This is a genomic window from Marivita lacus (assembly GCF_014637725.1).
Classification (GTDB): Bacteria; Pseudomonadota; Alphaproteobacteria; order Rhodobacterales; family Rhodobacteraceae; genus Marivita; species Marivita lacus.
Window position 1 is genome coordinate 1 of record NZ_BMFC01000012.1, and the last position, 55,932, is coordinate 55,932.

The 55,932-nt window shown below is 62.2% G+C and carries 57 protein-coding genes and 2 pseudogenes (1 of these 59 only partly in view); 43 read left to right on the top strand and 16 right to left on the bottom strand.

Annotated elements, in window-relative coordinates:
- The 18 genes from IEV82_RS17960 to IEV82_RS18045 all read left to right on the top strand — a co-directional run.
- Window positions 1-248 (top strand): hypothetical protein (locus tag IEV82_RS17960; RefSeq protein WP_188483460.1); only part of this gene is annotated, 248 nt, incomplete at its 5' end.
- Between the two features lie 44 nt (window positions 249-292).
- On the top strand, window positions 293-781 hold the full coding sequence (locus IEV82_RS17965) for a hypothetical protein (protein WP_188483461.1): 489 nt from the start codon (window positions 293-295) through the stop codon (window positions 779-781).
- Entirely contained in the window at window positions 778-1,557 is a 780-nt protein-coding gene (locus IEV82_RS17970; protein ID WP_188483462.1) for a hypothetical protein, read from the top strand. Before IEV82_RS17965 ends, IEV82_RS17970 begins: the two co-directional genes overlap by 4 nt.
- Complete coding sequence (locus IEV82_RS17975) at window positions 1,550-2,047, top strand: hypothetical protein (protein ID WP_188483463.1); 498 nt, start codon at window positions 1,550-1,552, stop codon at window positions 2,045-2,047. The genes IEV82_RS17970 and IEV82_RS17975 overlap by 8 nt, the downstream gene beginning before the upstream one ends.
- Complete coding sequence (locus IEV82_RS17980) at window positions 2,047-2,793, top strand: ATP-binding protein (protein WP_188483464.1); 747 nt, start codon at window positions 2,047-2,049, stop codon at window positions 2,791-2,793. The genes IEV82_RS17975 and IEV82_RS17980 overlap by 1 nt, the downstream gene beginning before the upstream one ends.
- Window positions 2,794-2,812: 19 nt before the next feature.
- On the top strand, window positions 2,813-3,328 hold the full coding sequence (locus IEV82_RS17985; protein WP_188483465.1) for a DUF669 domain-containing protein: 516 nt from the start codon (window positions 2,813-2,815) through the stop codon (window positions 3,326-3,328).
- A gap of 65 nt (window positions 3,329-3,393) precedes the next feature.
- Window positions 3,394-3,756: a hypothetical protein gene (locus IEV82_RS17990; protein WP_188483466.1), complete on the top strand. Its 363-nt coding sequence runs from the start codon at window positions 3,394-3,396 to the stop codon at window positions 3,754-3,756.
- Window positions 3,756-4,700, top strand: coding sequence for a PDDEXK family nuclease (locus IEV82_RS17995; protein ID WP_188483467.1), 945 nt, complete (start codon window positions 3,756-3,758; stop codon window positions 4,698-4,700). The genes IEV82_RS17990 and IEV82_RS17995 overlap by 1 nt, the downstream gene beginning before the upstream one ends.
- On the top strand, window positions 4,694-6,433 hold the full coding sequence (locus IEV82_RS18000; protein WP_188483468.1) for a DEAD/DEAH box helicase: 1,740 nt from the start codon (window positions 4,694-4,696) through the stop codon (window positions 6,431-6,433). The genes IEV82_RS17995 and IEV82_RS18000 overlap by 7 nt, the downstream gene beginning before the upstream one ends.
- The gene (locus IEV82_RS18005; protein WP_188483469.1) at window positions 6,430-6,654 is read left to right on the top strand and encodes a DUF6511 domain-containing protein; all 225 of its coding nucleotides are present in this window, start codon (window positions 6,430-6,432) and stop codon (window positions 6,652-6,654) included. Before IEV82_RS18000 ends, IEV82_RS18005 begins: the two co-directional genes overlap by 4 nt.
- Window positions 6,654-8,933: a PriCT-2 domain-containing protein gene (locus tag IEV82_RS18010; protein WP_188483470.1), complete on the top strand. Its 2,280-nt coding sequence runs from the start codon at window positions 6,654-6,656 to the stop codon at window positions 8,931-8,933. The genes IEV82_RS18005 and IEV82_RS18010 overlap by 1 nt, the downstream gene beginning before the upstream one ends.
- Window positions 8,934-9,323: 390 nt before the next feature.
- Entirely contained in the window at window positions 9,324-9,812 is a 489-nt protein-coding gene (locus IEV82_RS18015; RefSeq protein ID WP_188483471.1) for a hypothetical protein, read from the top strand.
- Window positions 9,809-10,009, top strand: a complete 201-nt coding sequence (locus IEV82_RS18020) for a hypothetical protein (RefSeq protein WP_071796301.1) — start codon at window positions 9,809-9,811, stop codon at window positions 10,007-10,009. Before IEV82_RS18015 ends, IEV82_RS18020 begins: the two co-directional genes overlap by 4 nt.
- Window positions 10,002-10,379, top strand: a complete 378-nt coding sequence (locus IEV82_RS18025; protein ID WP_188483472.1) for a DUF6362 family protein — start codon at window positions 10,002-10,004, stop codon at window positions 10,377-10,379. Before IEV82_RS18020 ends, IEV82_RS18025 begins: the two co-directional genes overlap by 8 nt.
- Before the next feature lie 414 nt (window positions 10,380-10,793).
- Window positions 10,794-12,122 (top strand): site-specific DNA-methyltransferase, encoded by a 1,329-nt coding sequence (locus tag IEV82_RS18030; RefSeq protein WP_188483473.1) that lies wholly within the window; start codon window positions 10,794-10,796, stop codon window positions 12,120-12,122.
- Window positions 12,119-12,340 (top strand): DUF7220 family protein, encoded by a 222-nt coding sequence (locus tag IEV82_RS18035; protein WP_188483474.1) that lies wholly within the window; start codon window positions 12,119-12,121, stop codon window positions 12,338-12,340. The genes IEV82_RS18030 and IEV82_RS18035 overlap by 4 nt, the downstream gene beginning before the upstream one ends.
- A 108-nt stretch (window positions 12,341-12,448) precedes the next feature.
- Window positions 12,449-13,120 carry a COG3650 family protein gene (locus IEV82_RS18040; protein ID WP_229747906.1) on the top strand — a complete coding sequence of 224 codons (672 nt, stop codon included), beginning with the start codon at window positions 12,449-12,451 and terminating at the stop codon, window positions 13,118-13,120.
- A 175-nt stretch (window positions 13,121-13,295) separates the two neighbouring features.
- Window positions 13,296-13,664, top strand: a complete 369-nt coding sequence (locus IEV82_RS18045) for a DUF6481 family protein (RefSeq protein ID WP_188483475.1) — start codon at window positions 13,296-13,298, stop codon at window positions 13,662-13,664.
- A gap of 3 nt (window positions 13,665-13,667) precedes the next feature.
- On the opposite strand, the gene IEV82_RS18050 is transcribed toward IEV82_RS18045, so the two are convergent.
- From IEV82_RS18050 to IEV82_RS18065, 4 genes are all read right to left on the bottom strand, one after another.
- A complete protein-coding gene (locus IEV82_RS18050; RefSeq protein WP_188483476.1) occupies window positions 13,668-14,228 on the bottom strand; it encodes a DUF3489 domain-containing protein in 561 nt (186 codons plus the stop codon).
- A 90-nt stretch (window positions 14,229-14,318) separates the two neighbouring features.
- A complete protein-coding gene (locus tag IEV82_RS18055; RefSeq protein ID WP_036179779.1) occupies window positions 14,319-14,543 on the bottom strand; it encodes a hypothetical protein in 225 nt (74 codons plus the stop codon).
- 110 nt (window positions 14,544-14,653) lie between these two features.
- Window positions 14,654-14,869, bottom strand: coding sequence for a hypothetical protein (locus IEV82_RS18060; protein ID WP_188483477.1), 216 nt, complete (start codon window positions 14,867-14,869; stop codon window positions 14,654-14,656).
- A gap of 12 nt (window positions 14,870-14,881) precedes the next feature.
- Complete coding sequence (locus IEV82_RS18065; protein WP_229747907.1) at window positions 14,882-15,082, bottom strand: DUF6900 domain-containing protein; 201 nt, start codon at window positions 15,080-15,082, stop codon at window positions 14,882-14,884.
- A 108-nt stretch (window positions 15,083-15,190) separates the two neighbouring features.
- On the opposite strand from IEV82_RS18065, the gene IEV82_RS18070 reads away from it, so the two are divergent.
- The gene (locus tag IEV82_RS18070) at window positions 15,191-15,751 is read left to right on the top strand and encodes a hypothetical protein (protein WP_188483478.1); all 561 of its coding nucleotides are present in this window, start codon (window positions 15,191-15,193) and stop codon (window positions 15,749-15,751) included.
- Window positions 15,699-17,693: a phage terminase large subunit family protein gene (locus IEV82_RS18075; protein ID WP_188483479.1), complete on the top strand. Its 1,995-nt coding sequence runs from the start codon at window positions 15,699-15,701 to the stop codon at window positions 17,691-17,693. Before IEV82_RS18070 ends, IEV82_RS18075 begins: the two co-directional genes overlap by 53 nt.
- Window positions 17,694-17,771: 78 nt before the next feature.
- On the opposite strand, the gene IEV82_RS18080 is transcribed toward IEV82_RS18075, so the two are convergent.
- Complete coding sequence (locus IEV82_RS18080) at window positions 17,772-18,044, bottom strand: GlsB/YeaQ/YmgE family stress response membrane protein (protein WP_188483480.1); 273 nt, start codon at window positions 18,042-18,044, stop codon at window positions 17,772-17,774.
- 196 nt (window positions 18,045-18,240) lie between these two features.
- On the opposite strand from IEV82_RS18080, the gene IEV82_RS18085 reads away from it, so the two are divergent.
- The 10 genes from IEV82_RS18085 (at window position 18,241) to IEV82_RS18130 (ending at window position 25,319) form a co-directional block, all read left to right on the top strand.
- The gene (locus IEV82_RS18085; protein WP_188483481.1) at window positions 18,241-18,456 is read left to right on the top strand and encodes a phage head-tail joining protein; all 216 of its coding nucleotides are present in this window, start codon (window positions 18,241-18,243) and stop codon (window positions 18,454-18,456) included.
- A gap of 78 nt (window positions 18,457-18,534) precedes the next feature.
- The gene (locus tag IEV82_RS18090; protein WP_229747908.1) at window positions 18,535-19,983 is read left to right on the top strand and encodes a phage portal protein; all 1,449 of its coding nucleotides are present in this window, start codon (window positions 18,535-18,537) and stop codon (window positions 19,981-19,983) included.
- A 4-nt stretch (window positions 19,984-19,987) separates the two neighbouring features.
- Window positions 19,988-21,091, top strand: a complete 1,104-nt coding sequence (locus IEV82_RS18095; RefSeq protein WP_188483483.1) for a head maturation protease, ClpP-related — start codon at window positions 19,988-19,990, stop codon at window positions 21,089-21,091.
- Between the two features lie 6 nt (window positions 21,092-21,097).
- Window positions 21,098-21,469: a head decoration protein gene (locus IEV82_RS18100; RefSeq protein WP_188483484.1), complete on the top strand. Its 372-nt coding sequence runs from the start codon at window positions 21,098-21,100 to the stop codon at window positions 21,467-21,469.
- A gap of 24 nt (window positions 21,470-21,493) precedes the next feature.
- Complete coding sequence (locus IEV82_RS18105) at window positions 21,494-22,507, top strand: major capsid protein (RefSeq protein WP_188483485.1); 1,014 nt, start codon at window positions 21,494-21,496, stop codon at window positions 22,505-22,507.
- Window positions 22,507-22,818 (top strand): head-tail joining protein, encoded by a 312-nt coding sequence (locus IEV82_RS18110; protein WP_188483486.1) that lies wholly within the window; start codon window positions 22,507-22,509, stop codon window positions 22,816-22,818. The genes IEV82_RS18105 and IEV82_RS18110 overlap by 1 nt, the downstream gene beginning before the upstream one ends.
- Window positions 22,819-22,823: 5 nt before the next feature.
- Window positions 22,824-23,468 carry a DUF6441 family protein gene (locus tag IEV82_RS18115; RefSeq protein WP_188483487.1) on the top strand — a complete coding sequence of 215 codons (645 nt, stop codon included), beginning with the start codon at window positions 22,824-22,826 and terminating at the stop codon, window positions 23,466-23,468.
- Window positions 23,469-23,624: 156 nt separating this feature from the next.
- Complete coding sequence (locus tag IEV82_RS18120) at window positions 23,625-24,155, top strand: DarT ssDNA thymidine ADP-ribosyltransferase family protein (RefSeq protein ID WP_188483488.1); 531 nt, start codon at window positions 23,625-23,627, stop codon at window positions 24,153-24,155.
- Window positions 24,155-24,799, top strand: coding sequence for a DarT1-associated NADAR antitoxin family protein (locus IEV82_RS18125; RefSeq protein WP_188483489.1), 645 nt, complete (start codon window positions 24,155-24,157; stop codon window positions 24,797-24,799). Before IEV82_RS18120 ends, IEV82_RS18125 begins: the two co-directional genes overlap by 1 nt.
- 100 nt (window positions 24,800-24,899) lie before the next feature.
- Window positions 24,900-25,319, top strand: a complete 420-nt coding sequence (locus tag IEV82_RS18130; RefSeq protein WP_188483490.1) for an acyl-CoA transferase — start codon at window positions 24,900-24,902, stop codon at window positions 25,317-25,319.
- 18 nt (window positions 25,320-25,337) lie between these two features.
- Here IEV82_RS18130 and IEV82_RS18135 read toward each other — a convergent pair whose 3' ends face one another.
- Window positions 25,338-25,652: a tryptophan synthase subunit beta gene (locus tag IEV82_RS18135; RefSeq protein ID WP_229747909.1), complete on the bottom strand. Its 315-nt coding sequence runs from the start codon at window positions 25,650-25,652 to the stop codon at window positions 25,338-25,340.
- A 100-nt stretch (window positions 25,653-25,752) separates the two neighbouring features.
- Here IEV82_RS18135 and IEV82_RS18140 point away from each other — a divergent pair, with 100 nt between their 5' ends.
- From IEV82_RS18140 to IEV82_RS18200, 13 genes and pseudogenes are all read left to right on the top strand, one after another.
- Window positions 25,753-26,709, top strand: a complete 957-nt coding sequence (locus IEV82_RS18140) for a phage tail tube protein (RefSeq protein WP_188483491.1) — start codon at window positions 25,753-25,755, stop codon at window positions 26,707-26,709.
- Window positions 26,709-27,146, top strand: a complete 438-nt coding sequence (locus IEV82_RS18145; RefSeq protein WP_188483492.1) for a phage-derived protein YdaY family protein — start codon at window positions 26,709-26,711, stop codon at window positions 27,144-27,146. Before IEV82_RS18140 ends, IEV82_RS18145 begins: the two co-directional genes overlap by 1 nt.
- A gap of 83 nt (window positions 27,147-27,229) precedes the next feature.
- A complete protein-coding gene (locus tag IEV82_RS23720) occupies window positions 27,230-27,373 on the top strand; it encodes a DUF7697 family protein (RefSeq protein ID WP_165093516.1) in 144 nt (47 codons plus the stop codon).
- The gene (locus IEV82_RS18155; protein WP_188483493.1) at window positions 27,366-29,783 is read left to right on the top strand and encodes a phage tail tape measure C-terminal domain-containing protein; all 2,418 of its coding nucleotides are present in this window, start codon (window positions 27,366-27,368) and stop codon (window positions 29,781-29,783) included. Before IEV82_RS23720 ends, IEV82_RS18155 begins: the two co-directional genes overlap by 8 nt.
- Window positions 29,783-30,409: a DUF2460 domain-containing protein gene (locus tag IEV82_RS18160; protein ID WP_188483494.1), complete on the top strand. Its 627-nt coding sequence runs from the start codon at window positions 29,783-29,785 to the stop codon at window positions 30,407-30,409. The genes IEV82_RS18155 and IEV82_RS18160 overlap by 1 nt, the downstream gene beginning before the upstream one ends.
- Before the next feature lie 310 nt (window positions 30,410-30,719).
- Window positions 30,720-31,604: a phage/gene transfer agent baseplate hub protein gene (locus IEV82_RS18165; protein WP_188483495.1), complete on the top strand. Its 885-nt coding sequence runs from the start codon at window positions 30,720-30,722 to the stop codon at window positions 31,602-31,604.
- Window positions 31,601-32,080, top strand: a complete 480-nt coding sequence (locus IEV82_RS18170) for an NlpC/P60 family protein (RefSeq protein WP_188483496.1) — start codon at window positions 31,601-31,603, stop codon at window positions 32,078-32,080. The genes IEV82_RS18165 and IEV82_RS18170 overlap by 4 nt, the downstream gene beginning before the upstream one ends.
- Before the next feature lie 10 nt (window positions 32,081-32,090).
- Window positions 32,091-34,055, top strand: a pseudogene (locus tag IEV82_RS24190) (baseplate multidomain protein megatron); the annotation flags it as partial.
- A 433-nt stretch (window positions 34,056-34,488) separates the two neighbouring features.
- Window positions 34,489-36,533: pseudogene (locus IEV82_RS24195) on the top strand (phage tail protein); the annotation flags it as partial.
- A gap of 13 nt (window positions 36,534-36,546) precedes the next feature.
- Window positions 36,547-37,623 (top strand): DUF2793 domain-containing protein, encoded by a 1,077-nt coding sequence (locus IEV82_RS18185; RefSeq protein ID WP_188483497.1) that lies wholly within the window; start codon window positions 36,547-36,549, stop codon window positions 37,621-37,623.
- Window positions 37,624-37,642: 19 nt separating this feature from the next.
- Complete coding sequence (locus tag IEV82_RS18190; RefSeq protein WP_188483498.1) at window positions 37,643-37,933, top strand: DUF6127 family protein; 291 nt, start codon at window positions 37,643-37,645, stop codon at window positions 37,931-37,933.
- A gap of 73 nt (window positions 37,934-38,006) precedes the next feature.
- On the top strand, window positions 38,007-38,681 hold the full coding sequence (locus IEV82_RS18195; RefSeq protein ID WP_188483499.1) for a YcbK family protein: 675 nt from the start codon (window positions 38,007-38,009) through the stop codon (window positions 38,679-38,681).
- The gene (locus IEV82_RS18200; protein ID WP_188483500.1) at window positions 38,678-38,935 is read left to right on the top strand and encodes a hypothetical protein; all 258 of its coding nucleotides are present in this window, start codon (window positions 38,678-38,680) and stop codon (window positions 38,933-38,935) included. Before IEV82_RS18195 ends, IEV82_RS18200 begins: the two co-directional genes overlap by 4 nt.
- Before the next feature lie 185 nt (window positions 38,936-39,120).
- Here the strand turns inward: IEV82_RS18200 and brxL are convergent, their stop codons facing one another.
- The 10 genes from brxL to IEV82_RS18255 form a co-directional block, all read right to left on the bottom strand.
- Window positions 39,121-41,205: a BREX system Lon protease-like protein BrxL gene (gene brxL / locus IEV82_RS18205; protein ID WP_229747912.1), complete on the bottom strand. Its 2,085-nt coding sequence runs from the start codon at window positions 41,203-41,205 to the stop codon at window positions 39,121-39,123.
- Window positions 41,202-43,727, bottom strand: a complete 2,526-nt coding sequence (locus IEV82_RS18210; RefSeq protein WP_188483501.1) for a PglZ domain-containing protein — start codon at window positions 43,725-43,727, stop codon at window positions 41,202-41,204. Before IEV82_RS18210 ends, brxL begins: the two co-directional genes overlap by 4 nt.
- 3 nt (window positions 43,728-43,730) lie before the next feature.
- Window positions 43,731-47,402 carry an Eco57I restriction-modification methylase domain-containing protein gene (locus tag IEV82_RS23735; protein WP_229747913.1) on the bottom strand — a complete coding sequence of 1,224 codons (3,672 nt, stop codon included), beginning with the start codon at window positions 47,400-47,402 and terminating at the stop codon, window positions 43,731-43,733.
- Window positions 47,403-47,404: 2 nt separating this feature from the next.
- The gene (gene brxC / locus IEV82_RS18225; RefSeq protein ID WP_188483502.1) at window positions 47,405-51,031 is read right to left on the bottom strand and encodes a BREX system P-loop protein BrxC; all 3,627 of its coding nucleotides are present in this window, start codon (window positions 51,029-51,031) and stop codon (window positions 47,405-47,407) included.
- 27 nt (window positions 51,032-51,058) lie between these two features.
- On the bottom strand, window positions 51,059-51,634 hold the full coding sequence (locus tag IEV82_RS18230; RefSeq protein ID WP_188483503.1) for a BREX protein BrxB domain-containing protein: 576 nt from the start codon (window positions 51,632-51,634) through the stop codon (window positions 51,059-51,061).
- Window positions 51,615-52,400, bottom strand: a complete 786-nt coding sequence (locus IEV82_RS18235; protein ID WP_188483504.1) for a DUF1819 family protein — start codon at window positions 52,398-52,400, stop codon at window positions 51,615-51,617. The genes IEV82_RS18230 and IEV82_RS18235 overlap by 20 nt, the downstream gene beginning before the upstream one ends.
- Window positions 52,400-52,912 carry a BrxE family protein gene (locus IEV82_RS18240; RefSeq protein WP_229747914.1) on the bottom strand — a complete coding sequence of 171 codons (513 nt, stop codon included), beginning with the start codon at window positions 52,910-52,912 and terminating at the stop codon, window positions 52,400-52,402. Before IEV82_RS18240 ends, IEV82_RS18235 begins: the two co-directional genes overlap by 1 nt.
- A complete protein-coding gene (locus IEV82_RS18245; RefSeq protein ID WP_188483505.1) occupies window positions 52,913-53,791 on the bottom strand; it encodes a BrxR family helix-turn-helix transcriptional regulator in 879 nt (292 codons plus the stop codon).
- A 220-nt stretch (window positions 53,792-54,011) separates the two neighbouring features.
- Complete coding sequence (locus tag IEV82_RS18250; RefSeq protein WP_188483506.1) at window positions 54,012-55,331, bottom strand: McrC family protein; 1,320 nt, start codon at window positions 55,329-55,331, stop codon at window positions 54,012-54,014.
- Window positions 55,328-55,932 carry the 3' portion of an McrB family protein gene (locus IEV82_RS18255; RefSeq protein WP_188483507.1) on the bottom strand. 1,651 nt of this gene lie beyond the right edge of the window, so the window shows 605 of its 2,256 coding nt (coding positions 1,652-2,256); the start codon falls outside the window, past its right edge; its stop codon occupies window positions 55,328-55,330. The genes IEV82_RS18250 and IEV82_RS18255 overlap by 4 nt, the downstream gene beginning before the upstream one ends.

A 55,932-nucleotide genomic window follows, 5' to 3' on the forward strand; every position in this document is an offset into this window, starting at 1 on the left:
AATACCATCGCGGCTTTCTGGTGCTCGACATCTTCCCCGTGTTTTCAAAGCTGTCGGATGCGGCACGCTCCGAGTTGAGCAGGCTTGGATCGCGGGCCTTCTGGACCGCCGAACAGGGCCTCGTGCACCTCGTGCAGGAGCGCGTGGGGCCCGACCATTTCGCCTACATTGCCGTCGCCCGGCCCAAGCCCAAAGCTGCCGCCATTTCTCTGTCGGCACTTCTGCTGGCCGAGCAGGAGGCCGCGTGATGACCGCATTTCAATCCCTTTTTGCTGATCATGGAGACCCATTCATGCCGTTCCCCACGAACACTCCCACTGTCGACGATCTGCCGGGCCTCGGCTTGCGGGACATCGCGCAGCTGCCCGTCGAACTGCTGGCCATCCTGCAACGCGACGTCGATGAGCGCATGGCGCGGACCAAGGTCGCGAAGGCTCGCCTCGATGGCGCGCTGACGGTCCGCTACGCCACCCGCGCCGCCGAGGAACGGCAGGCGGCGGGCAAGGACACCGGCACGATCCGGCTCATTGACGGCGATTTCACCGTGGTCGCTGATCTGCCGAAACGGGTCGATTGGGATCAGGATCGCCTCGCCGCCATGGTCGAGCGCATCCGCGTGGCCGGTGACGATCCCGCCCAGTATGTCGACATCGCCTTCAAGGTGCCCGAGCGCAAATACGCCGCCTGGCCCGACGCCATCCGCGCCGGTTTCGAACCCGCGCGCACCGTCCGTCCCGGCACGCTGAAGATCGAGATCGTCCCGCAGGGGGGCGATCAATGAGTCTGATCACCCCCGTGTCGGGTCCGCCAAAGGACCTTCCCAGCCTGATCGACCGCGCGTCGACGATGCTGGCCGGTGCCAAATCCGCCGCGGAAGTTCTCGAGGCGCGTGATATGGCCGGATTTGCTTACGATGTCGCCAAACGCATGGCCCGTCTTCACAGTGCCAAGGCTGCGCATGACGATCTCGTGGCTGCTGCCCACCGTGCACAGGCGGATGCTCTGGAAATCGAGGCCGCTGCAAAGCGCCGGCTCGCCGATGAATATGACGCCGCACAGGCGCGCGGCGAGGTCGCAAGGGGGTCTGTTCGCACAGACATCGTTGGGACCGACAACGATGTTCGTCCTGCCACGGCGGCAGATATCGGTCTTCGCAGGGACCAAATCCATGAAGCCCGCCAGATACGCGGCGCCGAAGCAGCCGATCCCGGCATTGTCCGCCGCACGCTGGATGAAAAGCTGGAGCATGGCGAGGAGCCAACGCGCGCGGCTTTGCGCAAGATGGTGGCGAATGCCGCCATGCGCGGGCTGCGCCCGCAGCGCCGGCCCAGCCGCCGGAACCCGCTCCATGTTCCGCCAACACCTGCGCAAGCGGCCTGGCAGCATGTGACCGGCACGTTCCGCGCATTTGCCGAATGGGCCACGGACGAGAACCTCGCCCATGCACGCAAGGGCATGCGCGAGGCGCAGAATGCCCCGTTTCACGGCCTCGATGCCAAGGCGATCGCCGAAGGGTCGGCAGTTTTCACAAAAATCAAGGAGTGGTTTGATGCTTGATAGCCAATCAGCGGCATTTGCCGAACGCGTCTGGGATCACGCGTCCCGTCTGGGTAACAACGCCCCCAGGATCGCAGATGAGATGATGGAGGCGGCTTTCCCGCTGACCTGCACGCAGGCTCGGCAGGAAGGGGCGCTGCGCATGCTGCGTACGGGCATCATTTCGGAGGTCAAGCGCATCCTGCGCAACCGCGACGACAGGGGGCACCAGGCGGATTTCGCAGAGGTTTGTGCGGCCTTCGCGCCGCTGGTCAAGGACCTGCGCTCGAAATCCTACTTCGTCGAGAGCGCGGCGGAATATGTCTCTGTCCCTGACATGATCACTGAGCCCGAGCTGCTCGATGACGCGCGGCGGTTCATGCGTCGCAAGGGTATCGAATGCGTGGCGGAGGCGGATCGTCTTGATGCGCTTTTTGCGGCCGTGACCGCAGCGCCGGCGATCCAGCCGCTCCCCAATCCCGATTTTAATCTTGGAAAAAGAGTTCACTGATGGCCATCTCTCTTGCATCTCTGCGCACCACCTCGGCACTCCAACCGCCACGCATCCTGATGCATGGCGTGGCCGGTGTCGGCAAATCCACCTTTGCCGCCGATGCGGACCGGCCCGTGTTCGTCATGACCGAGGACGGGCTTGGCAAGCTGCAGGTTCCGCATTTTCCGCTGGCAATCAGTTATGCCGAAGTGGCGGAGGCGCTCGACGCGCTTCTGGATGAGGATCACGACTATGGCACCGTCGTCGTCGACAGCGTCGACTGGCTGGAGCCGCTGATCTGGGCCGAGGCGTGCAAGCGCAACGGCTGGCAGTCGATCGAAACCCCGGGCTTTGGCAAAGGCTATGCCGAGGCGCTGACCGTCTGGCGCGAATATCTCGACAAGCTGAACGCGCTACGCGACCGGAAGGGCATGGTGGTCATCCAGATTGCCCACACCGATATCAAGCGTTTCGACAGCCCCGAGCACGAACCCTACGACCGGTATGTGATCAAGCTGCAGACCCGTGCCTCGGCGCTGCTGCAGGAGCATTCCGATGTGGTGCTCTTCGCGAACTACCAGATCTCGGTCGCCAAATCCGATGTCGGTTTCAACAAGAAGGTGACCCGGGCGCTCGGGTCCGGCGCGCGTGTCATGCACACCGAAGAGCGTCCCGCCTTCCTCGCCAAGAACCGTTACGGCCTGCCGGACACCCTGCCGCTCGAGTGGTCGGAGTTCCTCGCAGCCATGCCCCAATCCGCTTAAGCCTTGAAAGGATAAGACCATGGCACGTTTTGACACGTCCTTTGACGCGACCAGCGTCGAACCCACCACTCCCTACGAGCTGCTGCCCGCTGGCAAATACCGTGCACAGATCGTGGAAAGCGAGATGCGCGTCACGCGCAACGGCATGGGCCAGTTTCTCTGGCTCATGCTCGATATCCTCGATGGTGAACACAAGGGCCGGAAGATCTTTGATCAACTGAACCTGGTGAACCCGAACCCGACCACCGTGGAAATCGCGCAGCGCACGCTGTCGGCCATCTGCCACGCGACGGGCCGGATGCATGTCAGCGACAGCGAGGAGTTGCACCTGATCCCGATGACGATCCAGGTGAAGATCAAGCCGCCGAAGAATGGCTACGGCGAAAGTAACGCCATTGCCTATCTACCGCCCGAACAGGTGGGAGCTCCGGCACGCGCTGCCAAGCCTGCTGCAATCCCCGCAGCACCGCCAATAACGCAGGCTGCTGCCGCCCCGCCCAAGATGGCCACCGCACCCTGGAACAAAAAGAGCTGAGGCACAGCGCTGCCCTGTCCCACTGAGCGACGGGGCAGCGCCCAAACCCATCTAAGGATATTCCCATGACTGACCTGCAAAACACAGCCCCTGTGGCTGTGACCACTCCCGGTTTGCCTGATGACCAGCGCCGCTTGATCGACCTCGACGACGATATAGCGAAGATCCGCACGCAGATCGCAACCGCCGATCTGGCACGCCAGCGTGGCCACAAGCCCATCGATCCCGACTGGTTCCACCGCGCGCGGACCGCCCTGCGCCACCTGTGCCGTGAACGGGCGGAACTGCTTGCAGAAGGCACCGGCCGCCGTCGCCGCGAAAAGCTGAAAGACGCCCTGATCGGCGTGCTGCGTGAACGACATGATCCTGCGACCTGGGACGGCATTCTGACCGAGGCACAGGCCCGCAGCGAACGGGAGGGGTTGTGATGGCTGATCTTCCCGCACCGCCAACGCCGACGCTCGCGGCGATCTATGCGTCCTATGAAGCCCGGCAGGGTGATGGTTTCCGTGACCATCTTGGCGCGTCGATCATCGGCAAATCCTGTGCCCGCGCTCTCTGGTATGATTTCCGCTGGATTACGCCCTCGCGCCATTCCGGTCGCCTGCTGCGCCTCTTTGAGACCGGGCAGTTGGAAGAGGACCGACTGGTCCGCAACCTGCGCGCCACCGGCGCAACCGTGCTTGATGTCGATCCGGACACTGGCCGCCAATTCCGTGTCGAGGCTCATGGCGGGCATTTCGGAGGCTCGCTCGATGGTGTGGCGCTCTGCCTGCTGGAGGCCCCGAAAACCTGGCATGTGCTCGAGTTCAAGACTCATGGGGTAAAGAGCTTCAGCGAGCTGACCGCCAAAGGTGTGGTGCAGGCCAAGCCCCAGCATGCCGCGCAGATGCAGATCTACATGCACCTGACGGGCATCACGCGCGCGCTTTACATGGCGGTGTGCAAGAACACCGACGCGCTGCATATCGAGCGCGTCGAGGCCGACGGCGCGATGGCAGAACGCCTGCTCGAGAAAGCCGGTCGGGTCATCTTCGCCCAGCACCCCCCGGCGCGGATCAGCGAGGACCCGGCATGGTTTGAATGCCGGTTCTGCGATCACCGTGCTGCCTGCCACGAAGGTGGCGGTGCCGCCGTGACTTGTCGGTCCTGCCTGCATTCCACCGCAGTCGATGGCGGGTGGCATTGCGCCCGGCACGATCGAATGCTGGCCCCGATCGAGCAGCGTGCGGCCTGCAGCAAACATCTTTTCATCCCCGATCTCGTGCCGGGTGAGGTCATCGATGCGGGCGAGGACATTGTCTCTTACCGCCTGGCCGATGGCTCCACCTGGACAAACGACGCCCGCACTCCGGAGGCCTCTGCATGCTGACCCTGCGCCCCTATCAACAGGCCGCGATCACCGCGATCTACGGCTATTTCCAGAACAGCAACGGCAATCCGCTGGTGGTCATTCCGACGGCGGGCGGCAAGAGCCTGGTGATGGCCGCCTTCATCGAGGGCGTGCTGAAGGCCTGGCCCGATCAGCGCATCCTGATCGTCACCCATGTCCGCGAACTGATCGCCCAGAACCATGCCGAGATGATCGGCCTTTGGCCTGACGCGCCAGCGGGCATCTATTCGGCGGGTCTGGGCAAGCGCGAGGCGCAGGCGCGCGTCTTGTTCGCAGGTATCCAGTCGATCCATCGCCGGGCCCGCGAAATCGGCCATACCGATCTGGTGCTGATCGACGAGGCGCATCTGATCCCGGGCAACTCCAGCACCATGTATCGCCGCTTTCTCGACGGGCTGGCCCAGATTAACCCGGCGCTGAAGGTGATCGGACTGACCGCCACGCCATTCCGTGTGGATTGCGGCATGCTCCATGAAGGCAAGAACGCACTCTTCACCGACATCGCCTTTGAAGCGCCTGTGCGCGATCTGATCGATCAGGGCTATCTCAGCCCGCTGGTTTCCAAGCAGCCTGCCACGCGGCTGGATGTGTCGAAGGTTGGCACCCGTGCTGGTGATTTCATCGCCCGCGATCTGGCGGCTGCGGTCGATCAGGAGGCTATCACCCGCGCAGCTGTCGACGAGATCATTGAGTACGGGAAAGTTCGCAAGTCCTGGCTGGCTTTCTGTTCGGGGGTCGAACATTCCCGTCATGTTGCAGAGGAATTCCAGCGCCGGGGCATCAGCTGCAGCACGATCTTTGGCGACACGCCCAAGGACGAGCGCGATGCAATCATCGCGGCCTTCAAGCGCGGCGAAATACGCGCGCTGGCCTCAATGGGCGTGCTGACGACCGGCTTCAACGCACCCGGCGTCGATCTCATCGCGCTCTTACGCCCCACCAAATCAGCCGGGCTTTATGTCCAGATGGTGGGTCGCGGCACGCGGCTCAGCGCTGGCAAGGAAAACTGCCTTGTTCTGGATTTTGCGGGCAATGTCCGTCGCCATGGTCCGATCGATCTGGTGCGGCCCAAACGCCCTGGTGAGGGCGGTGGGGGCGAGGCACCCACAAAGGTCTGCCCCATGTGCGAGAGCATCATCGCGCTCTCTGCCACTGAATGCCCGGATTGCGGATACGAATTCCCAGCCCTTGAGGTGAAAATCGCCCCCACCGCTGCCGCATTGCCAATTCTATCGCCAAAAACACCGCAATGGCTGCCGGTGCATGGCATCTCCTATAGCCGCCACGACAAGCTGGGCGGGCTGCCCTCGCTTAAGGTCACCTATAGCTGCGGGCTCACGCCCTATAGCGAATGGGTCTGCATCGAGCATCAGGGCTACGCCCGCCAGAAGGCAACGGACTGGTGGCGCAAGCGCGCGCCGGGTTTGCCCGTTCCGCTCAGCGTCAATGAGGCGATTGCGCAAACAGGCCGTCTTGCATGCCCCAGCGACATCTCGGTCCGCCCCTCGGGTCGCTATTTTGAAATCTCCGGATACAGGTTCGATCCATGCGCCAAACCCACCCCGGCCTCTGCGCCGTCTGCCACCGGCAACCTCTCGGCTTTGGCTGGTTCGACGCAGGTTTCCGCATCTCGGACCAGCGGCGGGATGCAAGTCGGCAGCACCTCTGCTCCCGCGCCTGCCAGGACATCTGCCACAGGAGGAAGGGCATGATCGATCCCACCCCGAATGAGAGCGAGGCCATGACCGTCGGCGGTTGCCAGGGCGGCGAATACCTCGAAAGCATCGACAAATCCGATCTCGCCACCCTGACCGAGACCGAGTGGGACCGCTTCATAGACGCGGTTGTCACCGGATATTGCGACCACCGGCGCGCGCTTGCGTCCAAGGACCTTGCCCGGCTCGACGCCATGACCCCCGAGGTGCCCTTCTGATGGCTGACACATCCTGGATGGCGCGCTTTGGCGCGCGGCTCGTCACCAACGGTTATGCCATTCTGCCGATCGGCCCGGGCACGAAAAAGCCCGGGCAGTTCAAGCGGGGTGCATGGACCGATTACCCGGAATGGAACCGCCACACTGAGCGCGCCACCACGGATGTGGAGGTCTCGACATGGTCCAGCTGGCCCGATTGCGGGATCGGTATTGTTGGCGGCGCGGTGGCGGCGGTCGATATCGATATCGTCGAGGATGCCGAACTGGCCCTGCATATCGAGCGTCTGGCGCGCGCCCGACTTGGCGATACGCCCGCCTTGCGCATCGGCAGGGCCCCGAAACGGATGCTGGTCTATCGCGCTGCGCAGCCGTTTCGCGGGATCAAGCGTCATCCGCTAGAAATACTGTGCCTCGGGCAGCAGTTCCTGGCCTATGCCACCCACCCCGATACCGGTGCGCCCTATGTCTGGCCAGATGAGGCGCTGGCCGACATCGACATCAGCGATCTGCCGGAGATCACGGCCGAAGCGGCTTCAGCCTTCCTCGACGAGGCCTACCCGCTGCTGCCCGAGGCCCTGCGACAGCGCGGGCTGGCCGTCATTTCGCCATCGGCGGAGGCCTCACGCAGCCACAGTCAGATCGGCACCTTGCCCGCGATAGAGGCGGCCCTCGCGTGGCTGCCCAATGCCGAGCTCGACTATGACAGCTGGATGCGCATCGGCATGGCGCTAAAGGGCGCACTCGGGGACGCTGGCGCCGATCTCTTTGCCGAGTGGTCCGCGCAGGCTGCCAAGGACATGCCCGCGACCACGGCCAAAGCCTGGGCCAGCTTCAAGCCCGACCGGATCGGCGCGGGCACGATCTACCATCTCGCCATGGAGCGCGGCTGGCAGCCGGACCCTGCGCTACGCCTCGATGGCAGCGTGATGGAGGCAACCGAGCACCCTGCGGCGGGGCTCCTGTCGCGGCTGGACGTCGCGACCGTAGAACCTGCGCTGCCCACACCGGCGCCAGCCTATTCGCTGATCATCCCAGACGGTCTGGTGGGAAATCTGACCGATTTCATGCTGACCACCGCCCGGCGTCCGCAGCCATTGCTGTCGCTCGGGGCAAGCCTCTGCGCCATCGGCGCGCTGATGGGCCGACAGTACCGGACGGAGAGCAACTTGCGCTCGAACCTCTACGTCGTGGGCATTGCCGACAGCGGGTCGGGCAAGAACCACGCCCGCGAGATCATCAACGAGACCTTCTTCGAGGCCGGTCTGGCCCACCATCTCGGGGGCAACAAGATCGCCTCCGGTGCAGGGCTTCTGACCGCGCTGCATCGCCAGCCCGCGATCCTGTTCCAGATCGACGAGTTCGGCATGTTCCTCGCGGCTGCCGCCGACCGCAAGCGCAGCCCCCGCCACATCACCGAGATCCTCGACAACATGACCGAGCTCTTCACGGCCGCAGGCGGCATCTTCCTTGGTGCGGAATACGCCAACCGCGACGGCTCGAACGAGCGGCGCGACATCGTCCAACCCTGCCTCTGCGTCTACGGCACCACGACCCCGCTGCACTTCTGGGGCGCATTGCAGGGGGCAAACGTGGTCGACGGCTCGCTTGCCCGCTTCCTGATCCTGCCCAGCGACGAGGATTACCCGGACGAGAACATCACCGTGGGAATCCGGCAGGCGCCACCCGCGCTGATCCAAGGACTGCAACTGATCGCCGCCGGCGGTGGGGTCAGGAAAGGCAACCTGACCGGCAAGACCGCCGATCAGAACACCGCCGTGAACCCGATGATCGTGCCGATGAACGACGACGCCCGTGCCCGGTTTCGCCAACTCAGCATCGAGCTGACCGAAGAATTGCGGGCCGCGGCTGGCACGGCCTATACGTCAATCCTGGCCCGCATCGGCGAAAATGCCCTGAAGCTCGCGCTCATCGTGGCTGTAGGGCGTGATCCGACCCGACCTGAGATCGAGATCACGGTGGCGGAGTGGGCCATTACCTTCGTGCGGCACTATGCACAGCGCACGATGGAGGCGGTCGAGCGGCATGTCGCGGACACCGAGACCGAGGCCCACCTGAAACGGCTCAAGGAGATCATCCGGGCTGCTGGGGCCAAGGGCATCACCAAATCCGAGATCACCCGAGTCTCGCAGTGGCTGAAATCGCGCGACCGGGACGAAATCCTGCTCACCTTGATCGAGAGCGGGGACATCACGACCGGCATGCGCGGGTCATCGACCAAGCAGGCCATGGTCTACAGGATGGCGCGGTGGGGTGGCTGACCGGAGAACCTTCAAACCCGCTGAACCTCATCTTGAAGCATCGCATAGGGTCAAACTCATGCGATAAAAGGAAAAAACGAGATCCTTCAAATCTTTCAATCTTTCAAGAGGACCCCTTATCCCTGTACGCGTGCGCGCGCGCCTTAAATATTAGGAGAGAGGTATCTATTGAAGTATTGAATAATTAAAAGATTATATATTACTTATATAAGACAAACACTTAGGGGCGGTAATCTTTCAAGAGACCCCTCTGAAGGTTTTGAAAGATCTGCCGGGCGACCCGCTCGCCCGCGCCTGACATGACCAGACCACCCTTCGGGGCCTGGCGAGACCGCAGCCTTCACCGGCCAGCCCTCCCGCCACGCTCGCTAAAGCGTAGAGGAGGTCGGCATGGCCGAACCCACACACAACCCGCGCACCATCCTTGCGCTCGATCTTGGAACAACCACCGGCTGGGCCCTGCGCGGCTATGACAGTCTGATCACCAGCGGCACGGTGAGCTTCCGACCGGGCCGCTTCGACGGTGGCGGGATGCGCTATCTGCGCTTCACTGGCTGGCTGACCGAGATCGACCGGCTGTCGGGGCCCGTCGCCGCGATCTGGTTCGAGGAGGTCCGCCGCCACGCGGGCACCGACGCGAGCCACATCTACGGCGGGCTCATGGCCACGCTGACCGCATGGGCCGAGCTGCGCGGCGTGCCCTACGAGGGCGTCCCGGTCGGCACGATCAAGCGTCACGCCTCGGGTAAGGGCAACGCCGACAAGGCCGCCATGGTCGCCGCCGTCCGTGCCCGCGGCTTCAGCCCGGCCGATGACAACGAGGCCGACGCCATTGCCATCCTGCTTTGGGCGATCGAGACGAACGGGGGTGTCGCATGAGATGGCATCCACACGGCTACGGCGGTCGGCGCCGGGATCCCGAACAGGTCAAGCGTGAGGGCTGGCGAGAACAGGGCGTCCTCGCGGTCTCCGCCGATGACGACCGCCTCACCTGGCCGGAGCGTGAACTGGTCCGCCAGCTCGGCGAGAAGCTCTACGGCCCGCGCCCTTCCGACAGGGAGGCGCGTCATGGCTGATCGCGAATGGACCGCCGACTGCGTCGCCGATCATTTCGAGGAGGCGTTCCGCACCCTGCGCAAGCTGCCGCCGGTGAAGGCGCAGGGCTACTTCAACACCTGGCCCGACATCGTGCGGACCAGCCGCGAGATCGCGGCGATGGAACCGCAGCCGATGCGGGTATGGCCCTCGGCCGCTGCGATCACCCGGCTTGAGCAGACCTTCGACTGGGTGCTCTGGATCGAGGAGGCGGAGCGCAAGCTCGTGTGGTCGCGCGCGGCCCGTGTGCCGTGGAAGCAGATCAGCGGGGAACTCGGCTGCGACCGCACGACGGCATGGCGTCGCTGGCAGCTGGCGCTGACCAAGATTGCCTCAAGGCTGAATGCTTAGCGACTCCAATGTGTTGCAACACTTTTGTGTTCGACACATGCAACATATCCGTGCTATCCGTTAGGCATGATGGGGAGAGTGCGTCGGAAGACGGCTCGCCCCGTCCTTTTTAGTGGATACCGGCATGGATTCCTGGCTTCAGCCGGGCATCCAGTCGGCTAATCCACTGATTTCTGGTTCCTTCCTGGCGATATTCGTATGCTGGCGGGCGAAGCGCGCAATGTCGCCAGCGTCAGGGCCCGTTTTTTGGGAAGCCACCCCAGCGGGTATCCACCCGCGACCTGCTGAAAACCACAACAAAACAAACTCTTGGAGCCGAATACGTCCTGTGGCCGCTGGATTCTTTGCGGAGTCCAGGCTGGCTGCCGGTGTCCGGAATCCAAGGTCCCACCGCATAGAAGCGAACCGATCATCATGACCCTGAGCTTTGCCCCGGACGCGATCCAGACCTTGCCGCTATCCAAGCTCCAGCCTTACGCGAAAAACGCGAAAACGCATGGCGCGGACCAGATCGCCAAGATCGCCGCCAGCATGGCCGAGTTCGGCTGGACCGTGCCCTGCCTCGTTGGCGAGGATGGCGAACTGATCGCAGGCCACGGGCGCGTGCTGGCCGCCACGCAGCTCGGGCTGACCGAAGCGCCGGTGATCGTGCTTGGCCATCTGACCGAGGCGCAGCGCCGCGCCTACCGGATCGCCGACAATAAATTGACCGAACTCGGAACATGGAATGAGGCGCTGCTGTCGGCGGAACTGAACGATTTACTGGCCGAGGATTTCGACTTGTCGCTGGTCGGATTTTCCGATGGTGAACTGGACAAGCTACTGGCCTTCGTGCCGGACGGGGACGGCGACGAAGATGGTGCTAGCGGCTCCGTGCCACCGGTGACCATCCCCGAACCGCCTCGCAATCCGGCGTCGCGGACGGGCGACCTCTGGATCCTTGGCGACCACCGTCTGCTCTGCGGCGACAGCACTAGCGCGGCCGATGTGCGCCGCCTGATGAATGGCGAGCGGGCGATCCTGTTCGCGACCGACCCGCCGTATCTCGTCGACTACGACGGCTCGAACCATCCGACCCGCAACAAGGACTGGTCCGCGTCCTATGGCACGACCTGGGACGACAGCAGCCAAGGGTCGGAACTCTACGACGGCTTCATCGCAGCGGCCGTGGCCGAAGCCATCACCGAGGACGCTGCCTGGTACTGCTGGCACGCCTCGCGCCGTCAGGCGATGCTGGAAGCTTGCTGGGAGAAAGCCGGCGCCTTCGTCCATCAGCAGATCATCTGGGTGAAGGACCGCGGGGTTCTGACCCGGTCGCACTACCTCTGGAAGCACGAGCCCTGCTTCATGGGCTGGCGCCGCCCCAATCGGCCGCCGAAGGTGGCCGAGGAAACGCTGCCATCGACATGGGCGCTGCCGAGTTTCGCCAAGGATGACCGGCCCGACCACCCGACGCCGAAACCGCTCGACGCCTTCGGCATCCCGATGCGCCAGCATGTGGCGCGGGGCGGGCTTTGCTACGAGCCGTTCTCCGGCTCCGGCTCACAGATCATGGCGGGCGAAGCCAATGGCCGCCGCGTCTTCGCGATGGAGATCAGCCCGGCCTACATCGACGTCGCCGTGGAGCGCTGGCAGGTCGAAACCGGTCGCGAGGCGATCCTCGATGGTGACGGTCGGACCTTCGCAGAGTCCAAAGTCGAGCGGCTGGGCCAGCCCGCGAAGGACGAGGAAGCGGCCGCATGAAACAGTCCCGCCTCATGTCGCTGGTCGAGGCCGTCGCCAACGTGGCTGTCGGCTACGGAGTCGCGGTCGTCACGCAGATCCTGATCTTCCCGATCTTCGGGCTGCACGCGACGCTGGCGCAGAACCTGAAGCTGGGCCTGATTTTTACCCTAGTCTCGCTTGGTCGCAGCTATGCCTTGCGACGGGTGTTCGAAGCGATACGGGTGTGGACAAATTGACCAGAAAAGTGACGCGAGGATCCTGTTTCGCTGTATGCTGAGCGCTGTTCGGACCTGCCGTCCTCCATGTGACCGCGAGAGGTCCGACGCTGCAGATGAGGTGAACCAATGGATCATAAACGGGCAAATGGCATGGCCTTCCCTGGGCGCGCTGCTGCACAGGTGCTCTTGATCGGGCTGTTTCTTGGAGTGGCCGCGCCAGCGGTGGCAACGCAGGAATACATCCTGCCCACGTTGTTCGATGTTACAGGAGTTGCTGCAAACGACGTGCTGAACATCCGGGCGGCGCCCAATGCCGGTGCTGAAATCATCGGGACGCTCGAACCGAACGCTCGCGATATCGAAGTCGTGGGACATGATGCGACCGGACAATGGGCCCGGATCAACACGGGTGAACGCACGGGTTGGGCTGCTCTGCGCTTCCTTTCCTATCAGGTCGATGTCTGGACCCCCGGAACCTTGCCGCAGAGCTTGCAGTGCGTTGGGAATGAGCCGTTCTGGTTGTTCCGGCCTCAGGGAGACGACGTGGTGTTCTCGACGCCGGACAGGCATGGAGCCGTAATGCGGATCGAAAAGGTGGTTTCGAGTGGCATTTTTCGGGATCCGCGTAGATCGCTATCGGTACAGAGCGAATCCCGCCGCATGACGGCGGTGATCGTGCCCATGGCTTGTTCGGATGGGATGTCCGACCGCAGTTACGGCCTCGACGTTACTCTGATCCTTGTGGAGGGCGACGAGGCGCAGATGCTGACAGGCTGCTGTTCCATCGCTACGCGTTGAACGCCGTTTGCGGTTGCGCACGCGACTGCCGCCGCTCGGACGGGGCGGACATGGGTCGACGAGCTGTTTGGAAAAGGAGTTTGAAAAGCACTTCGGGCTGGCACCGCCGGGTTTCTTGCAATACGTCGCACGGGCCTGACGTCTTGAGCGAAAACACTGCCAGCGGAACATGAACATGAGAAACCCGAAAGAGAACGATTTCCAGGGTCGCCGCAGTGCTGCTGCCGATGCCAAAGCGGCCCTGCTTCAATCCCACCGTGCTGCCAAGGAAGCTGCCGAACCGACCCGCATTGCACGGGATGAGGAACGTCTGGCGACGGCTGCGGCCAGGGAGGCACGGCAGACGGAGCGAGCACGGATAAAGCTCGAAGAGCAGGAGCGTGTTCAGAGTGATGCTTTGGCTGCAGAAGTTGCAGCCAAAGCCGAGGCGGAAGCGCGTGAGACGATCAAGAAAGACCGGAGCTCCCGCGTCGCCAATGATGAAGCCGCCCAAAAAGCCGAACGCGACCGGCGCTACGCCAACCGAAAAGCGAAACGGCGGTAGCGCTCAGGCTACGATACGGTAGCATCGTCCTCTGCCATCGACCTTCTCCGATGTCACCTCGAGCGAGAGCTTCTTCTTGAGCGCGCCGGCGAAGGCTCCCCTGATAGTGTGTGGTTGCCACTGAGTAGCGGCGGCGATCTCTTCAATCGTGGCGCCGTCGGGTCGCCGGAGCATCTCGATCAGTTTCGCCTGCTTGGTGCCCTCGCGCGACGTGCGCGTCTTGGGAACGTCCCCGGTTTCGGTGGGGCTGTCCGGCGCGGGCTCCTTGATCGGCGCGTCCGCAGGCGCGGGGTTCGCGTCCTCGGGCTCGATCCCGATGGCGGCGAGGCCTGCGTCGGTGGCGACCAGCGTGACGCCGTGGCCGTCGCCGGTCTCGCGCCAGACGGGCTCGCCCTTGCGCATGTCCGCGTCGACCTCTTCGAGGAAGCCCTTGGCGAGCATCGCGCCGACCACCTTGGCGGCGACCCCGCCGCGCAGGCTCTCGGGCAGCGGCAGGGCGATGTTCTCGGGCCGCTGGGTGGCGGCGCTCAGGATCAGGGCTTGGGTGTCGGAAAGCTTGGTCATCGTCGTCTCCTGTATCGGGGCGCGCGGGATGCGGGCCCTTCTACGAGGTCAAGCCCGCCAGTCGACGGGCGGGACCGGGAGCGGGTCGTCTCACTCGGCGTGTTCGCCTTCGTTGAAGGCCATGTCGGTGATCTCGCGCAGCTTGGCGCGGTAGTGGTTCAGGGTGCCGACGTGGCCCCAGTTGATCTCGTCGGGGTGGGTCTCGAAATGGTCCGCGCTGAGCGCGGCGAGCCGCTCCAGCATCGCGTCGATCTCGGTCTTCGCAGCGATAAAGGCGTCGAGGGCTTTCGTGTTGTCGGTCGCGCGGCGGGTCATTGGGGTGGCTCCTTGGTGAGTTGCATCGTCCTTGTGCAATCAGAATCGCTCTGCCGGGCTGGAAAGTGTAGGCAATTCAGAGGCATATGATTGCTTTCTGATCGCTGCGATCAGATCAGCCCAATCTCGGTCAACGCCGTACTGGCGGTGACGAGCTGCGCGGTTGGCAGTTCGATTTTGAGATGCGAAATCACGTCCGAAACCTCGGCCGCGATCCCGTCCTCCCGCAGGGCGGCCTCGATCACCTCGGCGACGGCGTCGGGGCGGCTGCGGTCGAAATGGTCCGGGAGGGCTGCGTGATCAATGCGGATTGTGGTGGTGCTCATGGTGAGGTCCTTTCAGGATTGGCTGGCGGCGCGCCGCCCGGCTTCAAATGCCTCTTCGAGCGCGTCACGGATCGCCCAGACGGCGACATCATGAAAGTCGAGGCGATCCGAGTTCCGGGTTTCGAGCGTCTCCAGAGAAAAGCGGCGCTGCGCGATCTCGAGGATCAGGGCATTGCGGGCAGCGGCGAGGTCGGTCTTGCGGCAGGTCATCATGGTGGCTCCGTGGTGAGTTGCATCGTCCTTCTGAACTGACGTTCGCTCCGCTGGCGACGCTTATCAACTCGATAAGCACATGAATCTGAATGATAATCGGAGCTGTCGATGCAGGGTATGAGCGAGCGCCAGTACGCCGCCCATGTCGGGCTGTCGCGCGGCGCGATCCAGAAGGCGAAGACGGCCGAGCGGCTTGTCCTCTATCCAGACGGCAGCATCAACGCGGCGGCCAGCGACGCGCGCCGGGCAGAAACGACGGACCCGTCGAAGACGAGGAAGCCGCCCGCGCCGAAGCTGAAACCCGTCCCCGAGGCGGCGGTGGCCGCCGTCGGTGACACGCTGCGCGAACAGGGGCTGGCGGTCCCGGCCGTCGGCGGCGGCACGACGTTCCTGCAGGCGAAGACCGCGAACGAGGTGCTGAAGGCGCAGGAACGGCGCATCCGGCTCCAGAAGCTGAAGGGGGAGTTGATCGAGCGGGCCCGCGCGCTGGCGCTGGTGTTCCGGCTGGCGCGGGAGGAACGGGACGCATGGGTGAACTGGCCCGCGCGTGCGGCGGCGCTGATGGCGGCCGAGCTGGGAGTCGAGCCAGCCACGATGCAGAAGGTCCTTGAGAAACATGTCCGTGCCCACCTCATTGAGCTCGCCGAGGTCCGGCCCGACTTCCGATGAGAGCGGCGATGGCCTGACGGACTTCGACGGCGCGGGCGAGATCCTGCGCGCCTGGGGCAACGGGCTGCGGCCCGACCCGGACCTGACCGTCTCGGAATGGGCGGACCGGCACCGGATGCTCTCGGGCCGCGCCTCGGCCGAACCGGGGCGGTATCGCACGGTGCGCACGCCCTACATGCGCGAGATCATGGACCGGCTGTCGCCCGGCGATCCCACGCAGCGGATCGTGTTCATGAAGGCCGCACAGGTCGGCGCGACGGAAGCCGGGAACAACTGGATCGGGTTCGCCATCCACCAGGCACCGGGCCCGATGCTGGCGGTCCAGCCGACGGTGGACCTGGCCAAGCGCAACTCGCGGCAGCGGATCGACCCGCTGATCGACGAGAGCCCGGAGCTGCGGGAGCGGGTCAAACCGGCTCGGTCGCGCGACGCGGGCAACACGATGCTGTCCAAGGAATTCGCGGGCGGCATCCTGATCATGACGGGTGCCAACTCGGCAGTCGGGCTGCGCTCGACCCCGGCACGGTACATCTTCCTCGACGAGGTCGACGCCTATCCGGCCTCGGCTGACGAGGAAGGCGATCCGGTCACGCTGGCGGAAGCGCGGTCTCTGACGTTCGCGCACCGGCGCAAGGTGTTTCTCGTCTCGACGCCTACCATCCGAGGGCTAAGCCGCATTGAGCGGGAATACGAGGCGAGCGACCAGCGCCGGTTCTTCGTGCCGTGCCCGCATTGCGGCGCGATGCAGTGGCTGAAGTTCGACCGGCTGCGCTGGCAGAAGGGCCGCCCCGAGGCGGCGGAGTATCACTGCGAGGGCTGCGACGCGGCAATCGCGGAGCATCACAAGACAGCGATGCTGGAGGGGGGCGAATGGCGCGCGACGGCCGTCGCCGCCGATCCGACCACGGTCGGGTATCACCTCTCGGCGCTCTACTCGCCGATCGGCTGGCTGAGCTGGGAGCGGATCGTGCGGGCATGGGACGCGGCACAGGGGTCGGACGAGGCGATCAAGGCGTTCCGCAACACCACCCTCGGCGAGACATGGGTCGAAACTGGCGAAGCGCCGGACTGGCAGCGGCTGGCCGACCAGCGCGAGACCTGGGATGGAGGGACTGTTCCAGAGCGCGGCTTGTTCCTGACAGCCGGCGCCGACGTGCAGAAGGACCGGATCGAGGTCGATGTCTGGGCGTGGGGCAGGGGACTTGAGTCCTGGCTGATCGGTCACCTGGTCATCGAGGGTGGACCCGGCGATCCGGCGTGCTGGCAGCAGCTGAGCAATTTTCTCGGCCAGACATGGGCGCATGTTTCTGGTCAGAAGATGACGATCGCCAAGCTGGCGATCGACACCGGCTACGAGACGAGCGCCGTCTATGCCTGGTCGCGTCAGGTCGGCTTCGCGCAGGTGGCGCCGGTCAAGGGCGTCGAGGGGTTCAACCGCTCGAGCCCGGTGACTGGCCCGACCTATGTGGACGCGACCATCGCCGGCAAACGGCTCCGGCGCGGGGCCCGGCTCTGGACGGTCGCCACGTCGACTTTCAAGACCGAGACCTATCGCTATTTGCGCCAGGCCAGGCCGACGCGGGAAGACATCGAGGCTGGTCAGCCTTGTCCGCCCGGAACGATCCATCTGCCAAGCTGGGCGGACGGAGAGTGGTTGAAGCAATTCACGGCCGAACAACTGGTCACGGTCGCGACCCGCCGCGGCTTTGCCCGGCTCGAATGGCAGAAGCTGCGCGAGCGGAACGAGGCGCTGGATTGCCGGGTCTATGCGCGCGCAGCTGCGTGGATTGCCGGGGCAGACCGGTGGTCGGACGCCAAGTGGCAGGAGCTGGAGCGGCAGTTGGTGGTGGACACAGGGACGTCCGCACAGGACGCGGCGTTGATTGCGCCGTCCATGCCGTCAGCGCGGCGGCGGACAGTTCGTTCGAGTTATATGGGGTAATTTGACCTGCATCTTTGCCCGGTATCGCTTCGGACGAAGCCGATCCGACGGGTCTGCCAACTCACATTGAGGCGATGCTCAACGGAAGATCAGCTGCGCAATTACCAGAACCAAAACAGCCCCGACCAGCGCCAGAATTACGATCAGCATCAAACCGCCCGCGGCAAGCGCGCCCGCTGCGGCCAGCGCCACCAAAAAAGGCAGCAGCAGCGCGCCGACAACGCCGATTGCGACGTTCCGGGGCTTGTTGCGCCCTCCCTGAAGCATGGACGCGATCAACCCGGCTATTACGCCAGCCGCAAGCAAGATGAGAAACCCGACCGTTCCCAGCGCCTGAAAGAATTGTTCCATTCTGTTTCCCGCCTCTGCAAACGATCATCTCCATACCCCAACAAGATGAGCAACCTGACCGTTCCCCAGCGCCTGAAAGAACTGTTTCATACTGCTCCCAGTCCACCCAGACAATCATCAACCAAACCCCGATACGTCCCGCCGCAAGGGTGGTGGATAGCCTGAGAAAATGACGAACCGGGTTGAGCGGACCAGCATGACTGACATCACCGACCTGCGCACCCGCCGCGACGCCCTGTCTGCACAACGTTCCTCTGGCGTGGCGCGTGTCAGCTACGACGGAAAGACGGTGGACTATCGCAGCGTGGCCGAAATCGACCGGGCCATCGAGGCACTGGATCGCGAGATCGCAGCCGTGGAGGGACGGCGCATTGTCCGCCATGTGCGCATCTCCACATCCAAGGGGCTGTAGTTCATGGGGCTGTTCGACCGGTTTCGCCGCCCCGAAAGGGGCGGTCCTGCCGCCGTGCGTGCGCGCCTGGAAGGGGCGATGTCGAAGCGCCGACTACGGGCCTGGAACCCACCGCTGGAAAACATCAACTCGCTGGTGGCCTCGGGCGGGCCAAAGCTGCTGGCCCGTGCGCGGGAACTGGTGGTGACCAATGGCTATGCGGCCAATGCCTGCGAGGCCTTCGCGTCCAACATGGTCGGCGATGGCATCAAGCCGTCCTCGTTGATCGAGGATGCAAGCTTGCGCGACCGGGTCCAGCGGCTCTGGCTCGCCTGGACGGACGAGGCGGATGCCGACGGGCTGACCGACTTCTACGGCCTGCAGGCCATGGTGGCGCGGGAGATGTTTGTCGCGGGCGAGTGTTTCGTGCGAATGCGTCCGCGCCGGGCCGAAGATGGTCTGCTGGTCCCGTTGCAAATGCAGCTTCTCCAGTCCGAAATGCTGCCCTTCGAGAAGACCGAGACGGCGGCAAACGGCAATCGCATCCGCTGCGGGATCGAGTTCGACGTGATCGGGCGGCGCGTGGCGTATCATTTCCGCCGCAGTCATCCGGGAGACAGCACCGATCAGCGGGTGGCGGTGCCAGAGACGGTGCGCGTGCCCGCCGAGGACGTGCTGCACATCTACCGCCCCATCGATGCGGGGCAAATTCGCGGCCTGCCGCATGTGGCCCCAGCCATGGTGCGGCTGTTCCTGCTCGATCAGTACGACGATGCCGAGTTGGACCGGAAGAAGACCGCGGCGATGTTCGCGGGCTTCATCATCAAGACCGCACCGGAAGACCCGATGATGGGGGAGAGCGAGGCCGATCTTGATGGCACAGCCATCGCCAGCCTCGAGCCCGGCACCATGCAGGTGCTGCTGCCGGGTGAGGATGTGAAGTTCTCCAGCCCCGCCGATGTCGGCGGCGGCTATGAGGCATTCCAGTATCGCACATTGCTGGCGGTCTCGGCTTCGCTGGGGCTGCCGTATCATCTGGTCACAGGCGATGTGCGGCAGGCGAACTATTCCAGCCTTCGGGCAGAGCTGGTGGAATTCCGCAGACGCGTGCAGCAACTCCAGCATGGCGTGATCGCGCATCAGCTCTGCCGCCCCGTCTGGGCACGCTGGCTGGAGACGGCGCAACTGGCAGGCCGTCTGGACCTTCCTGATCCGGTTGCTGCGCGGATGGTGCAGTGGATTCCGCCACGCTGGGACTGGGTCGACCCATTGAAGGACATCCAGGCGCAGGTGCTGGCGATGGAGGCAGGCATCACCTCGCGCCGCAAGGTGGTCGAGGCCACCGGCTACGATGTCGAGGAGGTCGATCGCGAAAACGCGGCCGATGCCGTGCGGACCAAGCAGCTGGGGCTCAGGTACAGAACCAGCCCCGGAGAAACGCAGGGTGCCCGCGCGACGCCCGCAACACGGCCGGGTCCCGGCGACGGGGCAGAGGGCGACAAGGACGACGACGCGGCCATGAGCGACCGCGCCACCAATCGGGAGTAAGACCATGAACAGCTGGTACACGATCCGCGCCCGGGCAACGGGCGCGGAAGTGCTGATCTATGACGAAATCGGTGCTTATGGCGTCTCGGCCAAGGGCTTTCTGGCCGAACTGGGCGCGCTGCCGGATGATGCGCCCATCGATTTGCGGCTCAACAGTCCTGGTGGCTCGGTTTTTGACGCCGTCGCCATTTACAATGCGCTGAGCCGTCATGCGGGCACTGTCACGGTCTGGATCGACGGCATCGCCGCGTCGGCGGCAAGCTATATCGCCATGGCGGGTGACGAGATCGTCATGCCGGAGAATGCTTTCCTGATGATCCATGATCCCTCCGGGCTGGTCATGGGCACGGCGGCAGACATGCGCGACATGGCAGGAACGCTGGACAAGATCGCGGCCAGCATGATGCGCGGCTATGCGGCCAAGTCCGGCAGACCGGAGGAGGAAATCGCGTCACTGCTGGCGGCCGAGACATGGTTCGACGCCAAGGACGCTCTTGAGGCGGGGCTTGCCACACGTATTGCAGAGCCGGTGCGGATTGCGGCCGGTTTTGATATCGCGCGGTTCCGCAATGCCCCGCCTGAACTGGTCGAAGCAGTCGAGGCCATCGAGCCGGAACCTGCAACTACAGCCGAGGACATCGTTGGAGACGACTACGATGTTGCAGGGTGTGACATTCCTCCGACCGCACCTGATCCCGCGACCAATGTTCCCGCCGGGAACGTTGCTCCGATGGATACAACCGACGATCCATCGCGTTCAAATGGTCAGAGCGAGGGTGTTGCAGATGGGAACACCCACCCAACCGTCGCACTCCGAGAGAGCAGTGTTGCTGTCGCAAACACTGCGCCGGACGCCGGGGCCATTCGCTCCGAGGCCATCGCCCATGCGCGTGCGGTGATCGACCTTTGCCGCCTCGCAGGTCAGCCGCAGATGGCAGGGCGGTTTTTGGAAGAGGACGCCGGTCTGGATGCGGTCCGCGCACAGCTACTGGCCGCCAAGGCCGAGGCTGATCCCCAGATCAACCCGCATCATCCACAACCCGGGCGCAGTTCCACCACACGCCCTTGGGGCGACGTCATCGCCCGAACTTTCAAGCTGAAAGGATAAACCAGAATGACCACGCTATCCGAGCTCAAACACGCGGGCGGCTTCCTCGTCTGGGAAGTTCTGCGCGACTACACCCGCGAAACCGTCACGCTCGCGTCTGGTGCCGGCAAGCTCGCGCCCGGCACCGTGCTGGGAAAGATCACCACGGGCGGCAAATACACGATCCTTGCGCCGGCTGCCTCCAACGGCAGCCAGACTGCCGCCGGCATCCTCTGGGCCGAGGTTGATGCGGCAAGTGCCGATGCACCGGGCGTCGTTCTCCTGCGCGGGCCGGCCATCGTGAATCGTCACGAGATCAGCTTCCCCGAGGATGCCACCGAGGGGCAGATCACCACCGCCACCACGGCTCTGGCAGCCCTCGGCATCATTCTGCGCTGAGCCAGAAACTGAAAGGACATTCCCATGGCCACCATGGACATCTTCGAAGGCGACGCCTTCTCCATCATCGAGCTGACCCGCGCGCTCGAAAACATCCCCTTCAAACCGGCAATCCTTTCGGGCGCGGCGCTCTTTGGCAGTCGCGGCGTGCGAGCGCGCACCGTGATGATCGAAAGCCGGGATGGCACGCTGTCGCTGATCCCGTTCTCCGAACGCGGCTCTGCCTTCGAGTCCCAGATCCCCGAGCGCCGCGAGATGCGCGCGTTCGTGTGCCGCCAATTCAAGAAGCAGGACGTGCTCTGGGCCTCGGAAATCCAGGCGATCCGCGACTTCGGCTCGGAGACCGCCGTGCAGCAGGTCCAGACAGAGGTGGCCCGCAAGATGGGTCGTTTGCGCAACGACGCCGAGGCCACTTTCGAGTTCCACCTCTTCAACGGCATTCAGGGCGTGGTGAAGGACCCCAGGGACGGCGCCACGGTGATCAACTATTACACCGAGTTCAACATCACCCCGGCTGCAGAGGTCGACTTCGATCTGGACAATGCCACCCCGGCCTCGGGCGCATTGCGCAAGCGCTGCCAGGCGATGATCGAAAGCGTCGAGGACACGCTGGGTGGGCTGGCCGCCGGGCAGGTGCAGCTGCGCGCCGAATGTGGCTCGGCCTTCTTTGCCGATCTGGTCGCCCACAAGGAGGTGCGCGAGACCTATCTCAACACCGCTGCTGCCGCCGATCTGCGGGGCAGGGTGGGTGAAGAGGTCAGTTTTGGCGGCATCACCTTCCGCCGCTATCGGGGCGGGCTGGGCTTCGGCGTGCCGACCGACAAGGCGTATTTCTATCCCGAGGGCGTCGAGGGTCTGTTCGAGATTTACTACGCTCCCGCCGACACCTTCGAGACGGTCAACACCGTCGGCCTGCCGCTTTATGCGCGCATGATCCCCGATCGGGATCGCGACGAATGGGTGCGCCTCGAGATCGAGAGCAACCCGCTGCCGATCTGCACCCGGCCGCAGGTGCTGCGCTCTGCACGGCGCACCTGATGAATGCCGTCGCCATGGCGCTGGACGCGCTGTTCGCCGATGGCAATATCGGGGTCGATGCCGTCTACATGCCAGAAGGTGAGACGCCCGTTCTTGTCCGTGTGGTCACGCGCCGCGCGGACGATATTACGAGTTTCGGCGATGCACGGCTTTGGTCGGAAACCACGCGGCTCGACCTGCGCGTGGCCGAAGTGGCGAACCCGCGCTCCGGCGACCGGATTGAGATCGATGACGAGGCCTTCATCATTCAGGGCGAGCCCGTCCGTGACCGTGAGCGGCTGGTCTGGACCGTCGATCTGAGGCCCGCGTGATGGCCATGAAACTGAAGCTCGACATTGATCCCGACATCGATCCCGACATCGTCGCGATGATGGCGGCGGAGGTGGCGGCCGGGGAGCGCGCCGTCACCGCCGCCATGCGCGAGGCCGGGTCCGGGCTGAAGAGCGCATGGCGGTTGCAGATCACTGGCGCGGGGCTCGGCACACGGCTGGCCAACTCGATCCGGAGCCAGAACTTCCCGAGGTCGGGCGAAAGCCTGGAAGCCGCGGCGCTGGTCTGGTCGAAGGCGCCGGTCATCGTGGGCGCGCACGACACCGGCCCGCTGATCCGCTCGAAGGATGGGTTCTGGCTGGCGATTCCCCTGCCAGCCGCAGGCAAGTCCCTGCGGGGGCGCAGGATCACGCCCGGTGAATGGGAACGCCGTCGCGGGCTGCGCCTGCGGTTCGTCTATCGCCGGACGGGCCCGAGCCTGCTGGTAGCGGAGGGACGGCTGAACACGAAGGGCCAAGCGGTGGTGTCGCGGTCGAAGACCGGGCGCGGCAAGGTCACCGCGCCGATCTTCCTGCTGGTGCCGCAGGTGAAGCTGCCGAAGCGGCTCGACCTGGCGCGGGATGCCAACCGTGCGTTGGACAGCGTGCCGGGACTGATCGTGGCGAACTGGGTGGATGGGAGGATCGTTTGAACGGCAGCAACCCGCGCTTTTGCTTTCGTCCGACGAATGTCGGCTTCAGGTACCTCTTCGCCTCATTTTTCACTGGTAGACCTACGAGGTCGCTACTGGCCCAAGCGGTGGCTTTCGCGTATCAAGAAATGACAAAACTAACGAAAATGGAACACCATGACAGTCGACGACTTCATCGCATTGATCAAGAAGAGTGGACAGCATGATTGTCTATACCATTTCACTGACGAGAGCAATTTTGAGCAGATCGACAAACTAGGATTGGTTTCTAAAGAGCGAATGCGCAAAGAGGGTTGGTGGCCCAACACAACTGGTGGCAATGAATGGAGCCACGACCAAGACAGAGCCCGTGGTATTGATCCATTTGTCAGCCTATGCCTTACTTCAAATCATCCAATGAAGTATCTGGCACAAAAGGATGGGCGCCTACCCAATCCAAGGTATCTGGTGATTTCTCCAGACATACTGATAATTCCGGACGTGCACATTGCGTTTGGCGTGGCCAATGCGAATGAAACCTCGATCTTGCCGCTTTCAGACGCGTTGGCTCACCTTGACGTAGAGGTAATTTACACGAGGACAAACTGGTCTGACCCTGACGTTCAGGCTCGCTTGCGTGCCGCAGAGAAAATGGAATTACTCGTACCGAACGGCGTTCCTAGAAATCTAATATTGGGGTATCGATAGTGGCCAGCCGCCCTGTATTTCTGCCTGCTTTCAGCGGACCGCAATTGGTGCAAGAGCGTTCGTTCGATTTCCCTTGGGCTCCAGGCTTCGCTGAAGTCCAGAAAAAGAAAAATGTTGCAGCCCTACATAGCGCCGCAAGAAGGAACGGTATCGAAAAAGTTTTAGAAATTTCATCGAAATCCGAAGAGGAGCTCGGGAAAAGGTTGAGCGCTTTTAGCCTAAACGTGCTATTGAATACCGGCAAGTTCCCGCTTGAGAGCGTCTACCAAGGTTCGAAAACCTTTGAGCGGCGCGGGCCATTTCCGGAAATATTTCGGATGGCGCCGCGCGAAGCTAAGCGCTTTATTCGAGAAGTAGATGCTGGGAATCTTGTTCGGTTTGAACTGGAGGGAGATTACTTTCCACTATCGCCCAAGAATGCTTTTTATGACTGGCTGTACATCCGATCGCTGGTAGAGCACGCTGACTGGATCGAGAAGAACGTTCATTATGATGGTTTCACAGACATCGAGTTTAATCCTGCCAAGCAGGTAAACTGTCAGGCACGGGCTTTTGCCGAATTTCTAAGCTTGCTGAGCCGATCTAAGCTGAAAGAGGCTGCGGGTGATTTCTATGTGTTCGCAGACATGCTGAACGTAGTGTGATGCACTCGCAATTTCCCACGACTGGGACCAACGTTCCACCAGGGCTCTTGTTTCGGCTCCTTTCGGACCTCCTTCGCACCTGCAACTTGATAAACACCAGATGCCCACCCCACGCGAAACCATCCTGACCGCGCTGCACGCGCGGCTAGCGGCGCTGCCCGCCACCGCTCTCCGCGGCGAGGTGCTTCCTGAACGCGTGCCGGCCGGTGGCCTTCTGATCCTGCGCGACGGCGAGCCGGGAGAGCCCGAGGTGACGCTATCGCCGCTATGCTACCACTACCAGCACCGCGCCGAGGTCGAAGCGGTTGTGCAGGGTGCCGACCGTGACACCGCCTTCGACACGCTGACCGCCAGCATCGGCACGGCGCTCGCCGCGGATCGAACGCTGGGCGGGCTCTGCGACTGGGTCGAGGCGGAAGCGCCGCGTCCGGTCGATCTGCCAGTCGAGGGCACGGCCAACCTGAAGGCCGCCGTGATCTCGGTCGTCCTGCATTATTCTGCATCGGATGCGCTTGGCTGAAAAAGCATTGAGCCTTTGTCATTTCGACGAGCCGCGATGTCGCCACACGTCCATCCGACGGCGCGCGCGTATCATCATGGAAGATGTCATCGGCTGCAGGCGTGGAATATCCACGGCCAGCAGAAGGAGCCCGAGCGGCAGCATCCAAAACCCAAAGATCGGAAGTACGGCAAAAAAACTGCCAATGATGAGCGCGCACGCGATCGGGATTCGGAACTTGCGCAGACGCCCGTGCAAGAGCGGATCGATGACCCTGCGGGTCGCCGGCACTCGTCGCGACATTGCTTCGAACTGACGATGCAGTCTGTTTTGTTCGTCAATCTTCTTGGACACTCCAAGCCTCCTCTGGAGGAAAGGCAGTCACCTGCTGCCTGAACAATAACACCGCAAGAGAGCAGCGGTTTCCTTTTGAATTAGACCGGAGGACATCACCATGGCACGAGCCCAAGGGGCGCGGGCGCTGATGGCGCTTGCGTTCGAGACGACCTATGGAACGCCGCCTGTCAGCGGCTTCACCCGCATGCCCTTCGCCAGCACCTCGCTCGGCGCGGAGCAGCCGCTCCTCAACTCGGAGCTTCTCGGCTACGGCCGCGATCCGCTGGCGCCGATCAAGGATGCGGTGACGTCGGACGGCGATGTCGTGGTACCGCTCGATGCCGAGGCTTTCGGCTTCTGGCTGAAGGCGGCCTTCGGCACGCCCACGACCACGGGCGCGGAGGCCCCCTACAGCCACGAGTTCCAGTCGGGGTCCTGGACGCTGCCCAGCATGTCGATCGAGACCGGCATGCCGGAGGTGCCGCGCTATGCGATGTATTCCGGCTGCGTGCTGGACCAAATCACCTGGCAGATGCAGCGCTCGGGTCTGCTGACCGCCACCGCAATGCTGGTGGCGCAGGGCGAGACGGTGGGCACGACGACCAGCGCGTTCGGCGTACCCGCCTCACCCCCCGCCGCGCTGGAGCTGAAGCGTTTCGGCCATTTCAACGGCGCGATCACGCGTAATGGCTCGGCCCTCGGCAACGTGGTCTCGGCCGAGATCACCTATGCCAACAACCTCGACCGGATCGAGACCATTCGCTCGGACGGGCGCATCGACGGCGCGGACCCGTCCATCGCGGCGCTGACCGGCCGGATCGAGGTCCGCTTTGCCGACCAGACGCTGGTGACGCAGGCGATCAACGGCGAGGCCTGCGAGATGGAATTCGCCTACGTCCTGCCCTCGGGCGAAAACTTCACCTTCACCACACATGCCGTCTATCTGCCCCGTCCGCGCATCGAGATCTCCGGACCGCAGGGCGTGCAGGCGACCTTCGACTGGCAGGCCGCCCGCGACAGCGTCGTCGGCCGGATGTGCACCGCAACCCTCGTGAACGATGTGGAGACCTATTGATGCTGACGCTTGATTTGACGAACGCGCCGCGCTGGCATGACCTCGCGCCCGGCGTGCGGGTGCAGCTGCGCCCGCTGACCACCGCACTGATGGTGGCGACACGCAGCGATCCGGCCGTCGAGGCGGTGCCCGAGGAGGCCTCCGACGAGGAGCGCGCCGTCGCCTTCGCCAAGGCGCTGGCGCGGCGGGCGGTGCTCGCCTGGGAGGGCATCGGCGACGCCGACGGCAATCCCATCGATCCAAGCCCGGAGGCCATCGACGCGCTGCTCGATGTCTGGCCGATCTTCGAGGCCTTCCAGCTGACCTACGTCTCGAAGGGCCTGCTGCTGGAACAGGAAAAAAACGTCTCCGCGCTCTCGCCGAATGGTCCTTCGGCGGGGGCGAGCGATACTGCCAAGCCTGCACGCAAGCCTGCCCGGACTGCCCGGCGCGGCTGAACCGTCTCGAAACGCCGGAGGGTTGGCAGGTCTGGGACCTCGTCGGTCGTCTCGGCGGCCAACTGCGCGTCCTGCCTGGCGCCGTGATCGGCTGGGACATGTCGGCGGCGCTGGCGCTCGGCGACGCGCTCGGCGTGCCGCCGCTCGCCATGGCCGAACTGCTGCCCGTCATCGAGGCGGTGATGGTCGCCAAACTCAACGAACAGATGGATCACTCCCATGGCTGAGAAGAGGGTCAGCGTCCGCCTCGCGGCCGTGGGCGGACGGCAGGTGCGCGCCGAGCTGGAAGGCGTGGGCGAGGCCGGGTCGCGCGGTTTCGGGCGGCTGAGCCGGGAGATGGAGGCCGCAAACGCCCGGCTCGCGGCCTTCTCGCGGCGAGTGCGGATAGCGGCCGCCGCCGCAGTTGCAGCCGCTGCCGCCGCTGGTGTGGCGATGGTCCGGTCCGGCCTGAAGACGGTCGATGCACAGGCCAAGCTTGCACAGTCGCTGGGGACCACGGTGTCCTCGATTCAGACGCTCGAGCGCGCGGGCGAGCTGGCGGGCGTGTCGATGTCCGGCATCGAGCAGGCGACCAAGGATCTGACGCGTCGGCTCAGCCAGGCGGCCGCCGGGACCGGCCCTGCCGCCGACGCGCTGGACCGGCTGGGGCTCTCGGCCAGCGAGCTGATCGCCCTGCCGCTGGACCAGCGCGTGGGCGCGATCAACGCGGCGATCGAGAGCTTCGTGCCTGCCGCCGAGCGCGCGGCCGTCGCGGGCCAGCTCTTCGGCGAGGAAGGTTCCATCGCCATGTCGCGGATCGACACCGCGACGCTGCGCCAGGCGACGGAGGATGTCCTCGCCTTCGGCGTCGTCGTCTCCGAGCAGGATGCCGACCAGATCGAGCGGACGAACGATGCGATCTCCCGGCTGGGGTTGATCTGGCGCGGGCTGTCGAACCAGCTCGCCGTCGCAGCAGCCCCTGCGCTCGAAGCCGTCGCCAACGCCATGGCGGCAGTCGCCAGCCGCACCGGCCCGCTCGGCATCGCGATCCACGGCCTCTTCGACAACATCGGCCGCCTGACGACCTATGCCGCCACCTTCGCCGCGTTCCTCGCGGGACGCTGGGTCGCGGGCATGGCCGCTGCTGCGTTCTCGGTCCGTGGCCTCGCCACAGCGCTCGTCCTTCTGCGCGGCGCACTGATCCGCACCGGTATCGGAGCCCTGATCGTCGGCGCGGGCGAGCTCGTCTATCAGTTCACCCGTCTCGTCTCCGGAGCGGGCGGCTTCGGCGAGGCGATGTCGCTCCTGAAGGACGTCGCGGTCGAGGTCTGGGAGCGGATCAGAATGGGCGCGGCTGCGGCGGGCGCCGCCGCCACGGCGATGTTCTTCGACCTGAAGGCCGACGCCGCGTCGGGCATGCAGAGCGCCATCGAGAGCGTCGTTGCCTTCGGCAACACGGCGGCGAACACGTTTGAGGGCGCCTACGAGGCGATCAAGGCGATCTGGGGTCTGCTGCCCGCCGCCATCGGCGATCTGGCGTTCCAGGCGGCCAACAGCCTGGTTGACGGCGTGGAGGCGATGCTGAACGGCGTGGTCTCGCGCATCAACGGTTTCATCGGCGGCATCAACCAAGGGCTCGAAGCGCTCGGGTCGGAGCGCCGCATCACGCTGGTGCCCGACCTCGACCTCGGCGAGATCGAGAACCGCTTCGAGGGCGCGGCCAGTGCGGCCACGACGGCGGCGCAGGCGGCCTTCGATCGGGCCTTCGAGGACAACCCGCTCACCGCGCCCGATCTCGGCCTGACCGAGGCGGCGAACCGGGCGCTCGAGTCCGCGAACCTTTACCGCGGCGCGGCGCGCGATCTCGCCGAAAGAGCCCGCGCGCCGCTGGAAAGCTGGCAAGCGCTGCGCGACGCGGTGCGCGGTACCGACGAGGCCAGTGCCGATGCGCTGACCGAGGCCACTGGTGCTGCCGAGCGGCTGGAGACGGCGCTTGGTGAAGCCGGGCGCGCTGCGACAGGTGCGGGCGCAGCCGCCGGAGCTGCAGCCGCTGCGGCAGAGCCCGCAACCGAGGCGGCCGTCACCGGCTGGCAGGCGGTCGCCACCGCGCTGTCCGACTACGCCAGCAAGGCCCGCGAAATCGGCGGCGATATCGGCCAGAGCCTCGTCGGCGCTTTCCAGTCGGCCGAGACGGCCGTGGGCAACTTCGTGAAGACCGGCAAGCTGAACTTTCGCGACCTCGTCACCTCGCTGCTGGCCGATCTCGCCCAGCTCGCGGCGCGCCGCTTCATCCTCGGGCCGATCTCCAATGCGCTCTCCGGCGTGTTCTCCGGCGCGGGCGGCATCTTCGCCAACGTTTTGCATGCGGGCGGGATGGTCGGATCGGCCGGACCCTTGCGGATTGTCCCGGCCATGGCCTTCGCCGCTGCCCCCCGGATGCACGGTGGCGGCATGGCCGGGCTTCGCCACGACGAGGTGCCCGCAATCCTGCAGCGCGGTGAGCGGGTGCTGTCGCGACGCGAGGCGCAGAGCTACGGCGCGGGTGGCGGGGTCAACGTTACCATCATGGCCCGGGATTCCGAGAGCTTCCGGCAGTCCCGCACGCAGGTCGCGGCGGACATCGCTAGGGCGGTGTCGCTCGGGCGGAGGGGCATGTGATGGCGTTTCACGAGGTCCGGTTTCCCGACAACATCAGCCGCGGCGCGCGGGGCGGGCCGGAGCGCCGCACGCAGATCGTCGAGCTCGCCTCAGGCGACGAAGAGCGCAACGCCAGCTGGGCCAACTCGCGCCGCCGCTACGATGTCGCCTACGGCATTCGCCGCGCGGACGATCTGGCGGCGGTCGTCGCCTTTTTCGAAGCACGCAATGGCCGCCTGCACGGCTTCCGGTTCAAGGACTGGGGCGATTACAAATCCACCCTGCCTTCGCAGGCTGTTGTCCCAACCGACCAGATCATTGGCACCGGCGACGGCGAGACGACCGCGTTCCAGCTGGAGAAGCGCTATGTCTCTGGGGCACAATCCTGGTCGCGCGCTATCGCCAAGCCGGTGACCGGAACCGTGCGCATCGCGCTCGCCGGGGTCGAGCAGCCCTCCGGCTGGTCCGTCGACGCAACGACCGGCGTCGTCACGTTCAGCGCCGCGCCGGGCTCCGGCGTCGTGATCACCGCGGGCTTCGAGTTCGACGTGCCGGTCCGCTTTGACACCGACGTGCTCGACGTGACCCTCGACATCGAGAGGCTGGGCTCGATTACCTCCATTCCGCTGCTGGAACTGCGCCGTTGAAGGGAAGTCGAAGCAAGACGGACACCATCTGCGCCAAGGACGCGATCCACTACCTGGTCGGAGGCAGAGTGCGGATCGGTATCACATTGTTATCATGTCTTGGGGTGGCGTTTTTCAAGGCGTCCAGAAACGCCTCCAGTGAGACAACATCGAGGATCACCTGGTCCCCAACAAGATCGTTCCCGGCTGGCGGTTCACGGTCGGTTTGGTATCCGTCAGTCACCTTGAGTGTCATGAAAATGCCCCTCTGCCATCACCTCACCTTGCCGACCGTGATGGCGCAAAGTTCCGAATCCATCAAGTAAATATCATGAAAACCCTCGATCCCGATCTGCAGGCCCATCTTGACGAGGGCACGACGACGCTTGCCTGGTGCTGGCGGATCGCCCGCGCCGATGGGCTGGCATTTGGCTTCACCGACCACGACCGGACGCTTAGCTTCGACGGGACTGACTTCGAACCCGAGAGCGGACTCACGGCGTCCGAGGTGCGCTCGGGCTCGGACCTGTCGGTCGATGCGCAGGATGCAGAGGGCGTGCTGACCTCGGACCGGATCACCGAGACCGACATCCTGGACGGCCGTTGGGACAACGCGGAGGTTGAGGTCTGGCGGGTGAACTGGGCCGACGCGGGCCAGCGCGTGCTGATGCGGCGCGGGGCGATCGGGCAAATCAGGCGCGGGAGGCTGGCCTTCGTCGCCGAGGTGCGCTCGCTCGCCCATGTGCTGGGCCAGACGGTCGGGCGGACGTTCCAGGCGAACTGCGATGCCGCTCTCGGCGATGCCCGCTGCGGCGTTGATCTGGAGGACCCGTCCGTCAAGGGCACCGGTACCGTCATCGATCTGCTGCGTGACCGAGCCTTCACCGCCTCGGGGCTCGGCGGCTTCGTCTCAGGCTGGTTCACCTCCGGCATCGTCGAATGGACCAGTGGCGCGAACACCGGGCGGCGCACAGAAGTGCTGGGCCATGACGTCACCGACGGCGTTGCGGTGCTGACGCTGCTGGAACCGCCAGTGCGGACCATCACCGAAGGCGACACCTTCACCATCCGCGCGGGCTGCGACAAGCGCATGGAGACCTGCGGCGCGAAGTTCGCGAACACCGTGAACTTTCGCGGTTTCCCGCACATCCCCGGCCAGGATGCCGTGCTGCGCTACGCCACCAGGGACGGTGGACACGAGGGCGGCGTGTTGTGAACGCCGATCCGGACAGGGTGATCGCAGCGGCGCGGTCCTGGCTCGGAACGCCCTACCACGACCAGGCCAGCCTTCGGGGCGTCGGCTGCGACTGCCTCGGGTTGGTCCGAGGCGTCTGGCGCGAGGTGGTCGGCCCCGAGCCGTTCCCGATCCCGTCCTACAGCCGGGATCTGGGCTTGGTCGCCGGTCGCGAAGGAATCAATCGCTCCAGTGGAGCGATGGAAGGCGGACAAGGCCCGATAGGGCTAGTCGATGGCGCCCGGCGCATGATGATCGAGATTGCCTCGTTCGACGCCGATCCCGGAGCGCTGGTGCTGTTCCGCATGAGGCCCCGCGCGACGCCCAAGCATGTCGGGATCCTGACCACTCCCGACACCTTCCTCCACGCCCACGAGCGGCTCGGAGTGATCGAGGAACCGCTCACGCAATCCTGGCGACGGCGCATCGCCTACGCCTTTCTCTTTCCGCAACGCTGAGATCCCGAACATGGCCACACTCGTTCTCGGCGCGGCCGGTGCCGCCCTTGGCGGCAGCATAGGCGGCGCAATCCTCGGCGTCAGCGCGGCCACGATCGGCGGCTTTGTCGGCTCCACCGTCGGTTCGGTTGTCGACAGCTGGATCATCTCGTCGCTGGCGCCCACGCAACGCATCGAGGGCGCGCGGCTCGACAGCTTGCGCATCACCTCGGCCACCGAAGGAGCCGTGATTCCGCGCCTTTACGGCCGGATGCGCATCGGGGGCAACATCATCTGGGCCACGGATTTCCGCGAGGACACCAGCACCACGACCCAAGGCGGCGGCAAGACCGGAGGCGGCAAGGTCAAGACCACCGAGTATCTGTACTACGCCAGTTTTGCGGTTGCCTTGTGCGAGGGCCCGATCACCGGCATCGGGCGCATCTGGGCCGACGGCAAGCCGATGGACCTCACGGGCGTCACCTGGCGCTGGTATCCGGGCGACGAGGCGCAGACGGCCGATCCGTTCATCGCCGCGAAGATGGGCGCGGCGAGCACACCCGCCTATCGCGGCACGGCCTATGTGGTCTTCGAGGAGCTGGCGCTTTCCACCTATGGCAACCGCATCCCGCAGCTGAGTTTCGAGGTGTTCCGGCCGCTGGCTGACCCCGACACGGCCGAGGGGCTCACGCAGGCCGTCACCATGATCCCGGCCTCAGGCGAGTTCACCTATGCAACGACAGCGATCCGCAAGGGCGCGGCGGGCGCGCAGGTTCCGGAAAACCTGAACGCGCTAGCCGACTCCACCGACATGGTGGAGGCGCTGGACCGGTTGCAGGCGATGGCACCCAAGGTCGAGAGCATCAGTCTTGTCGTCGCCTGGTTCGGCGACGATCTACGGGCGGGATCGTGCAAGGTGCAGCCCGGCGTCGAGGTTCCGGAGAAGACCACCGACCCGCTGATCTGGAGCGTGAACGGTGTCGTCCGCGCCAACGCCTTCCTCGTCAGCCGCGACGATCAGGACCGCCCCGTCTATGGCGGCACGCCCTCCGACTTCGCAGTGGTCGAGGCGATCCGGGAGATGAAGGCGCGCGGTCTGCGCGTGACCTTCTACCCGTTCCTCCTGATGGATGTGCCACCCGGCAACACGCTACCGAACCCGTATTCGAACAACGCCGCCGAGACAGGTCAGCCAGCCTTCCCCTGGCGGGGGCGGATCACCTGTTCGCCTGCAGCGGGGTTCGCTGGATCGGTGGACAAGACCGCCACGGCCGCGGCGCAGGTCGCTTCGCTGTTCGGGCACGCCAGCCCCTCGGACTTCGCGGTCTTGGAGGACACGGTGTCCTGGACCGGCATTGCAGAGGACTGGGGTCTGCGCCGCATGGTGCTGCACTATGCCCATCTTTGTGCGGCGGCGGGCGGCGTCGATGCCTTCCTGATCGGCACCGAGATGCGCGGGCTGACCACGATCCGCTCGGACGCGTCCACCTATCCAGCGGTGCAGGCGCTCCGCGATCTGGCGGGAGATGTGCGCGCGATCCTCGGCGCAGGCACCGCCATCAGCTATGCGGCCGACTGGTCGGAGTATTTCGGCCACCAGCCGGGCGACAGCAGCAATGATGCCCTCTTCCACCTCGACCCGCTCTGGGCCGATCCGGCGATCGATTTCATCGGCATCGACAATTACATGCCGATCTCCGACTGGCGCGACGGGTTTGAACACTCGGATGCGAACGAGGGCTGGCCCGCGATCCATGACCGCGCCTATCTGCAGGCCAACATCGCGGGCGACGAAGGCTTCGACTGGTTCTATGCCAGCGGGGTGGACCGTTTCACGCAGATGCGCACCGCGATCACCGATGGCGCTTACGGGGAGCCGTGGGTGTTCCGCTACAAGGACCTGCGCAGCTGGTGGTCGGAGCCGCATCACGATCGCCCCGGCGGCGTGCGCCGGGCGCTGCATCCGGATGCGGCACAGCCCGACACATGGGTGCCGATCGTCGGCGCATCGGTCCTGTCCGAACCCGGCATCGTTCTCGACCGCTACGTCCATGCCGCCCGGATTGTCTCGAGCGGCAATGCAGGCGGACGGGCGCGGCTGAATACCAACCTCACCGTGACAGACGGCACGCGCTATCGCGTGACCGCCTGGTGCCAGCAGGGCAGCAGCTCCTCGGCGCGCATCCTGCTGGAACATCCCGGCGGCTACGCGGGGTTTCGGTATTATTTCAACGATCAGGTCATCCTGACACAAGGCCCGCACCCGATCACCGACATTGCGGTCAGGACGCATGGCAGCGCCGGGGATGTGTTCGAGCTTGCCTTCACCGTGGTGTTTCTGGGGGACGCAATCGTGCCAACGAGCTTTGGCCCGGTCTCGGCTGTGGCGGGAGAGATGGTCATTGCCCTGGCGCTCGATGTGCACGAGATCGGGGTCTCCACCACCGACTGGGTGCCGCAGTCCAAGCCGATCTGGTTCACCGAGCTGGGCTGTCCTGCCATCGACCGGGGCACCAACCAGCCGAATGTCTTTTACGATCCCAAATCGTCGGAAAGTCTCACACCGCATTTCTCGCGGGGCTGGCGCGACGACGCGATCCAGCGCGCTTATCTCGAGGCAACGTATCTCTGGTGGGGCGATGCCGCGAACAACCCGCTGTCCTCGGTCTACGGCGGCCGGATGGTCCACGTTCCTGAATGCGCCGCCTGGACATGGGATGCGCGGCCCTATCCGTTCTTCCCGGCGCTGACCGATGTCTGGACCGACGGCGCGAACTGGCGGCTCGGCCACTGGCTGACCGGTCGGTTGGGCGCGGTGTCGCTGGCAGCACTGGTCCGCCACCTCTGTCTGCGCGCCGGATTGCCCGAGGCGCGGATCGACGTCACCGGGCTCTGGGGCGCGGTGGAGGGTTACATCATCACCGCTCTCGAGAGCCCGCGCGCCTCGATCACCACGCTGTCGCGGCATTTCGGCTTCGACGCCGTCGAGACCGAGGGCGTGATCCGCTTCGTGATGCGCGGGAGGGCCTCCGTCGCCACACTCGCGCCTGACGAACTGGTGGCCGCGCGCGAAGGTGATGTGATCGAGCTCTCGCGCGGGCAGGAAACCGAACTGCCGCAGGCGCTGAAGTGGCAGGTCGCCCGGGCCGATGAGGATTACGACGCGGCACAGGTCGAGGCGCGGCGCATCACCGTGGATACGACCCGCGTCGCTCTGGAGAGCTTCCCGATGGCGGTGCCGCCCGAAGAAGCCGAGCGCCGCTGCCGCCGGGCGCTGATGGAGGCGTGGGTGGGGCGCGAAACGGCGGCATTCCGATTGCCGCCCTCGCGCCTGGCGCTCGATCCGGCGGATGTCGTCCGGCTTGATCATGACGGGCGGCTGGTCGATCTGCGGCTGGTCTCCATCGCCGACGCCGGGGCGCGCAGCATCGAGGCGGTGCGCCAGGACCGCGCGGTCTATGATCTGCCGCCCGGCGACGCCCGCCCGGTCTCGCTCTCACGCGCCGTGGTGTTCGGCGCGCTGGACGCGCTTCTGATGGACCTGCCGCAGCTGACCGAGGACCAGCCCGCGCATCGGCCGCTGGTCGCGGCGCATGCCGTGCCGTGGCCCGGCGAGATGGCGGTGTTCCGCAGCCCCGCGACCGATGGGTTCGAGTTGCTGACAACGGCTCAGTCCCGCGCCAGGATCGGCACGCTGGTCTCGGACTTCTTCGCGGGGCCGACGTCGCGCTTCGATCTCGGCAATGCGCTGGTGGTCGATCTGCTCACCGGCACGCTGGAAAGCGTCACGGACCTGACCCTGTTCGGCGGGGCGAACGCGCTGGCCGTCGAGAGCGCGGCGGGCGTCTGGGAGATCGTGCAGGCGGGTGCGGCGGAACTGCTGGCGCCCGGCCGGTATCGACTGACACGCCTGCTGCGCGGCCAGCGCGGGACAGAAGGCGCGATGGGGAACCCTACACCTGCTGGCGCGCGGGTCGTCGTGCTGGACAGCACTCTCGCGTCCCTGCCGATTGCCGAGGCCGATGTCGGCATCCCGTGGAACTGGCGCATCGGCCCGGCCAGCCGCCCGGTGAGCGACGAGACCTATGTGGCGCAGACCTTCACGGCTGAGGGCGTTGGGCTGCGGCCGTTCTCCGTCGCCCATGTGGAGCAGCCGTGGCGCAAGGCGCGCAGTCCCGGCGATCTGACAATCCGCTGGACGCGTCGGTCCCGGTCGCTCGCGGCCGACAGCTGGGGCGGGCTCGAGGTGCCGCTTGGAGAAGAGCTCGAAGCCTACGAGGTCGAGATCCTCGACGGCGCGACGATGAAGCGGGTGTTGAGCGCGATCACGACCAGCGCGGTCTACACGGCCGCTCAGCAGATCGCCGACCGGGGCGCGCCGCTCGACCCCGGCGATACGCTCGACATCCGCATTTTCCAGCTCTCCGCCCTCGTCGGTCGGGGCACGCCGAAAACCGTCACGCTCAAATTCTGAAGGAGAGCGCCCCATGTCCGACGCAACGATCCATCTCCTGCTGCCCTACATACTCGCTGCACAGGCCCAGAAGCACGTCACCCACAATGAGGCGCTGCGGCTCATCGATGGGCTTGTCCAGCTCTCCGTCCTCGACCGGGACCTGACCGCGCCGCCCGGCAGCCCCGCCGATGGCGACCGCTACATCGTTGGGTCGGGCGCGACCGGCGACTGGGCGGGGTGGGACCTGAACGTGGCGCTCTGGACGGACGGGGTGTGGCTGCGTCTGCCACCGAGGACCGGCTGGCGCGCGTGGGTCGAGGACGAGGGCCTGCTGCTGGTCTACGATGGTTCCAGCTGGGTCGGGACCACGCCGGCCGCGCTGCAGAACCTTGCGCTGCTTGGGCTCGGCACCACGGCCGATGCGTCGAACCCGTTCTCGGCCAAGCTGAACGCCGCGCTCTGGACGGCGAAGACCGCGGCCGAGGGTGGCACCGGCGATCTGTTCTACACCATGAACAAGGAGGCTGCGGGCGACGATCTCGGCCTCACGCTTCAGACCGGCTTCATCACGAAGGCGCTCGTCGGGCTCTTCGGCTCCGACCGCTTTCGCCTCGCGGTCTCAGCTGACGGCAGCACCTTCTTCGACGGGCTGAGCGTCGACAACGCCACCGGCATCGTCGACCAGCCCCGGCTGCCGCGGTTCAAGGCTTACAGCAACTACGACAATTACGTCGGCGTCGGGACCTGGACGAAGATCGGTCTGAACAACACCGACTATAACGATCAGGGGGCGTTCGACGCCGCGAACAACCATTTCGTGGCCCCGGTCGACGGCACCTACCTCTTCGGCGCGACGCTGCTCTACAAGGCGGGCGCCAGCACAACGGCCCGCATGCGCGGGCGACTTGTGCTGAACGGTTTGAGCGAAATCCGCGGCTCGCTGGGAGAAATCAGCGGCGATCACGTCTCGCTCGCCACCGCGCTCTGGCTGCAGACCATGATGCCGCTCAGCGCGGGCGACACCGTCGAGCTGCAGGGGGATTTCCGGGTCACAGACGGCTACTTCGCCGCCGATCAGACGTCCTTCTGGGGCTGCAAGGTCGGCTGAGCGGCAGAGGGAGGATCCGATGACACCACCCAGATCAGACCAAGGCTTCGTGCGCATGCCCGACGACGAGTTCGAGGCCATGCTGGCTCGTGCGGCCGAGAAAGGCGCCAAACGCGCGCTGGCCGATGTCGGGCTCGACGGCGACGAAGCCGCTCTCGATATCCGCGACCTACGCTCGATGCTGGATCTTCTCCGGCTGGTGCGCCGCACCGCCGTGCAGACGGTGGTCCGTGCGGTGACCACGGCGGTTCTGCTTGCCCTCCTTGCTGGCATCGCCATCAAGATGAAAGTCTTCGGTGGCAGCCCGTAGCCGCGCCCCATACCCACTCATCACTCCAACCGCACCCGCCCTCGAGGCGGGTTTTTCGTTTTCGGAGGACCCCATGACCACGACCTTCCACCTCCATTGGCGCGACGTGCCGGAAAGCGCCTGGCGCTGGACCAATTTTTCGCCCGCCGAGATCGCCTGTCGCGGTACCGGCAAGCTGCTCATCAACGCACCCGCCCTCGACAAGCTGCAGGCGCTGCGCGACCGGCTGGGCAAACCGCTGATCGTGCGTTCCGCCTATCGCAGCCCCGAGCACAACCGCGCCGTCGGTGGGGCAGGGCGGTCCAAGCATCTCGACGGTGCCGCCTTCGATATCGCAATGTCGAACCACGACCCGGTCGTGTTCGAGGCGGCGGCACGCGAAGTCGGGTTCCTCGGCTTCGGCTTCTATCCGCGCTCGGGGTTCATCCATGTCGATCTTGGCCCCGCGCGCCAGTGGGGCGAGCGGTTCCCGGTACGGGCAACTGCCTTCGCCGATGACGCGCCACCCGCGCGCGAAGTGCTGGCGGACAGTCGCACAATGAAGGGCGGCGGGGCAGCAGGAGTGGCCACGCTTGGCGCGGCCGGGGTCGAGGTGGTCCATAGCGTTATGGCCGAGACGCAGACCGCCATCCTGCCGCTGGTGCCATATTTTGACACACTCCGCTGGGTGTTCATCACCGTGGCGCTCGGGGGGATCGCAGTCACGATCTACGCCCGGCTTGACGATTGGAAGCGGGGGCGGCGGTGATCGCCGGGCTTCTTACCGGGATCGCCGCCACACCATGGGCGAGGGCAGCTCTTCGCTACGCTGCGATCTCTCTCACCGTCGTCCTGTTCCTGCTGTCGATCCGCCGCTCTGGCGAGCGCGTCGGACGCTTAGCGGAACGTCTCGAAACCACGGAGAAAAGCAATGAAACGCAACGCCGGATGCTGGAGGCGGCGGCTCGTCGTCCTCACAATCGCGACGAGCTGGGTGAGCGGCTGCGCGACGGAGAGTTTTGAACCAAACGGCGTGGCACTATGTCCGCCAGTTGTGGAATACAGCCGCAAGTTTCAGGCGCAGGCAGCCGAGGAACTGGAACTGTTGCCAAATGGCTCGGCCGTAGTCGAGATAATGCGTGATTACGCCGTGATGCGGGGCCAGGCGAGAGCGTGTCGATGATAATGACAGCGTGCTAGCTGGCAGTTTAGACCTTATAAATATCAACCTTGGTTTCCAAGCATTTTCGTAGGCTTAGATCATGCACCCCAACCTCAAACCAACTCATGGGACGCTGATAAAAATCAAGACCCCGGCCAATTTTAATGACCCAGCCGTTGTCTAGCCGAATTTCACGATCATGCATATTTGCGTTGAGTTTGACATCAAGAATGACATCCACTTCCAGCAAGCTTTGCTTCAAGTCATCAAGTTTCTCCTGTATTTCCGCGAGCTGTGTCCGATCATCATATCCGGTGACGAGCTCAATCTTCTTTACCGTTCCAGATTTAAGTACTGTCTCGCAGAACCTGACGAAATTTTGGATTTGATGCTGGAGTCGGATATAGGGATCTTCTATCACCACGGCCTTCGCACCGAAAAGGTATGGTCCAATAATCGACTCGTAACTGTGCCCCGTGTCTCCATACATTATCGTGAAGTGCTGTTCGTGAGCCCGGGGCTGACTGGAACTTGTTTCGCTTGGCGCTGCTGGTGTTTGGCTATTCGAAACTTCAGGGGTGTGGTTGCTCGGTGCTTCTTTTTCATCGGGTTGAGCTTCAGGCTGCACAGAAACGTTCAGCCTTCTCCTTGTTGGCTCCTGGGTAGCTGCCGCGTCTTTCGACTCCGGACAGTACACAACCACTTCTGATCCATCAGAAGTAAAGTAGGAGAGATTAATCAAGGCGAACTCATCATCTGGTTTGCGCTTGTTCATCTGTTCCTTCACCCGACGACGGCATTCGGTGGCATACGCTACATACTCTTCGAATTCCTGATTGCTCGGCATACCGTTCGGATGAAGTATTTTCAGAAACGCTGCTACTGTTTTCTTGATGCCCTTCTCGTCACGCCCCTCAACAGCTTTGCCAAGGCGAATGCGGCGGTTCACCTCTTCATATCTGTTCGTATGCTTGAATTGATAGTGAAATGCCTCAGCAAGGTAGTCGGTGATAAATCCATATCGGCTGGTCAAAAATGAGCTGCTGTTCTTAGGAAACTCCCAGCCTGGGATATATGCTGCGAACCGATCCATGATCGCCAGATCAAGTTCAGGTGGTAGCGGTTGAAAAAGGTCGTATTCTGTCGAATTAACGACCTGGCTCACTGACAGGTCGATGTTGCCTACAAAACTGAGACTCGCATCCGCAATGACTTCCGCGCCACGCGAAAACCGTCCATTCGCCATGAAGTCCTTCATGATTTGGATCGTATCCGGATCACGGACCTTGATCCCTCCAACTTCGTCAAATGCAACGGTGTCCCAGTAACCGACCAAGCCAACTTTGCGACGAGCGTTGTTATAGAAGAGCGTTGCTTTTGTTGCCTGGCCGCCAGATATGAGCGTGGCGTAGGGCGAGAATTCACTGAAGAAATAAGACTTTCCGGTTCCGCGAGGGCCCAACTCGATATAGTTGTAGTTGGGCTCTACAAGCGGAGCCAACCGAGCCACGAAGTGCATTTTAACCCGTTGAGAAAGCTTGGACGGTTCCAGACCGACCGATCTCATGATGATGTTGATCCAATCGTCTCGCGTGAATTCGCTGCGGCCATTTGTGTACTGCTGGAAGTCGAAGCGTGAGAGCTGAATTGGGCGCAGGTCTTCTATATAGAACGCGTAATCATCTTCTTCGATGTCGTTATGTGAAAGTGTAACCTCGGCCCAGATTCCGCCCTCTAGAAGCCTCTCATTGTCACGATAGAATTTTTCGCCTATTGCAATCCTCTGTGAATTGAAGTTTTCCAGTGATGCCCAGTGCCTTTTTTCCTTTTCAACGTATCTGACATGAACCTTGTCAATGAAACGGTGTTTGCCCTTAGTCGCAACTTTAGACTGCGCAGCATTGGCTTCATCGGGCCTTACATAATTGTCCTGAAGCGTTGCAAGCACGGCCTCCATGCCCGCGTCCATTTCCGCCTGATCGTCGCTTGCACAATAACGAGCCAACAGAAACTCAAGCACGAATGTGGGTACGTTTGTCCCCTTCTTGATCCGATGAAGCAGGTCTTTTCGCACCACCTTTCCATCGAATGTTGACGTGAGGCGCTGATCCAGTTCGTCCATGTCGTTCATACGGTATAGTCCGTCTCAAGATTAAGCGTGCTTAGGCTCGCTAAAGTTGTTGGGTTCAAGGCCTTTATCGAGAATTTTCCCTCAAAGTCGGGATCCATTCGCAGTGCAATCTGTTTCCGCTGTCCCGGCGTTAGGGTGATTGTACGTGTGGCGGGATTTACATCACCGCCCGCTCGCGGCTCACCAACCACATTTCCTTTTCCGTTTTGGGCTTCAATTAGAACCTCAACGCTTTCTTCTTGAGAAAACATATCGTCAGAAACCAAGGCAATTTCCACAACGGGTACTCGCGTCGTAATTCGTTTCGCGCCATTTTTGTATTTGAGCTCGACGGTCATCTTGGTTGCGCTCGAATGTTCTTTACTATCTAGGCGCGCGACAATCACAGGTACAACTGACTCCGCCAAGGAGGCTCCGCCGTGGAAGTAAAGGTGGCCTGCCCTGTAGGGAGCCATGCTCTTGGGCAGAGCAACCTGGGCGAAGCTGCCTCGGATGCCCAGCTTCTCCGAGTTCAAAACAACACTATGAGAGTCGCTGTTTCCGTTCCCAAGCAGGGCTCTATCATGCGCATTAACCGGCCAATTCCCTTGTGGCTTAGTGCAAACGTCCCCGGCTGCAGCATGACCATTGAGAAAAAAGCCATGGTCTGTGACGATCACGGCCTCTTTGAATCCCATTCCACGCAGCTTGTGCAGGGCAACACGAATGAGCTTCAATGTGCTGGGTATCAAGCCGAGGGTGGTCTCAGGATTGCTCTCGAGCTGACTGTCGATCTCGGTTGATCGCAGCACTAGAAGATCAACGGTGGTCGTTATCTTTGGCTTTCCGCGAACAAAGTCGCTCAGTGGCATCTCCTGAAACCGATCACCAAGCTTCTTTCGAAGCACGTCCATGCGCTGGCTGACGTTCCCAACCTTGGCCGTTCCCAGTTTTGGCGCCAGCGCCTCGCCTTCCATCTCGAGCGACAGCTGTGTTCTGGCTCCAGGAAGAAGGCTGGCCATACCGACAAGGGTTATCGTCGGCAATTGGGCGTAGGCCGCCTGCAGCTCAACTGGCCCGTCTTCAGACAGCTGCTTTTCAAGCGTTACGCCGAGCTCGTACCGCAGGGCGTCGACCATGAGATAAGCAACTTTTCTTCCATTTTCTTTCAGACGGTCAGCCAGTATTCGGTCATAGACGTCTGCATTTGCCAATCTGCCTTCCGGAGGCCAACCGGCGTCCTCAATATGCCTAATGAAGATTGCCTGGACCTTTTCAGCCAGGCGACGATACCGGGATCGGGCTTGGTCAATGACTTCGTGCATGATGCCGTGGGAGTCGAGAAAGTCGCCAACCGCCTGTTCAAATTCGCGTTGAAGACGGTCCGCTTCTCGCAGGCTTCCTAGGTAGAAATCCAGCAAATCAGCTTGTGATCGGGCGTGTTCTGGTAGCTGGCGTTCGTTGTCGTCGCAGCATTCGATCAGCGCTAGGCCGGTGCGGATCAACTCCCACTGCGCCTGGCTTTCGCCTTTGCCCAGCCAGACAGAATCCTTATGGCGGCTTATGATGCTGCGGGTCGTATCCGTCTCGTTGGTCGAGATGCCCTTGATTGCTGCCTTGAGGAAGGTGCGCTCCTCGAATGGGAACGTGTCGCGATCACCAAGGTCATCGATGTCGCGGCACTGCTCCGGAAGAGCGAGTTCAAGCTCAATTGCCTCTGCGCGCTCAATGTAGGTGTCACGAGTTGCAGGATTGGTGCGGAGGCGATCGCACACATCCTCGATGATCGGCTTCGCTTCGATTGGCGAGTGTGGAACGCCCTTGAGTGATTCAGGCAGGGGAACCGGCAGATCAAAGACAAACTCGCTGAAGAGAACGAAACGCCAGAGTTCATCGGCGATCGACGTCCAGGTCTTGCCTCGTGTTTTGACGCTCATCCCCAGGGTCGCGCGCAGGAACTCCCTGGCTTCGTCACTCCAGCCTTCTTGCGACTTGAGGGCGTCGGCTTGCTTGGCGCTCGGCGACAGAAGCGCCGTTAGGATTTCGCGGCCCGACTCGACCCGAAGCGCGGCCCGGAGCTGCGGCCAGCTGGCGCCGCCGCCAATCGCATCGATCACAGAAAAAGACGGGCCATTGGGCGAGCCTGCGAAGATGCGGCGAATTTCGGTCGCATGGTCCGGCTTCGCGCGCAGGCAAAGGCTCAGGTAGTCGTCACCATCGTCCTGGGGAAAGACCGCTCCACTTTGTGCATAGATTGAGAAGGGGTCAGCCTGCTTTTCTTCATCGGATTCCGTGCGCCGCTGCGGAACATAGACCACCAGCGCGTCAATCTCACGCGTGGTCTTGCCGACTTCACGCAGAGCCATGATCGCTTCCTGGCGGCTCTCGATACTGCTTTCAGAGGCGTCGATCACACGGATGCGGTCATCGCCAAGTCCCAAGCACAGGTCGTGGTACCGGTGATCAGGGTCGTAGACGACCATGCAGCCCGCCTTAAGAAGGCGTTCGCGCATAACGTCACGGATGAAGGCGGCAATACTCATGCGTTACCCATTCTTCTTGCGGCCGCGGGCCTTTGTGGGTTTGGGGTCTGGCTCGACGTAGAGGTGTTCCAGATCGTGGGCGATGGCCAGCGACTTGTCGGTCTTGCACTTTTCACGCACGCGGTCGGGCCAGTAGGCCAGGGCGAGGTGGGCCCAGTCGTAGTCGCCTTTTTCCAGCTTGGCCCAGGTGTCTTTCAGGATCTTCTGCCAGGGTTTGTGGCGGAAGAGCTGCCAGAGCGGGGCGGCGGTGATCTGGACGCCGTCGTCGTGGTTCGGGCGATAGGTCGGGGCGATGGTCAACAGGGTGTCGCGCAGCTCGATCAGTTCGAGCTCGAGGGTCTGGAGCGCCTCGAAGGTTTTCTCGTCGTCGCGGGACCGGGCGCTCCCTATGGAGCGCAGGGCGGCAACGTCCTGGCCGACCTGCTTCAGCTTCGGCTCGATGAAGTCGTTGACGGCGCTGAAGAGGGTCTGGTCGGTCAGGCTGGGGTAGTAGAGCCACAGAGTGTAACTGCCCGAACTGGTTGAGACCGGCCAGTAGATCGGGGCCTTGCGACGTGCGATCGAGTATTTTGCCAAATGGGATTTAAAGAAATCTCTTTGCATCCAGCGACGTACATCAGCTGGCACAGGGACAGCGACGAGAGCAAGCACTTCCTCGATCAAGCGAGCGAGATCATGTCTGTGCCCCTGGTCGTCGACCAGGATGCCAAAATATGGATGGTACTGTTCCGCACCACTTGGCAACATGCCCGGACTTGTAGAGGGCACTTCCCCAAAGAGATCTGGCTCCCGGGGGATCTCCCTTTCCCCAGTAGCTAAACGAAAGTCAAACCGTCCAAATACTACTCCGGCCGCCCACATTCGTGTATCCTCGCTTGAAGGAACATATGGAACCGGTAGAGCTGGGTCATCGAGCCATTGTTCCACCTCCGCACTTAGAGATATTGCAGTGCGAACCGTTTTTTCTATCTCCGCCACTAACCTTTCAATTTCATCACTGTCTACCTCTTCGTAGAGCGGATTTATCTCTGAGGGGAGAATGAAATATCTCGATGACTCATCCGAAAAATGGGTTCGTCTTGTTCGTATAGCTATCTTCTGAGCTCTTTCCCCTAGAAAGATTTTTTTCTCGACGTCAAACTTCGGAATTGGAATGGAGCCGATCGCTTTCCCTTGCTTGTGAAGGCCGCAAGTATCCCTGACAATCGACCCAATAAGTCCAGAGTTCAGAATGGCTATCATTGGCAAAAGATCGTTTTCAGAATCAAGGAGAACGGCTTTGCCTTCGCGAGTTGGCACATAGCCACTCGGCAATGGAGAAACATGGAATCGTGACGACTGCTTTGGAAACGACAACCCTTTCAAAAAATACTGGTCTGTTCCAGATTGATCGTACGGGCGCCAAGGGTCTGACGAAGTCATATCTGTCCATTGGAATCCGTTTGTTGCTCGCCAATCGGCAACGCCCAGGTCTTCGCGCCAAAAAGGAGAAAAATCACCTCCGTTGGCTAAGCAAACCCAACGTCCATCTGGTCCAGTATCCTCGGGGAGAACCTCCACCCACGCACGGAAGGTTCGTTCCGCTTTGTTAGACCCCAACCCTCTTGGCAGAACTGACATTGCATCTAGGGGGTCACATGCTCGGTACAGCTCAAGAATTTCGTTTGGAATTGAATATGCAAGTACTTGCTTCGGCAGGCGCCCGAAGGTTTCTCGTGTGCGCCAAAGCCACTGATTTGACTGAGGCAGAATGGCCGATGCTTTGTCTTCTACTTCCCGTGCGTCGACAAAAGCGCACATTTCAATCGGATTGGGCCCGGTTGCAAATGCACACACTTGGACGTTCGCGTCCAGCACACCCCATCCTAGATCCGCAAGCGCACTGATGGGTGTCTGTGAGTTAATTAGACACTCTCTGAAGGCCTCGAATGTTGGCTGGACTACAAATGTTCGATCAGTAATAGCTCCAATAAATGGAATTCCCATAGAGCTCAATCGGTCAAAAAACGCGGTATAAAGGTTCGAAATCGAGTACGCCGCGCCGTATGATGAGTACGTTGGTGGCGGCGCTCCGAACGGGGGATTCATTACTGCAACGTCAAATTGTAGATCAGATAAATCCACCAACCTTAGACCTTGTAAAGCGTCGCCCGCGAATAGTCGATCTTGGTAGGAGGTATTAGCAGAGCTCGTAAACTCAGCTAGGGCCTCGCGCAACCGAGCCTCCGCTTTTTGCCATTGGTCGGTGTCTGTCTCGCGAAACAGCTCGCCATGCTCACCAAACACTGTGCGCACGAGGGCAGGCAACTCGTTTTCAACCTGCAACAGCACCCCAAGCTCTGGCAGGCCCTTGAGCAGGAACAGCGTCTTTTCGAACAGCTCTGCATCCAAGGGATCAAGCTCTTCCATGAACCGCTTGCGCAGGTCCACCTCGGCCGGGGGCGCGACCGCCGCCACCACATGCCCACGCCCCACCTGGGGCCGGTCCTTGGCCTTGACGCCCGCCTCATGCCAGGCGCGCTGCGCCCGCAGCCACAGCGCCAGCGACGCGATCTGCGCCGCGCGCGGGTCGATATCGACGCCATAGATGTTGTGCTCGATGATCAGCCGCGGCACGTCGTGCAGGAACGTGTCCTGGTCAGCATAGGTCTGGCTGAGCGGTTTCAGATCCGCGCTGCCGCCGGTCTCGGTATCCAGGCAGCCGGGGCCATGGGTCTGCTCCCACGCCCAGGCCTCACGGTAAATCTCCAGGAATAGATCAAAGGCGTAGAGCCCGAAATGCATCGACCCGCAGGCCGGATCGAGCAGCTTGATCGTGCGGGGGTCGCGTAGGCGTTTGGCGGGTTCGGGTTGTTCGTCCGGTTTCACCAGCAGATATTGGCAGCGATCGCGCAGGCCGGTCTGCCCGCCCGTCCAGTTGAACCAGAGCCGCCCCAGCGTGTTGTCGACCAGGAATTCCACCACATAGCGCGGGGTGAAGAACTGGTTGCGCACCGCCAACTCGCGGCTGTTGCGCGGCGCCTGGGAGGCATCGCGCATCTTTTTGCGCTCTTCCTTCGAGTTGAAGTACTGGTAGATCCAGCCGATCGTCTCATCCTCGGCCCAGAGCGGTTCGATCTCGCCGTGGTTGATGAGGGTGAGGACCTGGATGAGTGCTGACTCACGCGGAAACAGCCGACCCTGGGGCGAGAAGCGGTCGAAGAGCCCGGGCAGATCCTGTGACAGCTCGTCAAAGACGCTCTGGAGGTAGATGCGGTAGGCGTCGCCGGTTTCACCCAGGCCGGTACCTGCTAGGCGGATGTAGAGCTGGAACCCCTTGGCCTGGTATCCGTTGCCGACGGATTCCATGAGCAGCCCGCGGGCCTCGGCCATCCTGAGGGCCGCGAGACGGTTCAGGACGGTGAAGGCCTGTTCGCGCACGATGCGGTCGAGCCCAGCCTTTGTGTCGGTGTCCGCGCTGGCGCAGTAGTGAGCCAGCGTGTCGCGCAGGATCCGAGCCGTCTCGCGCTGTTGGTCGTTGATGTGGCGCAGGCTTTCGAGCGGGGAGGCCGTGCCGGAAATCGGATCCAGCCCGTAATCATTTTGGAGCTGACGGGTGAATTCTTCTTCCAGCGTGCGGCGTACGTCGGTGACGAAGCGTTGGAGGCGGTTACGTGTGGACTGATCAAACGCCATCCTTACTCCTCACTGCCGAAGCTGAACGAGACTTCGATCTCGTCGTAGAGCGCGAGCTGAGCTTTGATCTCGTTGAGTTTGAGGATGAGCGCGTCCAGGTCTGCGGGCGATGTCATTTTGGTGGGCACAGAAATCGCCTGCTCGAACTTGGCCGGGCCCTTCTTACCCTTCTCTGCGCGCTCGTCCTCGATCCGCTGACGGATGCGTTCCTGGCCTTGTCGCTGGATCGAGCGCCGAAGCTCCTCGATCGTGCTGCTGATGTCATAGTCACGGGCAAGCAGCTTGCGCAGGCCCACAAGGTCGTGGGTCGCCGTCAATTCAAGTCCGTCCAGCTGGCCGATGGCGCTGCCGCGCTCTTCCTGGGTCAACTCTCCCCATTCAGGCACGCGCTGAAGCTCCTCCGCACCTTCCTTGATGCGCTGCTTTTGCTGGTCTGAAAGCAAGATCACAGCCTCACGGACGCGGCCTTTGACGTGCGTCAGCAGCGAGTTGAAGTCTGCGCTGTGCTTGAAGAAGTCCTCAGTTTTCAGGCGGTTGGAGAGTACCGACAGGTCTTCGCTTAATTCATTCCGCAGTTCACCTGGCACGCCTGTATCAGGGAGCGCTTCAATATCTTGGCGATGCGACTGGAGTTCGCGCAGAGTTCCATCAAGGCCATTGTCCAGCGCACGCTTCACCTCAAGCGCCCATTTGAGGTTATCGGACAGAGCAGACGTCTCCGCGCCGAGGCGCTGTGGCGCTTCTGACGCGTCTGTGAACAAGACGTCCGCAAGCTCTTGGTTCATCACTCGGACACGGTCGCCTCCAGCAAGTCCTAACCCGCTGAGCTTCTCTCCCAGTGAGCCGTAGTCGTGCTGGAAACGAGGAAAATGCTTTGCCGCGGCTTTGCTGATCTCCTGTTCAAGCGGAATGACAACGTCGCCAATCAATTCCGTCAGACGGTCTGCTGCGCGGCCAAGCGTTTCGTTGGACGGCCGCTCATCCCGAAGGGCAACGCCAATCTGCTTGAACGAATTGTTTGTCTTGAGCGCGTCGATGGCCTGCTGCCCAGCGGCGGTCACTTCTCGACCAGAGACCTTCAATTTGATCTCTCCAGCCATCAGCATGGCAGCAAGAATGTAACGGGTCGTGTCAGGTGACCATCCGAAAGGATCGGTACTGAAGTCGTCGAGCAGCCGCTTCCCATCTACCGTGCCGCGTTTGTCGATGTAGTCCCGAATGCTTATCATCGCCTTGTGGTCGGTCTTGAACGACGCTCGACCGGAGGTGGTTTGAACGAGGCTAAGCGGATCAATCCCGCTACTTATCGCAGCGGGATTGGCCACCTTCAGGAATTTCTCGGCAGTATCGGTACCTGCACGCACAGGAGCCTCGACATATCGATCGAAAACCTGCGTCGCCACATCATTCAAGAGCTTCCTGGCCGCATCCAGTAGATTGGGATCAAGCGCAGACACAGCCGTCGCCTGTCCGCGAAAGACGAACGATCCAGCTTGGAGCGTTTGCTTGATCTTGCTTTGAAGTTGCGTGGCCAGCTTGGCCGCCCTGTCCAATTGGCCAGAGCAGTAGTCACGGACCTCCTGGTCGGGTTCGTTCCGATGAAGTTCAGCAATGCGTTGGCACCGATAGATTTCGTTTGCTAGGTCATCCAATTCCGGATTGGAGCGCGCAAGCAGGCCGATAATGTTCCGACCAGTACGGCTGCGAGACTCGTCGACCATCCTGTTGCGTGCTGCGTCATAGTCGGTGGCAGCCACCAACTCCAGGACAGTTTGGACGGTGTTCTGGTCTCCGGCAAGGCTTGTCACCGCGCTGCCAGATTGGACCTTGATACCGGATGCAACGGCCAACGTTCCATGAAGACTGACTCTTGGCAAAGGGTCGAACACTTCACGTACAGAGTCGCTGAAGATCCGCCGGACATCAACGGAGCGAAGCGCGAGGGCACCGCGTTCTTGCTCGATGTCGCGAAGTTTCTCACTCAAGAAGACAAGGTTCCCGTCCTTCTCTCCAAGCGGAACCAGCACGTCACCCAGCATCTCATCAACAGCTTCCTTCACCTCGTCGAGTTGGGACGCTGAGGTGATCGAAGGGTGCATCAAGCTTACGACATTCTGTACGCTAACTGGTAAATTCCCGAGAATCTGGAGAACCGCGACTGATTTCGCAATATCTTGATGGAGGTCGCCATCTGGGAAACGGATGAGCACCTTGCCGACAGCCTGATGTACAGACGGGAAAGCTCGTCGAATGTCCTTCTCAAGTTCGTCATAAAGCGTAACGGTCGTCGCGAGCCAGCCAACTGGCTGATCTGCCATGGCGGTTGTTCCGCCTTCACCCTTCAATACATCCTGGACCACCTTGATAGCCGATCGAAGGCCAATGCCGCCAGTCGACTTGGCCAGTGCACCAAGCAAGTGGAGAAGAATGTCAAAGTGAGCGGGGAGAAACGGGTATAGATTTATGAACGTCTGCCGGCTGAAGTCAGCATCATAGTATTTTGCGTCTTGAAGCCTCGTGTTGTGTCGCAACGCTTGACCATGCGCGTCAAACAGCTTCCCGAGCTGCTTTTCACCACTAGGGGATTTTCCGAGCAGTCGCCGATAGCAGATTTCCTTAATATCGCTTGATTCCAGGTCGATCTGAATCGGAAAGCGATCCTTAAGCTTGTAAAGCTTGTCTGAGTTGAGTGCGGCCCGCGGATCGTCTTCGGTGAGTGTTTGTTGGGCCGTTGAAATGATCCAGACTTTGCCATCTCCGAGGCGTTTCAGGTTCTTGGCAAGACCATCCAGGTTTAGAATAAGGTTGTCGCGCGAGGCAACATACTGACCGACTTCATCGACGATAAAGATGATGTTCTGCTTGCCGCTCTTGGAGCGCACAATGTCGATCATTTCCTGAACGCGTTGATCTTCGAACTGGAAGAACCCGTCTGTGCTCGAAGAGAAGCTTTTTGCTTCTGGGAATAACGCTGGATACATTTCGTGCGCGATTTTGGGGATCAGGCCATCAATGGCGAGAGGATTGTTCTGTACGCGATCCCATGTCGCTCCTGGCAACGCTTCTGCGACGAGTCGATGTAGTTCCTCGGTACGGCCATCTTTTTCGACCATACGCTCAAATGCCGCAACCTTGAGGTTGCGAGAGTAGCCAGCCCACTGGAGCACCTTAAAATACAGGACGGTGGACACTTCTTCCATCGTCGCGCCTGCCAGCATCTCACTTGCCAGATCGAGCATCACAACGGCTGCCGGGAATCGCTGCGCAACTGTGTTCAGCAGGGCTTTGGTTTGGGGCTTATGAAGTCGATCTTGCAGATACTTGATGAACGGCGTTCCATCGATCGTGCGCTTGTCATCGAATGCAAGACCCAAATACTTCGTGAAAGAGCTCTTGCCAGATCCATAAAAGCCTGAGACCCACACGCCCACTTCGTTCTCGCCACCCGATTCCATTGCGAGCTGCATGCGATCGAGAAGCTGTCTGAACTGCTCCTCGATGCTTTCAGTCACAATGTATTCGGCAATTTCCGACTTCAGGCGGTCTTCCTGGGCAGCGCCATACGTAATGACCTTCTCGATGGTCCTGTAGATGTCCTTGCTCGGATCGAAGAGAGATCTAATGCTCATTTTTGTATCCCTAAAACCTTTCTGCCTCTAGCCGCCAACGTGGACAGAGCGGTAATTGCCATCTTCGGGGTAGAATCCGAGAAACTTTAGACGCGTCTTTCCGGTACGAACCCCCGGATAGAGAAAGACTGTAGGCACATGAAACTTGCCTTGTAGCTGGCTCTCGATCGCGCCAATTCGAAGAAAAGGATGCAGCGCCTCGAGGTCTGTGACCAAAAGTAACGCGCTCTGGTTACCCTCAAGGGGCTTCAGAGCGTTCTCCAGCCTTCGCAAAAGGCCGCCACCATTCGCAACGATATCTGCCAGCGCCAGGTTTGTTCGGGCCCAATCATCTGGAGAGGCTTTGTCTTGTTGAACGCACAGTGACCAGAAGGGGTCTTCCTGCAGCAGTTCCCACAGATTTTCGGCCACCGAGAAGACGTGCACGTCCCATCCTTCTTGGTGTAACTTTGCCTCCCAAGCGGGCGTCTGCCGTTTAACTTCCAAAACCTGTTCCGGAGAAAAGATGAGGTAGTAGATCGGCTCAAAGCTCGCGTGCCCGAGTTCGCGGCCATGCCGAATCCTCTCACGAAGTTCGTCAAAATCAGCCCTTAGCGAGGACATCGCAAAGCTCCTCCATGTCGTGTTGCTTCCAGCCGACCCGCACGACATCTCCCGCGGATTGGATAATGATGAGACCTTTCAGCGAAAGACGCTTCATCTCTTCAAGAACGTCGTCCCGCTCCAACCCAAAGAGCTTCCAGTCATCATGGTTCAGGACGGCATTGTCGCCAACTCCGCGGAAATGGAGCTCGTATGCCAGATATGCGCTTGTCGTGGCTGAAATCCGAAATGGAAGAATGCGCCGACTTGACCGTAACCCGCGTCCAAGTAAACCGTAGTCTGCACAGCATCCGGTTAGATATGCCGACACTCGTCGGATCGTCGATTCAGACCACCGTTTCGATGTCTTCCCATCGTCAATTCCCCGCTCCACGAACGCCCGTGCGTCTTCGCTGGAGATCTCTTGGTAGCCGCCCGCGTAACGCGCCCAATAGACGTCACGAATAAAGTCGCCAAGAATGGGATTCGCCCGGCTTGTAAAAACGAGCATAAGCTGAATTAGCTCAGATGCGGGGAGTTCGGCGGACAGTTTCTTCAAATGCAGCGCTGGTTCGCCATCGGCCGTCAGATAGCGCGGCGCAAAGCATTCTGAGACAATGTTTCGTAGGCGTCGCGCAGTAATCTCCGGAAATCTCCCAGATTTCAGGGCAATGTCATGCAACTGGCTCGCCGACATGCCCGGTGACCACAACTCGAGAAGAGCTCTGGTCTCGTTCACAAGACCAAGCCCTGCCTGCAACTGAGTTGTGTATAGAGCCCGTTCCATTATGCGACTAAGTAAGGAAGAGCTTGTGTGTTGGACGACAGCGCCATCTGGTAGATCGCGCCGATTTTGTCCAAAAGAGAGGATGCGCGGAGTTCGTCGATCTTTCCAACCTGCACAGGTCCGACCACCTCATCAGCCGTTGCATTGCTGACTTTGGAAAGAGCGTTCAGAGCGGACGCCTGATCCACGATCAAGCTGGGATCAAAGAGCTCGAGTTGCTCTGCCTGCACCATTTCGTGCAGGTCTTGTTCGATCTCTTCTGGAAGCCGGAAAATATGGAATGACCCCACGCTCAAGTTTTCGTCGTGGAACCGACGTGCCGCTTCCACTGCGCCATGGTACTGTGCCAGCGGAGCTGTTCGCGAAAAAACCGGTTCGAGAAAGCGAATGCTTGAAGCCTCGTAAAACGATGTTGGCCACCAATTACACTGTGACTTCTCGCCGAGGAATCCGACAAGATATCGAAGTTTTATTATTCGCCGCATTAGATCAGACTGCTCACGAGGAACCATCTAGCCCTCTCTTTCTATAGAACTGCCCGGTGCCAGGCCTGCAATTGGGGACACCAAGACAATTTGCTGTTCTTGGGGAGGGCGGGTTTTAGCGTTGTTGTCGAGCCCGAGTTTTTTGAGTGCGTAATAGAGAAGCGCCCTGCGCACTTGGATCTTTGCTTTGCCTTCTCGCATTCCATAATCGAGTGCGATCACTTTCTTCTGGCTTTCGGACAGCTCTGGGTGGGGGCCGATCTCAAGCGTGACATGCTCTTGCCAGTCCGCATCGGCGGCATCCGTGACCTCACTGGCTTCAACGCTGCGTGTCGAGATGATGCGAGAGAGCAGGAAGTCCTTGAACACCTCGTCCATCTGACAGTAGGCCCGCGTGTGCCACCGGAAGCCATCGAACCCGATGGCATGGGGCGCGATCCACCGCCAACACGGCTCAGGGCGTGACAGGGACTGATACTTCACCTCAATGGCCTCTGAACGGCGGATAGCGGCGACAACGGATCGCAGAATGACAGGGTTTACACCGCGGGCGGGCGTTGGTGCAGCATCGTAGGTTGGCAGTTCTGCGATCCAGGTATCGTCGCTGTCCATAATGCCGTCCGCCAACGACCGCAGCTGCGCGAGGTAGCGGCTGGCGTCAGGCTTCAGGAAGTGTGGGGCATAGTCGGGGCCACGTACATACGTCCGCGCACTCTTGTCGTAGACCATGTTGTCCGGTGCGAAACCAAGATAGCGGTTCAGGTCAGCGGACGCTTGGTTCACCGACAGCCCGAATTGCTCCATCAAGTCGCTGCGGTTCACATGCCCCTCCCAAAACAATCGGAACTCGATGAACTCGAGGCGCTGCGCGACCCCCCAACGAAGCTCCGATTTATCGTTTTCCACTTCGCACTCCCGACCCGGTACGCACGATTAATATGCGCGCCCATTTTTTGTGCTGTCTGCACGCTAGCGGGGAGGCCCTAAGTGTTCAATCGAAATGCTGCGTGATTTCTGGAGTTTGTTGGGCTGGACTCGTTTTCGTAAGAACCAACGGGAAGTCAAGTAGGCGTGCCGAGCTGCACCGTCCCCGGAACGCCTGCAAATATCGCAACCACAGCATCGGCTAAATTGCAGGAGGCAAGTCATGGGTGCATCCGGAGGGGCGCCTTGCTGCGTGCAACGACGTCTGCTTCCCGTACCGTTCACTCGGGATCATCCCTGCAAGGCCCGCAGGAATCCCGCTGCCGAAAGCGAGCTCGCGAACATCCACGGCGACGACCTCCAAAACCGGCTGCTCTTCCGTTCTGAGCACGAACTCCGTGATCTTTCCTGGCGGGCAGTCCACCGAGGCCGGGTAGACGAGCGCCAGACGATTGCATCGGTAGCGGCTGGCATACGCGTTCATCTGATAAGCGTCGCCGCTCGAAACGCCTGAGTTCGACATGCTCACATCAAGACGCTTCCATTTCGCATCAATGATGGCGACGCTCTCGTTGCCGTTCTGAATGGTGATGTCGGGTCGAAGCTGGAAACCCGATGTGGCGAGGTTTTTCATCGGACTTTGTAGTCCGACAGAAATGCGATTACCCGCGCTCGCCTGACACGCATGCCGGATGCGCAGTCCGAGCACCATCTCGAAGAGCTTTTCCATGTTAAATAGCAGCGCCGAGCCAGCTGCGTTGCCGGTGCGGACATCAGGAAAGAGACCTGCCAGAAGCCACCGGGCTCGTACGAACACTGGCTCCCAGTTCCGGATTGTGCGGTCAAGGTGGAGCGCGTCAACTTCGCGGATCGTGATCCTTCGGTCCCTTACCTCGTCGAAGCGATGGAGGAATGCCGCCACCATCGCTCGGGTGCTTGGACTCAGCGCGAACCCAAGCAGAAGCCGGATGACTCCCTTGAGCGCTTGATTATAGGGGTTGTCGATGCTGCGTTCGTCGAAACGGCATAGCAGGTGAGAACGGTCGAATGCGTTCGCGCGCAGATGGTCGGTTAGCTTGAGCCGTCCGCGGATGGCGTTTAGGTTCTCCGTCCTCTCGGAGTATCGAGCGATGGCCCCGCCTCGTAGCGCGGATTTCACCTGGTTGCAGAAATCCTCGATGAAAACGTCTAGGAGGTGACTGTGCTGGTGCCCGAGACCAGCGTCGCCCACCCGCTTTGATCCAAGTTCACCTGCACGCGCAAGCATGGCCACCAGAAGTCCCCGCATTTCCTCGCTGCTATCGCTGCCATGGTCGATCTTGGGAAGTATCTCGATCGCCAACTGCCCGGTCTGCAAGACCCCACAGAACGGCCCAAACTTCAGCGCGCGGTGACCCCATGCGAGGGTACCGGGGGGCAGACGCCCGGCAAGTTTTGCGATGCCTTCCGCCTCCAGTTCGCTGATTTCACCGGTCGAGCCAATGCTGATGCTCTCCCTCTCGCGGAAGGTCAGGCGCCTCATTCAGGTGGCTCGTAGATCTTGCGGATCGCGTTCGGGGTGATGTCGTCTTCTCGAATAATCTCGAACGCCTCACCGTCACTGATTTCGGTCGGGTCCGCTTTAGGAAAGAGCAAAGCGGCGCTTTGCATACGCGCCCGGACGAGTTGCAGTTCCTCCTCCACCGCTTGGTCGGCAAGGATGTATCTGATCTGCCGCCAGTCATCGTAGAACGCCTCTTGCAGGAAGGGCAAAATTTCCTGTGCAAAGACCCGGCGCAGCTCGTCGAACGATTTCACATGATAAAAGTAGCTGTGGCCGAGAGTCTGGTCGCGATGCAGCAGGCGAGACAGGCGGGCATTCATAGCCTGCAGTAATTGCCGCAGGTCGATCGTGTTGCCCTCGCCATCGTCAATCGATTCAAGCAGTTCAGGTTTCGGCGTGAGTTCTTCAAACCGGAACCGGCGCCGCAAGGCGCTGTCGAGCAGGGCGATCGAGCGGTCCGCGGTGTTCATGGTGCCGATCACATCTACATTCGCCGGCACTCCAAAACGCTCACCGGAGTAAGGGAGCGTCACTTCCAAGCCCTTGCAGCTCGCCAATCGGATTCCGGTGGTATCGGTGC

What these genes read in the sequence shown, in the direction of transcription:
- IEV82_RS17965 (WP_188483461.1), top strand. Translation starts at nt 293, where the DNA reads ATGCCGTTCCCCACGAACACTCCCACTGTCGACGATCTGCCGGGCCTC.
- IEV82_RS17970 (WP_188483462.1), top strand. Translation starts at nt 778, where the DNA reads ATGAGTCTGATCACCCCCGTGTCGGGTCCGCCAAAGGACCTTCCCAGC.
- IEV82_RS17975 (WP_188483463.1), top strand. Translation starts at nt 1,550, where the DNA reads ATGCTTGATAGCCAATCAGCGGCATTTGCCGAACGCGTCTGGGATCAC.
- IEV82_RS17980 (WP_188483464.1), top strand. Translation starts at nt 2,047, where the DNA reads ATGGCCATCTCTCTTGCATCTCTGCGCACCACCTCGGCACTCCAACCG.
- IEV82_RS17985 (WP_188483465.1), top strand. Translation starts at nt 2,813, where the DNA reads ATGGCACGTTTTGACACGTCCTTTGACGCGACCAGCGTCGAACCCACC.
- IEV82_RS17990 (WP_188483466.1), top strand. Translation starts at nt 3,394, where the DNA reads ATGACTGACCTGCAAAACACAGCCCCTGTGGCTGTGACCACTCCCGGT.
- IEV82_RS17995 (WP_188483467.1), top strand. Translation starts at nt 3,756, where the DNA reads ATGGCTGATCTTCCCGCACCGCCAACGCCGACGCTCGCGGCGATCTAT.
- IEV82_RS18000 (WP_188483468.1), top strand. Translation starts at nt 4,694, where the DNA reads ATGCTGACCCTGCGCCCCTATCAACAGGCCGCGATCACCGCGATCTAC.
- IEV82_RS18005 (WP_188483469.1), top strand. Translation starts at nt 6,430, where the DNA reads ATGATCGATCCCACCCCGAATGAGAGCGAGGCCATGACCGTCGGCGGT.
- IEV82_RS18010 (WP_188483470.1), top strand. Translation starts at nt 6,654, where the DNA reads ATGGCTGACACATCCTGGATGGCGCGCTTTGGCGCGCGGCTCGTCACC.
- IEV82_RS18015 (WP_188483471.1), top strand. Translation starts at nt 9,324, where the DNA reads ATGGCCGAACCCACACACAACCCGCGCACCATCCTTGCGCTCGATCTT.
- IEV82_RS18020 (WP_071796301.1), top strand. Translation starts at nt 9,809, where the DNA reads ATGAGATGGCATCCACACGGCTACGGCGGTCGGCGCCGGGATCCCGAA.
- IEV82_RS18025 (WP_188483472.1), top strand. Translation starts at nt 10,002, where the DNA reads ATGGCTGATCGCGAATGGACCGCCGACTGCGTCGCCGATCATTTCGAG.
- IEV82_RS18030 (WP_188483473.1), top strand. Translation starts at nt 10,794, where the DNA reads ATGACCCTGAGCTTTGCCCCGGACGCGATCCAGACCTTGCCGCTATCC.
- IEV82_RS18035 (WP_188483474.1), top strand. Translation starts at nt 12,119, where the DNA reads ATGAAACAGTCCCGCCTCATGTCGCTGGTCGAGGCCGTCGCCAACGTG.
- IEV82_RS18040 (WP_229747906.1), top strand. Translation starts at nt 12,449, where the DNA reads ATGGATCATAAACGGGCAAATGGCATGGCCTTCCCTGGGCGCGCTGCT.
- IEV82_RS18045 (WP_188483475.1), top strand. Translation starts at nt 13,296, where the DNA reads ATGAGAAACCCGAAAGAGAACGATTTCCAGGGTCGCCGCAGTGCTGCT.
- IEV82_RS18050 (WP_188483476.1), bottom strand. Translation starts at nt 14,228, where the DNA reads ATGACCAAGCTTTCCGACACCCAAGCCCTGATCCTGAGCGCCGCCACC.
- IEV82_RS18055 (WP_036179779.1), bottom strand. Translation starts at nt 14,543, where the DNA reads ATGACCCGCCGCGCGACCGACAACACGAAAGCCCTCGACGCCTTTATC.
- IEV82_RS18060 (WP_188483477.1), bottom strand. Translation starts at nt 14,869, where the DNA reads ATGAGCACCACCACAATCCGCATTGATCACGCAGCCCTCCCGGACCAT.
- IEV82_RS18065 (WP_229747907.1), bottom strand. Translation starts at nt 15,082, where the DNA reads ATGATGACCTGCCGCAAGACCGACCTCGCCGCTGCCCGCAATGCCCTG.
- IEV82_RS18070 (WP_188483478.1), top strand. Translation starts at nt 15,191, where the DNA reads ATGCAGGGTATGAGCGAGCGCCAGTACGCCGCCCATGTCGGGCTGTCG.
- IEV82_RS18075 (WP_188483479.1), top strand. Translation starts at nt 15,699, where the DNA reads ATGTCCGTGCCCACCTCATTGAGCTCGCCGAGGTCCGGCCCGACTTCC.
- IEV82_RS18080 (WP_188483480.1), bottom strand. Translation starts at nt 18,044, where the DNA reads ATGGAACAATTCTTTCAGGCGCTGGGAACGGTCGGGTTTCTCATCTTG.
- IEV82_RS18085 (WP_188483481.1), top strand. Translation starts at nt 18,241, where the DNA reads ATGACTGACATCACCGACCTGCGCACCCGCCGCGACGCCCTGTCTGCA.
- IEV82_RS18090 (WP_229747908.1), top strand. Translation starts at nt 18,535, where the DNA reads ATGTCGAAGCGCCGACTACGGGCCTGGAACCCACCGCTGGAAAACATC.
- IEV82_RS18095 (WP_188483483.1), top strand. Translation starts at nt 19,988, where the DNA reads ATGAACAGCTGGTACACGATCCGCGCCCGGGCAACGGGCGCGGAAGTG.
- IEV82_RS18100 (WP_188483484.1), top strand. Translation starts at nt 21,098, where the DNA reads ATGACCACGCTATCCGAGCTCAAACACGCGGGCGGCTTCCTCGTCTGG.
- IEV82_RS18105 (WP_188483485.1), top strand. Translation starts at nt 21,494, where the DNA reads ATGGCCACCATGGACATCTTCGAAGGCGACGCCTTCTCCATCATCGAG.
- IEV82_RS18110 (WP_188483486.1), top strand. Translation starts at nt 22,507, where the DNA reads ATGAATGCCGTCGCCATGGCGCTGGACGCGCTGTTCGCCGATGGCAAT.
- IEV82_RS18115 (WP_188483487.1), top strand. Translation starts at nt 22,824, where the DNA reads ATGAAACTGAAGCTCGACATTGATCCCGACATCGATCCCGACATCGTC.
- IEV82_RS18120 (WP_188483488.1), top strand. Translation starts at nt 23,625, where the DNA reads ATGACAGTCGACGACTTCATCGCATTGATCAAGAAGAGTGGACAGCAT.
- IEV82_RS18130 (WP_188483490.1), top strand. Translation starts at nt 24,900, where the DNA reads ATGCCCACCCCACGCGAAACCATCCTGACCGCGCTGCACGCGCGGCTA.
- IEV82_RS18140 (WP_188483491.1), top strand. Translation starts at nt 25,753, where the DNA reads ATGGCACGAGCCCAAGGGGCGCGGGCGCTGATGGCGCTTGCGTTCGAG.
- IEV82_RS18145 (WP_188483492.1), top strand. Translation starts at nt 26,709, where the DNA reads ATGCTGACGCTTGATTTGACGAACGCGCCGCGCTGGCATGACCTCGCG.
- IEV82_RS18155 (WP_188483493.1), top strand. Translation starts at nt 27,366, where the DNA reads ATGGCTGAGAAGAGGGTCAGCGTCCGCCTCGCGGCCGTGGGCGGACGG.
- IEV82_RS18160 (WP_188483494.1), top strand. Translation starts at nt 29,783, where the DNA reads ATGGCGTTTCACGAGGTCCGGTTTCCCGACAACATCAGCCGCGGCGCG.
- IEV82_RS18165 (WP_188483495.1), top strand. Translation starts at nt 30,720, where the DNA reads ATGAAAACCCTCGATCCCGATCTGCAGGCCCATCTTGACGAGGGCACG.
- IEV82_RS18185 (WP_188483497.1), top strand. Translation starts at nt 36,547, where the DNA reads ATGTCCGACGCAACGATCCATCTCCTGCTGCCCTACATACTCGCTGCA.
- IEV82_RS18190 (WP_188483498.1), top strand. Translation starts at nt 37,643, where the DNA reads ATGACACCACCCAGATCAGACCAAGGCTTCGTGCGCATGCCCGACGAC.
- IEV82_RS18195 (WP_188483499.1), top strand. Translation starts at nt 38,007, where the DNA reads ATGACCACGACCTTCCACCTCCATTGGCGCGACGTGCCGGAAAGCGCC.
- brxL (WP_229747912.1), bottom strand. Translation starts at nt 41,205, where the DNA reads ATGAACGACATGGACGAACTGGATCAGCGCCTCACGTCAACATTCGAT.
- IEV82_RS18210 (WP_188483501.1), bottom strand. Translation starts at nt 43,727, where the DNA reads ATGAGTATTGCCGCCTTCATCCGTGACGTTATGCGCGAACGCCTTCTT.
- IEV82_RS23735 (WP_229747913.1), bottom strand. Translation starts at nt 47,402, where the DNA reads ATGGCGTTTGATCAGTCCACACGTAACCGCCTCCAACGCTTCGTCACC.
- brxC (WP_188483502.1), bottom strand. Translation starts at nt 51,031, where the DNA reads ATGAGCATTAGATCTCTCTTCGATCCGAGCAAGGACATCTACAGGACC.
- IEV82_RS18230 (WP_188483503.1), bottom strand. Translation starts at nt 51,634, where the DNA reads ATGTCCTCGCTAAGGGCTGATTTTGACGAACTTCGTGAGAGGATTCGG.
- IEV82_RS18235 (WP_188483504.1), bottom strand. Translation starts at nt 52,400, where the DNA reads ATGGAACGGGCTCTATACACAACTCAGTTGCAGGCAGGGCTTGGTCTT.
- IEV82_RS18240 (WP_229747914.1), bottom strand. Translation starts at nt 52,912, where the DNA reads ATGGTTCCTCGTGAGCAGTCTGATCTAATGCGGCGAATAATAAAACTT.
- IEV82_RS18250 (WP_188483506.1), bottom strand. Translation starts at nt 55,331, where the DNA reads ATGAGGCGCCTGACCTTCCGCGAGAGGGAGAGCATCAGCATTGGCTCG.